Genomic DNA, 55,299 nt, shown 5'->3' on the forward strand with positions numbered 1-55,299 from the left:
GCTGCAGGTTGCAGTTGATGACGAACGTGAGGTTGTCGAGTTCCTCGCGGGCGGCGAGGGCGAGGGCCGCGGTGGACTCCGGTTCGTCCATCTCGCCGTCGCCGAGGAAGGCCCAGACGTGGCTGTGGCTGGTGTCCTTGATCCCGCGGTGGTGCAGATAGCGGTTGAACCGGGCCTGGTAGATCGCCGAGAGCGGGCCGAGTCCCATGGAGACGGTCGGGAACTCCCACAGCCAGGGCAGTCGCCGGGGGTGGGGGTAGGAGGGCAGGCCGCCGCCGGCGGCCTCCATCCGGAAGCGGTCCAGGTCGGCCTCGTTCAGCCGGCCTTCGAGGAAGGCGCGGGCGTACACGCCGGGTGAGGCGTGGCCCTGGATGTAGAGCTGGTCACCGCTGCCGTCGGCGTCCTTGCCCTTGAAGAAGTGCTGGAAGCCGACCTCGTAGAGCCATGCGGCCGAGGCGTAGGTGGCCATGTGCCCGCCGAGGCCGCCTCGTTCGTTTCCGCGGGTGACCATGGCGGCGGCGTTCCACCTGTTCCATGCTGTGATCCGCGCTTCCATCGCCTCGTCGCCGGGGTAGGCCGGTTCGGCGGCGGTCGGGATGGTGTTGACGTAGGGGGTCACGGACGGCGGCGGCAGCGGCACTCCGGTCCGGCGGGCGTGATCGACGATCCGTCGCAGCAGCCGCGCGGTGCGCTGTGGCCCGACGGCGCCGACCGCGCCGTCCACGGAGGCGAGCCATTCGGCCACCTCCTGCGGGTCGGGTTCCGGCAGCTGGTCCAGCTGGTGGATCGGGGACATGGGATCGCCCTTCTGTGACGCGGGCCAGACCGGAACCGGGTAGGCCACTTGGCGGCGGCCGGTTTGTGTGGGTGGCACCGGCCGACTGGTCGTCGAAACCCTCGCGCTCATTACTTCCGCATTATGGAAGTTCGATTCCTCATTACAGAAACTACGTGCCGTCAGGTTGCATGGTCAATTGCTACCGGCCGGTAATTTCCTCGACGCCGGGGTTGGCCCATTCGCTGCCGTCGGAGGCGAACACGTGCGGACTGCACCGCACCCGGTGGCGGCGGGCGCACTGGAAGTCGAGGGTCACCAGGCGGCGGGCCCGGCCGTCGTCCAGCCCCTCGGCGATCAGGTCGCCGCGCACCCCCGGCGTCTCGCGGGCAAGGGCGATGATCTCCGAACGGGCGCCGATGGGCCGGCTGTGCGCCCAGAACGCCTGCCGCACGGCCAGGTCGAGCGCCTCGGCGGCCTCAAGTCCCTGCTCCTTGGCCAGTTGCACGGCCTCCAGCGCGAACAGCGAGGTGGAGGGGAACTTCCAGTCCGGCGAGCGCCACATCTGCCACCCGGCGTCCGGCTCGATGCGCGCGATCCCCCCGACCTCGGAGTCGGTGCCCCGGCGCGGGCTCGGGCCGTCGTTGAACATCTCCAGGGGGAAGGCGCGGTGGTCGATCCGCACCCGTTCGGTCAGTCCCAGCCGCTCCCGCGTGCTGTGCAGGCGGTACAGGGCGACGTGCGCGAACGAGCACCAGATGTCGGAGAAGACCGTCAGGGTGCCCGGTGGCGTGGTGGTGCGGGGGTCGGCGAGCCGCGCGACGTCGTGCGCCGGCAGGTCGGCCGCGGGGTGCAGGGGTTCGGCCGTCGGCATCAGGCGTTCCTCGATTCGTGTGCGTAGTCCATGACGTGCAGCTCCATCAGGCGTCCCAGGTGCGGATCGCCCCGGCGCAGGCCCTCGACGATCTCCTCGTGGTCCTCCGCGTTGTCGTGCAGCTCGGTGCGCAGCCACCGCAGGGACAGGCGGGTCCAGGCCTCGACGCCGAGCCAGTCCCAGTGCCGGATCAGGACCGGGTTCCCGCAGGCGTAGACGATGGCGCGGTGGAAGGCCACGCCGTGCAGGGCCTGGTCGTCGACGTCCCCGCCGGCCGCGGCCCGGCGCATGGCGAGCAGGTGCCGCTCGAGCACGGCGACGTTCCCGGCCAGGCGGGGGGCGGCCAGCATCACCGCGCGCCGTTCGAGGGAGGCGCGCACAAGGTACACGTCGCGCAGCTGGTCCAGGGTCAGCTCCCGTACCCGCACGCCTTTGTTGGGCGTGGAGGTCACGAGTTCCATGGTCTCCAGCTCGCGCAGCGCCTCGCGCACCGGCGCCTGGCTGACGCCCAGTTCGAGCGCGATGCGGCGCTCCACGATCCGGTCCCCGGGCTCCCAGCGGCCGGCCACCAGGCCTTCGAGGACGAAGACCCGCACGCGTTCGTGCAGGGGGACCCGCTCCAGGGCGGCGCCCGGCCTGGCGGCTCTGGGGGGCGGGGAGGATTCGGGCACCGCGGGGTTCGTGGGAAGAGACAACTCGGTTCTCCTCGGCTCAGACCATTTGAGCAATGATCGATCATCGGTTACGGTACTCGAACGACCAACCGCGTCCGTGGCAGACCTCTGTTGTCGCGTATCGGATGCGCCGGGTGTGGGCCCGGCCTCGCGAACTGTCGATTTCTCACCAGCGCCGCAGCGCGCTTTTCCATCACCCGCCTCGCCGGACCGGCCCTTAGACGCCCTGTCATCGCACAGCGCTGCGTCCCGCGGCCGGCCGGCACCGCCCAGGGAGAAGCATGACCGAGCAGCTGCTCGACCTCACTCAGCACGAGATCCAGGCCCTGCAGACCCGGCACAACCTCGCGGACGCACACACCCACCAGGAGCAGTCGCCGACCCAGCGGGACATCGTCGCCAACCTGCCCGAGCTGTGGTACGAAGCCGAGAAATCCCGCCAGATCGACCTGGAGAACCAGTTCAAAGAGGCCTTCTTCCGCCTCCACGGCCAGGACAGCGTCCGCCGGGACACGACCATGCTCTCCTACGCCGCGTCCATCTCCACCCTCGTCGCCGGCATGTACCTCAGCCGCAACGGCATATCCGTCTCGCTGATCGAGCCGTGCTTCGACAACCTGCCCGACGTGCTGAAGAACGTCGGTGTCAGCCCGCGGCCGATCCCGGAGAGCGTCCTGCACGACGCCGACCGGATCTACGACGAACTCGTCCGGCACGTAAAGACCGACGCCCTGTTCCTCGTCGACCCCAACAACCCGACCGGGTTCACGCTCCTCCAGCACGGCCGCAAGGGTTTTGAGGAGGTCGTCCGCTACTGCGTCGACCACGACAAACTCTTCGTCGTCGACCTGTGCTTCGCCGCCTTCGCCCTGGCCGACCCGCGCTTCGGCCGCTTCGACCTGTACAAACTCCTCGACGAGTCGGGCGTGCGGTACATCGCGCTCGAGGACACCGGCAAGACCTGGCCGCTGCAGGACGCCAAGTGCGCCATGCTCACCTGCAGCGCCGGCCTCTACGAGGAGGTCTACAACATCCACACCAGCGTCCTGCTGGACGTCTCCCCGTTCATCCTCAACTTCCTCACCCGCTACGTCGAGGACTCCATCGCCGACAACATGAAGTCGATCCGCGACGTCGTCACGACGAACCGCGAGACCGCGCAGAAGGTCCTCGCCGGCAGCCTGCTCGAACACATCGACCCGGCCGTCAACGTCAGCGTCGCCTGGTTCCGGATCACCGACGAGAACCTCAAGGCCACCGACCTGCAGCGCAAGCTCACCGAGCACGACGTCTACGTCCTGCCGGGCACCTACTTCTTCTGGCACACCCCGGAGAAGGGCGAGCGCTACGTCCGCATGGCGCTGGCCCGGGACGCCGCGGAGTTCGAGGAGGCCGTCCTCACGCTGCGCGAGGTGGTGGACTCCCTTGCCGGCTGACCCGCGTACCGAGACATACATCGACGCGTCCCTCTTCATGGGGATGCACGCCGCCGAACCGGACGTCCGGCAGGCCTGCGCCGCCTTCTTCACCCGGCACCTGCACGACCGGGTGTGGATGACGTACGAGGAGGTGGGGCGCTGCGACGACGTCGTCTGGGGCCTGCCGCGCGAGACGCAGGACGCCTACTACCCGTTCATGGACGTCCTGCACAGCACCATGCCGATCAAGCGGACCCCCTACACGGAGGACGCCTGGAAGGCCGCCGCCGACCTGCCCGGGACGGCCGGCCTGTCGCTGCGCGAGAAGCTCCTGCTGGCCTCTGCCGTCACCGCCGGCGCCCGGCTGGTCACGGTGAACCCCCGCCTGCTGAGGCTGGCCGGCGACGGCCTGGCCGTCGGCGCCCCCGACCGGGCGGCCGCCGGGGGCTTCCCGGAACCGCTGGCCGGCCTGTACCGCACCTCACTCGTCCTGGAGGTCGACCATGCCCGTGTCTGACCAGAAGACGCGCAACGTGGCGCGCCTGCGCGAGCTGACAGGGGTGATCGTCCCCCTCGTCACGCCCGTCGACGACAACGGCAAGGTGGACGAGGCGTCCGTGGCCCGCCTGCTGGACACCCTGCACGGCAGCGTGGACGGGTTCATGCCGGCGCTCAGCTCCGGCGAGGGATGGAAGCTGTCCCTCACGCAGTGGATGGACATGGTCCGCTACACCGTGCGCCACGCCCGCGGCCTGCCGGTGCTGGCGGGCGCGGAACTCGGCTTCGCCCCGCTGATCGCCGGCCGCAGCGAACTGGCGGCCTCCCTCGGCGCCGACGCCATCGTCGTGCCGCCGCCGTTCAGCAAGACCGAGAGCAACCAGCTCGGCTTCGTCGAGCACGTCCACGCCGTCGAACGCGACAGCGACCTGCCGATCTTCCTCTACTGCGAGAACGAGGTGTCGGGGTGGTCGCTGGACGCGGCCGAACTCGCCCAGGTGTGCGCGCTGCCGAGCGTCATCGGCGTCAAGGAGTCCAGCGCCGACGAGGACTTCACCCGGCGCCTCCTGGCCTGCGACCCGGGCGTGCCCGTGTTCCAGGGCTGGGAGCACCTGATCACCAAGGTGACGAAAACCGCCGGGTTCATCGGTTCGCTGGCGAACCTGGAACCGGAGGCGTGCCGGGCCGCCCTCGCACACCCCGACGGGGTGCGGCAGGCGCGCGTCGACGAACTGAGCAGACGCTACAAGCTCGACACCGAGGACTGGTACGTGCACATCAAGAAGGAACTCGCGGCCCGGGGCGTCATCGGCACCGGCCTGCCCGTCGACTGACCTCGACTGACCTCGCGAAGGAGGAGACACCCATGACCATCACCGCGCCCCCCGCGGCCACCGGCCGGCTCACTCCCCAGGCCCGTCTTTTCACACTCAACCGTTCCATCCCCACACCCGATGAACTGCGCGAGCTGATCGCCCTCGAAGAGGACCAGATAGCCCGGCGCGCGGCCCGTATCGAGGCCTCGGCCCCGCCCATGGCGGGCCGGGCCGACCTGATGCGCCTGATCAAGGAACGCCTGGCGCAGGAGGAGGCCGACCCGCCCGCATGCGAGCGCGTTCTGGCCGAGGACCTCACCCGCAACCAGTTCCGCGAGGTCGTCGCGCAGTTCGCGGTCGACGGCCTGACGGAGTCGGAGTCCTTCCTGCCCATCGTCTGGCGGCTGCCCAGGCGGGCCAAGATGGCCGTCTTCCGCGTCCTGGTCGACGAGTTCGGCTGCGGCAACCTCGACCAGGCCCACTTCAACATCTACCGGGAACTCGCCGGGGAACTCGGCCTGCCGCAGGACGAGCGGGACTACCTGCACAGCACCAACCCCGAGACGTTCGACTACGTCAACATGTTCTTCTGGGCGGCGACACGGGCACCCCGCCCCGAATACTTCCTCGGATGCCTGTGCTACCTGGAATCCAGCATCCTCTACGCGTTCAAGTGCTTCGCCGACGGCGCGACCCGGCTCGGCCTGCAAGGCGCGCGCTACTACACCGAACACCTGCACATCGACACCTTCCACGCCAAAGAACTCCACAACGCCATCCGCGAGTTCGACGCGGAAGCGGACCTCCAGCCGGCGAAGGTGTGGACCGGATTCATGCTCGCCAGCCAGATCCTGGGCGCCGCCACCGAAGCCGCGGTCGCCTCGGCACAGCGGACCGCACCATGAAACGCCCACCGGAGGTGACCATCGAACAGACCGGTGACAACACACTGAAAATCACCATCGGCGACAAACAATACGAAATCGAGGCGTTCTGCCCACACCGCCGCGGACACCTGGCCCACGGATACGTCAACACCCGCGCACTGCGCATCACCTGCCCCCTGCACCACTCCAGCTACAGCCTGGAAACCGGCACACTCACGGCCGGCCCCAGCGGCCGCACCCTGTGCTCCCGCCGGATCGACCAGACAGCGGAACAATCCTGAAGCGCGACACCACCCGCTCCGGGTGACAGCCGGGTACCAGCCGCGCGCCGGGCCCGCCCGCGCGGACCCGGCGCAACACGGACCCGCCCGGGACACGCACCGCCCCCACGCCCAGCCGACACCGTCACCGCCCCCCACACCCACCACGCCACCCTGCGACCCGCCCCCGGCCCGCCCACCCCCCGGCACACACCGCCTCGACGCGAGCCGCCGAGCAGCTGCTACGGCCGTGCAGTCCTACCCGTCCGCGACAGACGCGAACTGACACCCGGAAGCCCCCGACTGTGATCCTTGCAGTCGGGGGCTTGTGATCTTCGGCTATCGGACCCTACTGACTACATATCCGTCAGCCGTATACCCACAGCTCGTAGTCGTCACCGGGAACCCAGCTGCCGTTCTTGCATTCGTACCTGCTCCACCAGCCGCTCTGTATGCCCATCCTGCCCGCATCGGCGCAGTCGCTCTTCCAGGTGTAGTAGCCGTACAGATACCACGAAGCGGCGGCCACATCGGCCGCCCTCTTCTGCTGCGGCGCAGAGGCGACCTGCGCGGTTGTCGCGGCTTGGGCGGGCACTGCGACTCCCCCTACCAAGAGCGCAGACCCCAGCGCTATGCCAGCGAGAACACCACGTTTACGCATGACCTCTCTTCCCTTCCCTGAGACGCATCGCAAATTCGCGACGAGAGTCGTTGGAATACAGCGGACTCTGCGCACACATCGTGGCCGTCCGACCTTGGAGAAACCTTGGGGAAAACCTGAATTTCCAGGCCCGGGACAAACTATCTGAGCATGAATTTGGCCCGGACAGTGTCCGCAACAGCGGAGCGTCCATCCATGACGACGAACGGGGGCGGCGCGCCGCCCCGCTCCCCAGCGGGCCGTGCAGGGGCAGCTGGACTTCGCCATCAGAGAGCCGACGCGGCGGGACCCGGACGCCCTCTTCTGACGCCTCAGCCCCCGTTGGGGTAACAGGTCTAACCGGGGCTGACGTGTTCGGTTCGATCCGTGTCAGGTCAGGCCGGCGGAGGCGTTGCCGTCCCACGCGTCCATCCTGGGCGGGGCGGGTTTTACGTGCTGGCCGGTGAGCGGGGCGCGGTAGCGGATCGTAAGGCCAAGGATCGCTGTGGGCGTCCAGCTCGCCGGCGTGCTCGCCCCCGTCGTCCTCATGGCCGCCGACCGTGACCTGATCCGCCAGGGCGTCGCCGTCCCCAACTGGGAAGCCGCTCGGGGTGTGCTGGGGAGGATCGGCAGGGCGGAGGCGGGCATGCAGAGCAGCACCAGCACGATCGTGGGCGCCGGATACGGCCTGGCCGGAGCCGTGCGGCTGGCCCGAGCCCACCCGGTGGCCGCCGGAGTGACGGTTGCTGCTGCTGGCACCTACGCATACCTCAACCGAAGCCGGTTCTCCGGCGACACCCGTGCGAAGCTCGCCCGGTTTGGCACGGAGGCCTTGGAGATCCTGAGAGCCGTTCGTCCAGCACGAGGTGCACGGGCGCGACTGGGCTCAGGCGCAGCGCGGCACCGCCGGGGACGACGTACTGTCGCAGGTGTCCCGCCTGCTCGCCCGCACGCCCGAGCCGATGACCCGGACCGACATCCTCGCCGCCCTGCCCGAGTCGGTGCAGACGCCACACCGTCGGCAGATGGACGGGCTGGGGCGGCTCCTGCACCGCTTCCCCGCCTTCCATCAAGCGGAGCCTGGCAGGTGGCAGTTGGGCCGGGCCAACGCGCAGGTACGTCCGCGTCCATGAGGACGCCCGCGTGCCGATAATTCGCCGACCGCATCCTTGAGCTGTCGGTATGGTCCTGGCATGGACTCGCCGGTCACGTTCGATCGTCTCTATGAGGGCGCCAAGCGCTTTGCCCGCCTGGCGATGGAAGCCCACACCGAGCAGGACCAAGAGGTCTTCCTCCTGCACGCCGGCGTCAGTGTGGAGCGCCTGGCGAAGGCGGCGTTGGCCCGGGTCCATCCCACCCTGCTCTCCGAGGTGAACGGCAAGGACGACATGCTGCTGCACTTTGCGGGAGCGGTGTCCAAACCGCCGACTCGTCTGAGGACGATCGGTGCGTCGACGGCGATCGGCCGGCTGCGGAAGATGGACGTTCTGCCGCAGAAATCCAAGTCCAGCAGCGAGGCTGACGACCTGGACGGTCTGATCGAGCTACGCAACGGTGTCGCTCACCTCGGCACGAGCGACGTGGAGGACTACCTCGGAACCTTCGTCGTGACCGTGAACCGGCTGTTACCGCACCTGGGGCAGGAGTCCGGCTCCTTTTGGGAGTCGTGGTCGGACGCGGTCCAAGTGGTGTTGGACGACCGAGCCGACCGCCTGCAGAAGGACGTGCGCCTGCGGATGAACCAGGCCCGCCACCGGTTCAGGACACGCTTCGCGGACCTTCCGGAGGGAGCGGTCGACGGCATTGAGCAGGCGGTGAGCGAACGCGGGCTGATAGTGGTCGAGGTCGGCCCGGAAAAGGCGCTGTTCCAGACCCTGAGCCGGTGCCCTGCCTGCGACCGGGAGGCCGCCGCGTTGTTCCTGGCCGTTGGCCAGGACTCCGAACTGTTCGACATGGAACTGACGGCCGAAGGTCTCGTGTGCGGGTTGTGCGGGTTCCGCCTCTCCAGCAGCGCTGAGGTCGAGGCCGTCGGCTTGCCGACCACCGTCCAGTTCTCCGTGGAGGATCTGACGAGGATCGTCACGGAGGCATCGGACCCGACGGAGCGCCTCGCCACCATCAGGCTCAGTCTGCCGACCGTGAAGCGCGCGGACGCGCATGACAGTTGGTAGACACCTTCGGCAGAGGCTGTCGAGGGCTTGCAGGGTCTCGTAGTAGCGGGTGGGGTCGGTACGTTTCCACTCGGGCGGAACTTCGGTGTACGAGAGGGAATCTGAGTCCTCAGGGGGGAAGGTACCGCCGAACTCGTTGGCCAGGTGGCCGAGTGCATCAACAAGGTCCTGGTGCAGCCTCGCCAGGCCGGGATCGGTGAAGTCGACGATGTCCCGCTGCAAGGCCTCGTGGGCGTCGTCCACGCCTGCCGCCACCCAGTCAGGAACGCGGCGCAGCGGCTGCCCCGACAGCAGCAACCTCATCCACGGGACATCCGGTGGAATCGCGCGTGCCATCCGCGTCATCTTGTCCCGGTCCGGTCCCCCCCATGGAGACCGTCTGCCTTCCGACAGCCCGGCTGAACTCCCCATTGCCGGGACTGCGCAGATGCAACTCGAACTGTGCGTCCGCCGCTGCTCGTATCGCCTCGTACAGGTCCACGGCCGCCGAGATCACTCGAGGAGCGGCGAGCATCTGCAGCTCCCGAAGCTGGTTGAGCAGATTCGGAACGTCGGCCTCCACTACGGTCACGGCCGCAGGCACCGGGGCATCGAGCGACTCGACCGGTGGTGCGATCCAGCTGCGAAAAAGGCCCGCCTGAAGGGCTTGGGCGGCCCGGAAATAGGAACGGCAGACGTTCAGGATCTCACCCCTCCCATCGTCCAGGTAATGCGCCACGGGATGGCTCCGGATTAGTAGTCGAGGTCCAGGTAGTCGATGTCGTTGATTTCCACGTCCGACAGTCCCATGGCGCGGGCTCCGCCGTCCTGGAAATACACTTCTTTGAATCCTTCGGCGATGATTTGGCGCATCTGCTGGTCGCCGGCCCCGGCATTGCGGGCGTCGAAGAGGCGCTGTGCGTACTGCGGGGGGAGGTGCACGGTGAGTCGCCGGAAGCGGCCGTCGTCGGTCGTGCCGATCGGCGCGGTGTAGCCGAACCGGGCCCGGGTCTCCACGGTGATCCCGGTGCTGGTGGCGGCCTGGCGCTGCCGGCGCTTGCGGACCAGGGGCTGCCATCGTTGCCGGACGGCAGCGTCGATCTTCGCGGCGACGTCGGCGCGGGCGTGCTTGCGGGCGCCGCGGCGGTAGCGGTTGACGGAGTCGGCGGTGACGCCGATCTCCGCCGCTACGGCCTTCGCGCTTCCGAACTGCCGGATCAGGAAGCTGATCTGGCCCTTGAGGGTCTTGGGCGGCTCCTTGGTGAACGCCTCCCGGTCGGCGCGCTCGATGGCGTCCTCGATCTCTCCCGGCATGGCTTCAGCTCCCTTCGGGGGTCGGGTCCTGGCGGTCGGGGCCGATCAGGTGGAACCAGGTCTCGCGTGTCTCGCGCAGGTCGTGCCGCCACAGCGCGGGCCGCGGTGACGAGGCGCCGCTTGGGGCGGATCCGCCCGAAGCGGCGGACCGGCCGGTGTCGGTGGTCACGGTCCTATTCGCCTTCATCCATGACGGCGTCGCCGCCCTTGATGTGGCGGGCGGGGTTGAGCCCCTGCTCCATCAGGCCGACCGCCCACAGCATCGTCTGGACGCCCTCCAGCTTCGCCAGGCCCGGCGTGGGCCCGAGGCGGAAGGCGCCGGGGATGGGCTTGCCGGACTCCGAGTACGGCAGGAAGTCCAGCGGGCTCGGGCCGGGTGCGGGGTAGACGACGCAGTCGGAGAGCACCGCGAGCGGGTACAGGCCGGTGAACTCCGCCATCTTCAGCATCTTGCGGTGCATGTTGACCCGGGCCTTGGCGATGACGGCGGCGCGGATGTCGGGGCGCCAGGTCGGGCGCATCATGGCCGGCCACGGGTCGCCGTCCTTGTAGCCCTTGCCCTGCGGGTTCTCGAACAGCTTCCCGATGCCGCCCTTGACCGTCGCCTTGATCGCGGCGAGGACGGCGGCCATCGCCGGGTCGGCGTCCTTGTGCCGCTCCATCGCCGCCAAGAAGTCCGCGTCCGACAGGTCCTTGGTGACGCCGAGGTCGGCGAGGGTGTCGACGTAGGCGTTCTTCAGGCGGTCGTGCCACGGGTCCAGGTACGCACCGGTCTCCCGGCGCAGGTACGCCTCGATCGGCTGGACGTTGTAGCCGAGTTCCTGGGCGTAGGCGACGGTGTGCGTCTGGTACCAGGCCGGGCCGGCCGGGCGCTCGCCGGTCGGCGTGAACGGCGAGGGCAGGCGCGGGTCCAGTTCCACGTGGGACAGGTCGACCAGCCAGGAGCCGGGGATCTTCGGGTTGAACTTCGGGGCGTAGAAGTGGTCCGGGGCGCTGAGGCCGACGACCAGGCGGGCGGCGGCGGCGAGGAAGGCGGTGTTCAGGTCCAGGCCCACCGCGTAGGGCAGCGTGCACTCCTCGTCGGTGAGCAGGTCCACCGGCCGCACCCACTGGTAGGCCTCCTCGTTGAGGAAGCCGCCCTTCCAGCCGATCCGGTGGATCGCGGGGTGCTCGGGCTGGCCCTCCGGCGGCGCCGGGTCCATCGGCTCCGTCCCCAGGCTGCCGGGATTCGGGCCGGAGACCCAGTTGCCGGTCTCCTCGTCCCGCACCGGCCGGGTCGGCGGGCGCAGCGCGGTCATCAGCTCCAGCCCGGAGACGGCCGTCGACCCGCGCGGGGTGATGACCCGCTGGGCGTAGGTCCCCAGCACCCGGGCGACGTCGGCCGGCTCCATCTCGCTCACGCCGGGCCAGGCCCGGGAGTCGAGCGCGTCCCACGGCAGGACCGCCAGCTGCACACACTGCCGGTCGCGGCCCTGCGCCTTGCGGTAGATCCGCGCCCACGGGCCGAAGCCGCGCTGGGTGAGCTGCCACTTGGCCTTCAAGACCTGCTTGACGACCGGGTGGTCCTCGGGCAGGCGCAGGCCCCGGCGGTCCTCCAGGCGCTCGGGCAGCCCGAGCTTCGCGGCCGCGGCCGCCGTGAGGACGATCAGCGGGTCCTGGTCCTTGCCGTGACGGTGCAGCTTCGGCGCGCCGAGACCGGACTCGCGCAGCGTCCACTCCACCAGCTCCACCACCGTAGTCGCCGGGCAGTCCAGCACGATCCCGCCGACGCCGTACGCGGAACCGTCGCCATCGAGGACGGCCAGCGGGCCGCGGGGGAAGCGCGGGTCGACGGCGGGCGCGGCCGCCGTCTTCGCCGCCGGGCGCCGGGACGACATCGCCGGGCGCGCGGCCGGACGGGCGGGCCGCTCAGGCGCGACCGGGGCGGCAGGAGCCTGGACCGGCGCGGCGGCAGATACCTCCGGCTCGGAGGTGGCCGGGCCGGTGAACGTCGCGGGCACCTCCGGCTGCGGCACGGCGGCCGGGGCGGGCGCAGCAGGGACACCGTGTGCGGGGTACTTCGCCGCCCATCCCTTGAGCAGCCGCTGGTACGCCTCCAGGCGTGGCGACTTCGGCTCGGAGCGGCCGTTCTCGTAATTCTTGACCGTCTGCACGGTGGACTTCAGTGCCTGGGCGAGGCGGGCCTGGGTGATGCCGGCGGCCTCGCGAAGCCGGGCGCGCTCCGCCGGGGGCGGGAGCTGAGGCTCCTCCTCCAGCAATGCGTCGACGTTCGCGAACAGCTCTTCCTCGGACGCCATGTCGATCTCCTCTCGCAACTCACCCTACCACCGATTAACCTTATTTTTAGCCTCTTTTTTAACCCACCCGAATGGCGCGGCGGGGTGGATGCGGAGGGCGCGGCCCCGCCGCTTCGTGTGCGCCCAGAAGTGGCCGCAGGGGCAATCTCGTTGTCCTTCCGTCACCTGGTGGGGCGGGCCCGGTGCTGCGAGACTCCGGTGACATGCATGCGCAGGAGAGACAGGACGCTCAGGCCGCCGCCCGGCGTACGACGTCGACGCCGCGCGCCGGGACTCGGCCCGTGCCCGCCCCCGTGCCGCACGCCCTGCCGCACGGAGCGGGGAACGCGGCGGTGACCGAGGCGCTGCGGCGCGGGCCGGGGGCGTCGGTGCAGCGCATGCCCGCCGACACCGCGGACACCGCCGGTCCGACGGGGCAGACGTCCCCGCTGGACGGGCTGGAGGCCCGGCTGCGGCAGTGCGCCCACGACGGCAACGCGACGGTCATGAAGCGGCACACCATGATCCTGCGCCTGGACCAGGACCTGGTCGGCCTGGAGGGCGACGGCCGGCTGTCGGACCAGGACCAGCGTCGGGTCGCCGCACTACGGCAGGGCGTCGACCAGCAGAAGGCGGCCGTCGAGGAGCGCGCACGGCGGCTGGAGGGCTATCTGGCGTCTGACGACGGCTCGTACACGATGATGGTCGAGTCCGGACAGTTGTGGACGGACAGGTTCTGGCCCTACGCCCTCGAAAAGCTGCGGACGCGCCTCAGCCTCGCCTGGCGCGGGGGCAGGCAGGGCCGCACGTACTTCGACAAGCTGTCCAGCATGAACATGGCGGGCATGCGGCAGGACACGAAGCAGGCGGGGGACGACTGGGCCCCGCGGATGCGGGCCGGCCTCGAGGATCAGCTCCGCCGGAGCGTGGTCAGGCACTACACGACCGAGAAGCGCACCAGGCTGATGGTCTCGGGCGGGATGAAGTCGAAGGCGGACCTGGAGAGCAGCGAGTACGAGTACCGGCACAACACCACGGCCTTCGACGAACACGGCCTGGGCAACCTGGGGTTCGTCTTCTTCTACATCGAGGACCCCTCCGCGCCCTTCCGGGGGTCCCGCTTCGCGGAGGACGAGGAGGACGACTCGCCGCCCGCCCGCATCACGCTGGACATCGAGGCATCGGGCCTGCTGTCCAAGGGCTGGGTGATGCTCAGCGACTTCGCCCAGCGGGAGTTCCCGACCGTGATGGCCGACGAGAACAACCCGGACCGGACCGACTCCTTCCTGCCCACACGGGAGGAGGAGCGCCGGCATCCCGGGTACCAGCTCCTGGTCCGCCGGTTCGAGCAGGGCGTCGGTGCCCTGACCGACCAGGACGTGGAGGAGATGATGGCACTCGGAGCAGAGAACGGGAGCCGGTCCAAGGCGCTGAGTGTCGTACGGCCGCTCGTCCGGGGCGATGCGCAGAGCCGGATGACCTACGGCGCCCAGGGGCAGGACAGCTACCCGGAGCCGCTCGTCCGCAACGTCCTCACCGGCAAGGACATCATCCCGGGCCTCGCCGAACGGGCCGTACTGGAGGTGAGCCGGATCGAACGGGTCAACCCCGACCTGGCCGACCGGCTCAAGGGCATGTCTCCGAGGGAACTCATGAAATTCCTGCTCAAGGACCTGCTGCGGCCGCAGGCGATGATCCCGGGGCCGCTGAAGGTCACGCAGCGGGACATCGAGGTGCTGCCCGACTGAAGGACATCGCGCAAGGCGGTGACCCGAACAGCCGGGAGCGGGTGACGGGCTCGGGCGGACGGTCAGCCCAAGGGGAGGTCCAGGCGGGCCTCGGAGCCGATCCGCAAGGCGCTGTAGGAGGGGTTGTCGTCCGAGTAGAGCCGGTCCCGGGCGTAGACCACGAGCATGACCCTGTGGTCCGCGGCGATGTCGTAGGCGGCCTGGAGGTCCCAGGACACGGTGGCGGCCTGGCGGTCATGGCCTCGTCCGCGACCCACAGCTCGGTCACTGCCACCGGGTACTGGGCGCTGGCGGTACGGCGCGACGCCGAGCGGGCGGCGGCTCTGGCCGAGCCGGTGAGGCGCACCGCGCAGGCCCGGCGGGAGCCGCCGGGGGTGGACTACCACCGGCTGTCCGCCGAGGAGCACCGGTGGATCTTCGACGAGCTGATCGTGCCGGACCTGCTGGCACGCCTGACACCGCAGGAGCGGCCGATCGTCGTGTACGTCATGGAGCAGCCCGGCGCGGGCAGGACCCGGATGACGCCGATGATCCGGCGCACCCTGCGGGGGCGGCCGGTGCGGATCAGCGGTGACGATTTCCAGGCCGCCCACCCCGACTGCCTGCGGTTGCTGACGGAGAGGCCGCGTACGGCCGGTGAGCGGACCCGTGCGGACTACCGGGCCTGGCAGGCGTTGGCCGAGCAGCACGTACGCCGGCGGCGCAGCGACGCGGTCGTCGAGATCGCCCCCGTCAGTGCTGCGGCCTTCACCGCGGGGGCGATGCTGTACCGGCAGGCGGGGCTATCGGGTTGAGCTTGTTGTCCTGGCCGTGCGGGCGGCAGAATCCCTGCAGGGAACCGCCGAGCGCTACGCCCGCCTCAGCGGCCACGGTGCTCCCGCGCGGTTCACCACCGCCGGCGGGCACGACGCCCACTTCGCCGCGCTGCCCGACGCGGTCGCCGCCGCCGAGGACACGCACGTGGCCGACGCCGTCACCGTGCTGCGGCGGGACACCACCGTCGTCTACCGCAACGAGCGCCGCCCGGACGGCTTGTGGGCGCGGCCGGCCGGCACCGTGACCGCGCTGCCCCTGGAGCAGGCGCGCCCCTACACCGAGGCGGAGGCCGCGCGGTTCTGGGAGGTGCAGCGCCGACTGCGGGCGGCGATGCCGCACTACCGGGACGCGCTGGCCGGTATCGCCCGGCGCGCGTGGCCGCTGATGCCGCCTCACCTGCAGCCGCACCGCCTGACCGGGCCCCCGGCCGTGGCCGCCCTGCCCGCCCGCGCTTACGAGCCGGGGGTCTGCAGTTCCTTCAGCCGGGCCGCGTAGAGCACGGCCAGACGCGCCGTCTCCTGCGCGTTGGCGTCCTCGAGACGGTCGCGGTCCCGCACGCACTCCAGCCGCTGCGCGATCAGTTCGCTGAGGGCCTCCGGGGTGGCGCCGGCCCGCCAGGCGGCGAGGATGCGCTGGCTGTACCAGGCAATCACCTGCCCCACCAGCTCGACGGCGACCTCGTGGTCGGCGGCGACCTCGTAGTCGACGACGCCGTCCAGCCCGTCGTCCGGGGGCTGGCCGCCGGCCCGGTCGGGGGCCGGGGGCGGGTCGGGAGTTGCGGGGGTGGGCGGCGTCGGCAAGTTCACGCTCGTACGCGAACTCGAAGCCGCGCTCGGCGGGAGCAGGCCGGCGCAGTGGGGCGAGCCGGTCTGGACCGGGCGCAGGATCCTGCCCGTCCAGATCGCCCTGGCCCGCTCGGCCGGTACGACCTTCGAAGACGTCGTCCTGACCATCCGGGCCGCGCTCGCCGCCGCCGTCGCGCGGCCGCTGCCCGCCTTCGACATCGCGCTGCGCCGCTAGGGAGATCCAGCACCCGGCATAACCGCTCGGCGCCTACCTCGAACGCGGCGGCCTGGCCGCCCGGTTCGGCAAGGCCCTGCCGCAGCAGACCCAGGCCGTCCTCAGCGACATCGCCCAGGCCCTGCTGCTGCCCGGCACCGTCGGCTCGGTCGCCGGCGAAGTCGTCACCACCGTCGTCGGCGCGCTGCGCGAGCGACGCCAGACCGTGCGGGCCCTGGCCGCCTGCACCCGGCTCGCGCCCCTGCTGGAGAGCGAGCCCGGCCTGGAGGCGCTCTCCTTCTACCCACACCTTCTGGCCTGGGAGCTGCACCAGCTGCCCGACGACAAGAAGACCATCCCGGTGATCCTGTTGGACACCTTCGAGGACACCGCCGACCGCCACCGCGACCTCGAACGCCTCCTGCAGCGCCTGGTGTGGCTCATGCCGAACCGCTTCTTCGTCATCAGCGGCCGCAACCGCCTGCAGTGGGCCGGCCCCGCGCTGCACGGGGAGCTCGACTACCGGTCCCACCGCCTGGTCCCGCCTGGCCACCACGCCCGGCCCGCTCCCGCTGCCCCGGCACAGCACCTCCACCGGGCGGCAGCACCTGATCAGTGACCTCTCCCCCGAAGACTGCGACGACCACCTCGCCCGCCGCCTCACCCAGGACGGCCGGCCCCTCATCAAACCCGAGATCCGGGCCGTGATCACCGCCCGCTCCCACGGCCTGCCCCTCCACCTGGACCTGGCCGTCGCCCGCTTCCTGGACATCCGCCGCACCCGCGAACCCCAGCCCGCCGACTTCGATCACACCTCCCCCGCCCTGCTGGCCCGCGCCCTGTCCGACCTCACCCCCGACGAACGGCACGTCCTGCGCTCGGTGTCGCTGTTGGACGCCTTCGCCCTCGACTTGGCCACCCGCGCCGCGGGCCTCACCCACCAGGCCCCCGCCCGGCGCTTGACCGAACGTCCCATCGTCCAGGCCAATCCCGACGCGCTGTGGCACTACCACCTGCACGGCGCGATCCGCTCCGCCCTGACCGAGGCCGACGACCACACCGACGACGCTGGACACCCGCGGCTGGCACCAGACCGCCACCCGCGCCCTGGCCGCCCTCGGCGATCAATGGGCCACGAACACCGCCCTCACCCCCAGCCGCATGCTCCTGGTCGCCTGCCTGCGCCAGGGACTGCACCTGGTCCGCGATCACCGCCTGAGCGACCTGGGCTAACTCACCGACGTCGCCCACGCCTACACCGACGACTCCGTGTGGGAACCCCACCGGCCGGTGCCGCGCGAGGCCTCGGCACACCTTCCGCAGTTCAAGCAGACCTTCGGCTGGAACACCCCGAAGATCCGCACCCGAGGCCGCCGACCGCTGGACCTGGCTGATCCTCGCTGCCTACACCCAACTGCGTCTGGCCCGCCCATTGGCAGCCGACCGGCGCCGTCCCTGGGAGAGGCCCAGCCCTCCGCACAGGCTCACTCCCGCCCGCGTCCGCCGCGACTTCCGGCACATCCGCCCACAGGCCGTCTGCCCGGCCAAAGCACCGGAACCCACCCTCCCCGGTCCTGGCCGACCACCGGGCCGCAAGAACACCCGTCCCGCACCCCACCACGAGTGCACACACCCAAGAAAACACAGCCAGCGAAACGACCAAGAAAAAAGACTACCGCCCCGAAACCTCGCCGCACAGGTTAAAGATCAAGCTAGATTCCGCCAAAGTGGCGGTATTCATTGCGTGTAGCGGAAGCCTCGTGCTTGAGTACGTGCCTGGCACACTGATGTGAAACTCACCTGGACATGCCGTGATTTGCCTGCGGTTTTACAACCGGTAGAGGATCGGTGAAGCAGCGCCCCATGGTGCAATCGGAACCGGGAGGCGCTCCGGCGGAAGACTGAAGCAGCGCGGCCTGGACACCCACGGTGGGACCAACTTTGAACGGGGAAAACATGAAAATTCGTGACGCAATAGTGGTCGATCTACCACTGTCGCAGCCGGGCGGGGGAGAGGCCAGAGTGGAGACACTGAACGACGTGCAGTCGATCAGACGGGAGGTCGAGACGATAGCCTCCCACACGCGGCACCAGGCCTTCGTCTGTATCGACCCAAAGAAGTGGGGGCCGGAGGAGTTCGACTGCTATCACTACCTGTCCCTCATGACCCTGCGCCGGGGTATCGCTCTGAGACTACTTGTCTCCCGAGCCTCGCTCGACGACTCCGCCGTGCTGTCCTATCTGGGCCGCGTAAGAAGGGAGGGGGGCGAGGTACGGGTCACCGACGGCCCGAGTAATGGTCTGCTGCTGTGTGACGGGCGAACGGCGCTCGTGTCGCACCGGGGGGACCAGCGGGCCAAGGAGGCCTTCGTCATAAAGGAAAGCGGTATGGTCGCCAGTTTATCGGCCATGTTCCAGCAGGCCTGGGAGGGGGCGGTGAACCTGAAGACGTTCGCCGACCGGCAAGTCGGGCTTCAGGGGGAGGACCGGCGGTTGCTCGCCCTCATCGTCAGCCCGGGCAAGGATGTCGTCCGGGCCCGGGAACTGGGTGTCTCCGTGCGTACATTCCACCGCCGGGTCGCGGACCTCTACCAACGGCTCGGCATCGCCAATCGTGCGGAGGCCGCACTCGTGGCTCGGGACTTCCGTGTGTTGCCCGCGGACTCGGACGTACATGTGAGGGGTGAGCGGCACTCCGCGCCTCAGCGGTGGGGCACACGCGAGATGGGACACGCTGCAGGACGCCGGGTTCGTCGGTAAGTAGTTCGGGGGCGACGGCGGCCTCCTGGTGCTGAGGGCCGCTGGCGGGCCGCAGAGTGATCACGGTGATCAGGGCGGTCTCCGGTTCGATGGCCAGGTGGGCCTTGAAGCCGTCCTGGCGGTGATGGCGGGTCTTGTGGACGTGCCCGGCCTCGGGATCGACGGTGGAGATGATCCGGTCCTCGGCGGTGCGGCAGACGAGGTCCTCTTGTCGTAGCGGGTGGCGACTGCCCGGGGGTTCTTGAGCCGGTTGACTGTGCGTTCGACCTCGTTGCGGCGCCGGTAGAGCTCGGGGTCGAAACCGGCGGGCCGGCTGCCCGCGCTGCCACGGCGTCTGCGGTTGGCCCGCTGGTCCTTCGGCTCGGGGATCGTGTGCGACTTCGCAGGTGGCGGCGATTGTTGCCGCGGGACGCGGATCCGGCCCAGGACCTCGACCAGTTGCGGGGCGTCGCCCCACTGGCCGGAGGTGACCAGGAGGGCCAGGGGCCGGCAGCCGCCTTCTCCCGCGAGGTGGCTCTTGGAGGTCAGGCCGCCCCGGGACCGTCCGAGTCCCTCGTCGGGGCGGTGGTGCCAGGGCGTCCACCTTTTTTCGGGATCCGAGGCTTGGCCTTGCGGTTCCGGCCGCGTGCTGGTGTGTGCGGTAGGAGGTCAAGTCGATGCGTCCCGCAAGGTCGGCGTCGGCCTGGACCGACTGCAGGATTCGGTCCCAGGTTCCGTCCGCCGACCCGCGGCGGTGCCGCTCGTAGACGGTCTTCCAGGACCCATAGCGTTCGGGCAGGTCACGCCACGGTATGCCGGTGCGGGTCCGGAACAGGATCCCCTGATGACCTCGCGGTGGTCGCTCCGCTGGCCGTCCGGTCCACCCGAAGGCGGCAAGTGCGGCTCCAGAAGCGACCACTCCGGATTCGTCAGATTCCCCTGACCCACATCTCCACCAATGAGCGAGCAGTCCGGAAAGGTACATGACCCGCCGGAGAGTGCCTAGGCCTTTGGGTCCGCGCCATTGGTCCGAGGCCCCGAGACTGTTCGGGGCCGTACGCCGTGCGGGAACACGGCTGGGAGCGTGGTCAGTACGCCGTTTTGGCCATACGCCGCCGCTCGCGTTCGGAGAGTCGGCTTCCGGACTCGCGGCGGGCCATCCGCTGGAGCAGCCGCGGAGCCAGCGCGATCCCGGCGACGGCCCAGAGCACGAGCACGCCAGCGACGGTCGTGTGGTGCCACGCGCCGGACACCTCCACCGCCTGGGCGCTGTCGGGAAGCAGTGTGGAACGAAGTCCCTGGGCGATCCAGCGCAACGGGAAGACGGACACCAGGTTCTGCAGCCATTCGGGCAGGTCCCGCAGCGGGAAGAACGTGCCGGACAACACCATCACTCCCATCATCGGCAGCATGTAGATGCCTAGGGCTTCCCGAGCGGCAGGCAGCATCGATCCGACGGCCGCCCCGATCGGTACGACGGCCACGATGCCGAGGACGACGACCCAGAGGAGCGTGAGCCAGCGCTGAGGTGTGCCGGGCAGTCCGGTCCCCAGCAACGCCCAGCCGCCCACCAGCAACACCACAAGGGATAGCGCGATGTTCACCAGGACGAAGAGGGTCTTCCCGGTCACGTAAGCGGTCATCGCGCCCGGCACACCGCGTAGGCGCAGCAGTGTGCCGTCCTCGCGGTCCCCGAAGAGGATCTGTGGGACGGTCAGCAGGCCGAACATGAAGATGATGCAGGCGATGCCGCCGGCCAGGGAGAGCTGTGTGGTGGCGTTGTCGTCGCCCTGCGACTGCCAGTAGGAGACGGCAAGGAAGATCAGCGGCGTCGAGAAGTAGGTGTAGATGTCCTTGCGGCTGCGGAGGGTCTGACGCAGTTCGACGGCGCCGCGGGACAGGCCGAGTCGGTAGGGGTTCACGCGGCGGCCTCCTCGGGGCGGGAGGCGGACGCTTCAGCGGTGTCCGGGCCCTGCTCGTTCGTTGCGCTGACGGCTGATGCGTCGTCCTCTGTGATCATGCGGAGGTACGTGTCCTCCAGCGTGGGACGGCGCACTTCCAGATCGGGGATCGGCCCGTGGAACTGTTGGTGCAGTTCCCAGACGACCTTTGACGGGTCCGCGGTGAGCCGTCGCTGCGGCAGGCCGTCCGGACCTGTCCAGATGACTTCGGACCGGGTCCTGGCGACGGCGGAGAGTTCGGCGAGGGTGCCACAGGCGGTGATACGGCCGTGCTGCAGGATGCCGATGCGGTCGGCCAGCTGCTGGGCCTCGTACATGTCATGGGTGGTGAGCAGCATCGTCGTACCGAGGCTGTCGCGTAACCCGCGGATGAGGTCGTGGAAGTCGCGGCGTGCTTCGGGGTCGAAGCCGGTGGTCGGTTCGTCGAGGAAGAGCAGTTCCGGTCGGCCGACGACGCCCAGGGCGACGTCAAGGCGTCGCCGCTGGCCGCCGGAGAGGGTGCTCACCTGCTGGTTCGCCTGTGCCGTGAGGCCCACGAGGCGGAGCATTTCGGCCGGCTCGAAGGCGCGCGGATAGTAGCGCGCGAAGTGGCCCAGCAGGTCGCCGACCCGCCAGCGGCCGTGGTCGCGGCTGGCCTGCAGGACGATGCCCAGGCGGCCGCGCCAGGCGGTGTCCTCGCGCCCGGGATCGTGCCCCAGGACCTCCGCGTCACCGCCGGAGCGGGCACGGTAGCCCTCCAGGATTTCGATCGTGGTGCTCTTCCCCGCGCCGTTGGGGCCGAGCAGCGCGAACAGTTCGCCGCTGTACACCTCCAGATCGAGCCCGCTCAGCACATCACGGGTGCCGTAGCGCATCCGCAGCCCGCGGACGCTGATCGCCGGCTGCGGCGCAAAGGGCCGGCCGGCCTCCGGCACCGTCTCCTGCAAAGTCATCAAATCCCCCCTGCGATGGAAGCGTGTCGTGGGCTGCGCGTCAGAGTCCGAACGCCGCAACCTGTCCTTTCCGTGAACCTAGCACTTGCCTGAGTGGAAAGTAAATGCGAGCATTACAAACAGATGCCGACCCCGATGGTCTGGAGGACCCGATGCACGACACCCCCGATCACGGCGCCGCCGAGGCCGCCGACGCCGCTGCCGCGCTGCGTGTCGCCGAGGCCGCGCGAGACGCGGCCGCCCGGCCGGGTGCCGCCTTGCCCGCCTGGTACCCGGCCGTCAACGGCGGACTGATGGCCGCCGGCCTCGTCCTGATCGGCCTGCGATGGGTCGTGTCCTCGTCGCCCGTCGTCCTGCTCATCGTGGGTGCCCTGTTCGTGGCGGCGCATGTGGTGCTCGCCCAGCGCTTCGAGCACAAGCCTGGCATCGTCCATGCCTTCCCGCGCCACACCGGCCGACGGCAGGTGGTCCTGACCTACGCCGTCGTGCTCGTGGTGGCCGTGGGAGCGGGCGCCTTCTTCGGGCCGGCGGGTCTCTTCATCGCCGGCGGCGTCGGCGGCGGCCTGGCCAACTCGTGGCTGCTGACCCGGGAACGCGCGGGAGACCAGAGGCCGTGAAGGGAGAGGCACGGGTGCAACCCGCATTGGACGAGCGCATTCACCATCCCACTCGGCTGGCTGTCATGGCGTTTCTCTCAGGGTGTACCGAGGCGGAGTTCCGTGCCGTGCGGGAGGGATGCCAGATCTCGGACTCGGTGCTGAGCAAGGTGGTCAGCGCTCTGGAGGCCGCTCAGTACGTCGAGGTGCGCAAGGGATACGTGGGCAAGCGCCCGCGCACCTGGCTGCGGCTGAGCCCGGAAGGACGCCGGGCGCTTCTCGCCCACCTCGAGGCACTGCGCGGCCTGGCCTCCCAGGCGGCGCAGCGGGGTGCGGTGATCGGCGAAACACCCACGGCCGAGACGTAGGACCACCCCTGCCTGAACCGCCGCCGTCCGCACAGCGGGCGGCGGCTCAGCGCGTTCCGGTCACCGCTTCACCGAACTGGGCTTCGTGCAGTCCCGCATACGTGCCCCCGGAGGCCAGCAGTTCCTCGTGCGTGCCCTGTTCGACGATACGGCCCCCGTCCAGGACCAGGATGAGGTCGGCGTCGCGTACCGTCGAGAGCCGGTGGGCGACGATCACGGACGTACGGCCGGAGCGCAGCCGTGTCAGCGCCTCCCGCACGAGCAGTTCGGTACGTGTGTCCACCGAGCTGGTGGCCTCGTCCATGACCAGGACGGCAGGGTCGGAGAGGAAGGCCCGGGCGATGGTGACGAGTTGCCTCTCGCCGGAGCTGAGGCCGAGGCCGCGCTCTCCGATCACGGTGTCGTATCCGTCCGGCAGCGTACGGACGAAGTGGTCCACCCGAACAGCCTTCGCCGCGCTGACGACCGCTTCCCGCGAGGCCCCCGGCATGCCGTAGGCGATGTTGTCGGCGATGCTGCCCTCGAAGAACCAAGGGTCTTGGGCCACCAGACCCATCTGTGAGCGCAGATCCCCGCGGGGCAGGACGGAGATGTCGGTGCCGTCCAGCATGACACGGCCCTTTGCCGGTTCGTAGAACCGCATGAGGAGGTTGAGCAGCGTCGTCTTGCCCGCCCCGGACGGGCCCACCACGGCTACGGTCTGTCCCGGTGCCACGGTGAAGGAGATGCGGTCCATGAGCGGGGCGGAGTCGTTGTATCGGAAGGACACGTCCTCGAAGGTGATCCCGCCGCGGGCGTCTGGGAGGGAGACAGGCGGTGTGGCGTTGGTGAGTTCCTCTTCTTCGTCCAAGAACTCCAGGACCCGCTGCGCGGATGCCGCTCCGGATTGCACAAGGCTCGTCAGTGTCGCCATCTGGGTCAGTGGCTGGCTGAACTGACGTGCGTACTGGATGAACGCCTGGACGTCGCCCAGCGTGAGCGAGCCGGACGCCACGCGGAGACAGCCGACGACGGCCACCAGGACGTAGTTGACGTTGGAGGCGAAGACAGTGGCTGGCTGGATCACCCCGGAAGCGACCTGGGCCTTGAACGCGGCCGTGCTCAGTGCGGCGTTCTCCTCACGGAAGCGATGCAGCGCTCGCTCCTCCTGGGCATAGAACTTCACCAAGGCATGTCCGGTATAGGTCTCCTCGACAAGGGCGCTGAGCTGGCCGGTGCTCTGCCACTGGGCGACGAACTGTGGCTGCGCCCTGCGCCCGGCGTACATCACGATGAGCGCGAAGACGGGAACAACGCTCAGGGCCACGAGTGCGAGGATCCATGAGATCCAGAACATCGCCGCCAGTACTCCCGTCACCGTGAGCACGGATGTCAGCAACTGGCTCAGCACCTGCTGCGCACTCTGCTGGATGTTGTCGATGTCGTTGGTGGTCCGGCTGAGTACCTCGCCGCGTGGCGTCCGGTCGAAATATGCCACCGGCAGCCGGGTCAGCTTGTCGGCGATCCGTTCACGCAGCGCGAAGACGGAGTGCTGCACGATGGTGGTGACCAGGCGGGCCTGGAGCCAGCCGATGGCCGCGAGGCCGGCATAGGCCGCGGTGGTCCACAGCAGGATGATTCCGATCGCCGGGAAGTCGGTGCCGTGCCCGGGGACGACGTCCAGTGCGGACACCATGTCCGCCAGAGACTCCTGCCCCTGGGATCGCAGTGCCCCGACCGCCTCGGTCTTGCTGACGCCTTCAGGTAACTGGCGGCCGATGATTCCGGCGACGATCAGGTCAGTGGCCCGGCCCAGCAGTTTCGGTCCGAGCACGGACAGCGCCACTGTCGCCGCAGCGAGGGCCGTCGACGCCAGGACGAGCGTCCGCTGCGGCCGCAGGACTTCCCACAGTTGGCGTGCTGCGCTTCCAAGAGCCGTGGCGGTCGCCTTCGACCGGGGTGCCCGCGCGCTCACGCGACGGCCTCTTCTTCGGACTGGGACAGCGCCAGCTGCCGGTAGGCCTCGCAGGAGCGCATCAGCTCCGGGTGGGTTCCGCTGCCCACGACGGCTCCTTGGTCGAGAAGTACGATCCGGTCGGCGTGCCGGACCGTCGAGATCTGCTGAGTAGTGATGACGACGGCCGCATCGGCGGTTTCCTCGGTGAGGGCACCCCGCAGCCGCTTGGCGGTGGTGTAGTCCAAGGAAGCGAAGGTGTCGTCGAAGAGGAAGATCCTGGGACGAGGCACCAGGGCGCGGGCGATCGCGAGGCGCTGGCGCTGACCACCGGAAAGATTGGCCCCGCCCTGTGCGACGGTGGCGTCCAATCCCAGTTCCGTGACGAAAGTCTTGGCCTGAGCGACCTCCAGGGCGTCCCACAGTTCCGTGTCGCTCGCCTCCGGGTTGCCGTAGCGGAGGTTCGAGGCGATCGTGCCTGAGAAGAGATACGGCTGCTGGGGGACGTAGCCGATCAGACGGGCCAGGGAGCGGGGGGCCAAGTCCCTTACATCCATGCCGTTTACCTCAACCGACCCTGTCGTGGCGTCGTACAGTCGAGCCACGAGCCCGAGGAGCGTGGACTTCCCGCTGCCCGTCGAGCCCACCACTGCGGTGACTTCACCGGCTCCGACCCGCAGGTCCAGGTTTCTCAGGACGGGTTCCTGGGCGCCCGGATACCGGTATCCGGCAGCGCGGATCTCCAGCAGCCTGTCCCCGTCCGGCGTCTGGTCGCCGCGCCCGGAGACATCCCCCGGCCGGGCGGCGGGCCGTGCGGCGAACACCTCTTGTATCCGCTCGGCGCTGACCTCCGCCCGGGGCAGGAGCATGAAGATGAGCGTGGCCATCATGATCGACCCCAGTATCTGGCCCAGATAGCCCAGGAACGCCGTGAGCGCGCCGATCCGCAGATCACCGTCGTCGATCCGGTGGCCGCCGAACCACACGACAGCCACGGAGGACAGGTTCGCGATCAGCATCACGACAGGAAGCATGAGCGCGGCCAGCCTCCCGGCGCGCAGGGACACCTCACGCAGGTCCGCGCTCGCCCGGCCGAACCGCTGCCGCTCATCGGCGTCACGCGTGAAGGCCCGTATGGTACGGACACCTGCGATCTGTTCCCGCAGCACACGGTTGACCTCGTCGACACGGTCCTGCAGCCCTCGGTAGACACCGCGCATACGCTGGCTGATCAGCATCGCCGCCATCCCGAGAACGGGCACGCTGATCAGAAGCAGCGACGACAGCGGCACATCCTGGTCGAGTGCCATCACCACACCGCCGACACACATGAGTGGTGCCGGCACGAGCATGGTCGTTCCCAGGACGACGAGCGCCTGAACCTGCTGCACATCGTTGGTGGTCCGGGTGATCAGCGACGCCACGCCGAACCGGCTCGATTCCTGTGCGGAGAGAGTGAGCACATGCTTGAAAAGATCCTCCCGCAGCGCACGTCCCACGTCTGTCGCCAGTTGGGAACCCAGGTACAGGGCGCTGAGCGCGCACAGGGCCTGGAGCAGGGTAACCGCGCCCATCACCCCGCCCAACCGCCATATCTCCAGGGTGTCGCCGGCGAGCAGCCCGTCGTCGATGACGGCCGCATTGACGTCCGGCAGATAAAGGGACGCTGCAGTCTGTATGCATTGCAATAGGGCGAGCAGTGAGAGTCGGCCGCGGTGATGTCGCAGCTGCCTGTGGAGAATATGGCGCAGCATTACTTCTTCCCTCTGCGTATGTTATCGGCGTTCCTGACTGTACGCGACTTGGGTCATCCGTCTTGGCGGTCGACTGCCAACACCCTGGCATTCGGATGTCACTGTCTGGCAGTCGGATGTCATGCGAATCCCTGGCATTCGACGGTGGACCCGTGCATGATCGTTGTCGAGCCGAGGAAGACAGTCGCATTCGGGGGGACATACGCATGAGTTCTATTGCCGCGCAGGACTTGAGTGCGTTCCCCGAGGTGGACGAACTTCTCGGTCGTCTGGGGCTGGGGGGCTTCGAGCGGGACTCGGTCACCTCGCGCCCGGGACGCAACGAGGCCTGGCTCGGCAGGACGACGAACGGCGCGCGGGTGTTCGTCAAGCACCTGCGCGGCGGCACCGACGACACCGGAGCGCGGCTGCGCCGACTCCTGGACTTCCAGGAATTCGCCGACCGGATCCCCGCCGGAGAACTGCGGTACCCCCGTCTGCTCGGCCATGACGAACCGGCGCGGCTCGTCGTCTTCGAGGCGGTGGATGATGCCAGCAGCGGGGCGAAGCTCATGGTCGACGAGACCTTCGACGATGTCTTGGCGCACACTGCGGGGCGGGCCGTCGGCCAGCTCCACGCGTCGGGCCACGACGGTATGAAGCTTCACCGAGGAGTGCCGCCGTTACCTTCCCGGGAATTGCTTCGCGGAATCTCACAGAGCCTGTTCGAACAGTCCAGCTTCGGCCAGCTTTCGGTTTTTTCCCTTATGCAGCGCGACGGTGAACTGGCTCAGGGAATTGACTCACTGCTCATACTGGAGCAGAAGGCGGAAAAAGTTCCCTCCCATTGCGACCTGAGGGTTGACCAATTCCTGATCAGGGGTGATGATTTATTCATCGCCGACTGGGAGGAATTTCGCCTGGCCGATGCCGCGCGGGACATCGGAAGTTTTGCCGGAGAGTGGCTTTACAGGTCGGTTCTGGACATCATGACCCATCGCGGCGACGAAGGTCTCGTCGACTTCGAACTGAGCCATGACCTCATCGTGTCCCGCGGCGCCGAAAAGCTGGAACGACTCCGGCCGCGCATCGAGAACTTCTGCCGAGGCTACCGAGAGGTCCACCCGCACACCGACCCGGAACTGTGGGAACGGGCCACCGCGTTCGCGGGCTGGCACGCCCTCGACCGGCTCATCGCCGGTGCGGTCAGGAGCGCCCGGCTGTCCGGCATCGAACGGGCCGCAGCCGGTGTGGGACGCAACGCCTTGCTCCACCCCGCGAAGTTCGCCCCGGCCCTTGGAATGGAAATGACGGTGACGCCATGACCACCGCAACACAGACCGCTACCCTGCCCGACCGCCTGACCGAGGCGGTGCGGCGGACATGGGTGAGCGAGGACCTCATGGCCGCGCGCGTGGGGGACCGGGAGCTCACCGCTGAACACCCCCGTGAACTACAGCGTGCGCTGTCGACCACGCTCTACGAGGAACTGCACGCCGGCATGGTGGAGAAGGAGCCGGGCGCCGTTCCCTACCACTTGCGTGACCCGCGTTTCGAAGAGCAACTGGCCGCAGGGGTCCCGCACCGGACGACGACCCGGTTGGTGCCGGTCCGCGCGGTGCCGGCGGATGGCGACAGCCGCATTCTGGTGGAACGCGAGGGCGTCCGGGTGTGGATGCCGCTGGCGGACGTACAGGACGACGGGCCGTTCGCGCTCGACCAGAAGGTGACCGTGGCCGTCACGGCCGCGCGGCCCGCCCTGTCCCCGGGATTCTTCCTGGTGGACGGAGCGCGGCCGGTCGAGCGGGGGCCCGGCGCGCTCCTGCGTGTGTACCTGCATCTGACGGATGCGGAGGGAGCCATCGGCGTCTGGTCGGACGCACTCCACTTCCTGGAGGGACGGCACGCGAACTACCGGGCGAAGGTGCTCTCGGCCCGGCCGCTGTACCCTCGGCGCGACGCGCTGGTCGTCTATCTGCGGCACGGTTCCTGGGACTTGGCCCATGATCTGGCTCAGGCCCTGCGTGGACAGCCTGCGCTCGGGGACGGCGTCTCGCTGTTCGCCCGGCCGCTTGCGCCGGGGATCGCAGCGGCCTGGGAGCCCGCGGACCAGAGGCCCGGCATGCGCGGCCTCAGCTTCGGGCAGCACCGGGCAGGTGTCCTCGCACAAGCCCTGATCGAGCAGCGCAAGACCTCCGGGAACCTGGAAGAGATCGTTCTGCGGCACTTCGCGGAAGCCGGTATCTCGGCGACCGACCCCGCGGAGAACACTGACTTGCCGAGTTGAGGCGGTTGCAGGGAGTGAAAGCACGCACTCCCTGTTTTCATCCCAAATCGGCGTCTTGCCAACCAGCAGCGTCACCTCAGTCATAAGGGGTTTTCATGAACAACCACGCCATCGCCATGGACCTGGTCGCCGGCTACGGCGCCTACGCCGACACCGCGGAGCTCACCGCTTCCGCCGCCTCCGACGCCCCCGCGACCACGTGGGTCTGCGTCACCGTGGTCAGCCTCGAGAGCTCGGCCGGCTGCGCCGCCACCGCGTCGGCCGCCGCCAGCCTGGTCTCCGGCACGATCAGCGAGGGCTGCTGACCTCTGCCTGTCACCTGACAGGCAGAAACGCCCGGTCAACGGGCCCAAGAGAAAAGGGAGAGTGAGTACCGCCATGTCCCAGCACAAGGCTGCCATGGACCTGGTCGCCGGCTACGGCGCCTACGTCAGCATCGAGGGCATGAACGTCGATGCGATGTCCGACGCTCCGGCCACCTCGCCGGCGTGCATCATCAGCGCCATCGAGAGCGCCGCGGCCAGCTACGCCAGCGCCACCGTCATTTCGGCGACCATCAGCGACGGCTGCTGAGCGCACGAACTGCCGGCCTCGACCGCTGACGTACGACAGTCACAGGACGTTTGACTGATCGCATGAACTGCGGCATACGAAGAAGCCGCAGCGGGTGCCGAGAGAAGCGGCACCCGCTGCGGCGGCTCTTGCGCGACTGCCTGACCGGCGCGGACCCGAGGTCCCATGCGGCGGATCGTGTCGCAGTGCCAGACTACCTGGGAGTACGCCCGTGGCCACACTATCCGTCCTCGTCCCCTTCGTTCCGCACCGTCCGGAACAGATTGTGCCGTTCGCCGCCTACGTCCAGTGGAGCCCTGCGCACCGGCTGTGGCAGGGCCAGGGAACGCTGGTGGACCCGTACCAATCGTTTTCCTTCGCCGCAGGCGCCGGATTCCGGGTGCCGATCGGAACCGGAGTCACGCTGATGCCGCTTCGGCATCCCTACGACGCGGCCATGCAGGCCCGCTCTCTTGCGGCGGTGAGCGGACACCCGGTGGTCGCCGGCCTCGGCCCTGCGGCCAAGTCGTTCCAACAGGGCCTGCTCGGCGCCCCCTACGCCAGCCAGCTCACTGCCGTTCGGGAGTACGTGCGAGTGGTGCGCAAGCTGCTGGATGGAGATTTGGTCGAGGAGCAGGGCGAGTATTTCTCGGTGCGCACCATGCTGTCCACTCTGCCGACGCCCCCCGTCGAAGTGGGTCTTGGGGTGCTGCGCCCCGGCATGGCACGGGTGGCCGGAGCCCTCGCGGACGTGGCGATCACCTGGTTGACTCCCGCGGACTACCTGCGCAGCCACGTCCTGCCCGCCCTGCGCGAGGGAGCCGAGGCAGAAGGCCGGGCGGTACCCCGCGTGACCGCCATTGTTCCCATGGCGGTGAGCAGACCGGACCGCGACCCGGCCAGGACCGCGCTCGCCAGCAACATCGGGCACCTGAGACTCCCCCATTACCAGGACATGCTCCGGCGGGCCGGAGTCGACACCGACCCGGGGAATGTTGAGGACGGAGCGAAAGCGCTGGTCGCGGGCGGTGCCTTCCTGTACGGATCGACCACAGAGCTGGCCGACCAGATCCGTGACTTCTGGGCCGCAGGCGTCGACGAGGTCGTGGTGAACCTGTCCGGCGTCCACCAACTGCACGGACTGCAGCCCACCCTCGCCGAACTCGACGAGATTGTCCGAGAGGCAGCACGATGACCACTCCGCTTCCCGGCTCTCCTGAGACAGGCGGTGCCCCAGCGCTCGGTATCGAGCGCCTGCTGCTGGTGATCACCGGTTCGGTGTCGGCCGCGCACATGCCGTTCTGGCTGAACTGGCTGGGCATGACCTACCCCGATCTGGAGATCAAGGTCGTTGTCACCCCCAGTGCCGGGAGGTTCGTCACCAGGACCGCCCTGTCCACAGGACCGGGCGGCCGTGAAGTCTGCACGGACACCTGGCCCGGGGAGGACACTCACGCCCTGCACGTCGAATGGGGTGAGTGGGCCCAGGCCGTCCTGGTCTATCCGGCCTCTTTCCAGTTCCTGGCCCGACTGGCCCTCGGCCTGGCCGACACCCCCGCGCTGCTGGCAGCACAGTGCACAACCGCTCCTGTGGTCGTGGCGCCCGGGCTGCCCCCGGGGGGATGGCAGAGCCCCGCGTGTGTCGCTCACGTCACTGCCCTCAAGGCCCGACCCAACACGGAGGTCCTCACCCCCCTCCAGGGCCTCAGCAGGGCGACGGGTCGTCAAGAGGCGTGGACGCCGGCCATGCTGCCGGACACCCTGCGGGCCATCGAGCGGCTGCGATGACCGTCTACGCCCCAACCCAGTACATACGCCGCTACGGCACCGGCCTGCTGTCCACCGAGGTGCACGCCAAAGGCACGGGAGGGTACCTGTGGCGCCGGGCACCTGGCCCGTCTGCGCCCTGTCCGTTCACGCTCGTGCCGCCGGTCCTGGAGGAAGCGATCACGGGCCTGCCGCAGGACGGGGTGGGCCGCTTCGTCCTGGGAAACACACAGGATCAAACGCGTGTCTACCACGTGGGCGACGACACCTCGGTGGCCGAACGGGCTTTACGGGAAGGCCCGGGCGAAGGACTCGACAGCGTTCTGCACGCCGTCGGAGGTCTGCTCGCCCGGCTCCACTCGCTGCCGGAACACCTGGCCGCTCACAGTGATCTGCCCGCCGGCTCAGCGGGTATGTCCAGACTGACGGCATGGTGGTCGGGCCGGCCCGCGAACGGCCAGGCCACCACTGCGAGAGAACTGCTGCGCACCGAGCTGGGCTCGGACAACTGGCAACTGATGCAGCGGTGGCTTGACCTGGCCGACAGCCAGCCGGCGGTCGTCTCCCACGGAGCACCCACACTCGGCTCGGTCATCCACGCCGGACCGGACCACCAGGTCGAGCTGCTGACAGGGGAGAATCTCTGTGTCGCTCCCTGGTACGCCGACCTCGGCTGGCTGGTCGGCGAGATCGTCGAACTGGCCTGGCACCACGGTGCCAGCCACTCCCAGTGGCAAGCCGTGCTCAACGCACTGTTCGAGGGCTACGGACGGGATCTCGGCACCCACTGGAACCGGGCGGCAGCCCTGCGGATCGCACTGCACCTGCACGACTACAGCGCCTACGTAGCCCTGAACCCCCTTGAGATACGTCGGTACGCGAGCTTCCTCTCGCACCTCATCTCCCTGTGACGAAAACGCGGTGACGCAAACAGTGACGACGACGCGGAGACGAGCGCCGGAACAAGCGACGGTCCCCAGGCTGCTGCGCGCAGAACTTTCCAACGGACTTCGGGTGTTGATGAACCCCGTCGTCGGCATGCCCCGGGTCTCGATCTGTGTCACGTACGGTGTGGGCTTCCGCTCGGAGCAGCCCGGTCAGGAAGGCCTGGCCCACCTCTTCGAGCACCTGATGTTCCGCGGTAGCGAGAACCTGCCGCCCGGACACTTCTACGAGCACATCCACCCGCTGGGCGGCGAGGCGAACGGAACGACACACCAGGACTACACGGACTACTACCAGACTGTGCCCTCAGCGGCACTGGAAGCCGCCCTGTTCGCCGACGCCGACCGCATGCGGGCCCCCCTTCTCAGCGACGCTGTGCTGGCTGAGCAACTGGTCGGAGTGGGACAGGAGATCAGTGACCGCGTCCTCGACCGGCCCCTGGGTGACTTTCCCTGGCCGCTGCTCCCGCGCGTCCTCTTCGACCGGCACGCCAATGCGCACGACGGATTCGGCGACATCACCCGGCTGCGAGGCGTCACACAGGCCGACTGCGCCAGGTTCTTCCACCGGCACTACGTGCCCGGCAACGCCGTGCTCACCCTGGTCGGTGGCTTCGACCCGGACACGGCACTCGCTCTCATCACACGCCACTTCGGTGACGTAGCAGCCCGCCCCGTCCCGCCGCGGCCGGAACTGGCCGAGGACACGGACGGCCAGGGCCGGTGGCTGCGCTGCACCCAACCCCAGATCCCGGCCACGGTCACCGCCCTAGGGCACCGGCTTCCCGGCCCCGATGTTGACTTGGACCGCTACCTGGCCACGACGGTCGTGGCGCGCATCGTCGCAGACCAAGGGGTACGCGTTGCTCCGGGCCAGGCCCTGAGAGTAAGCAGCGGTTGCGGATTCTTCGGACCGTTTGACGCGCTGAGTCCCGATGCCCTTATCACGACGAGCGTGTTGCCGAACGGGGTGTCCCCGGAACGGTTCGTCGAGGCGGTCACGCACGCCCTCCCGGCCGACCCGGACGCCCTGAAGCCCGTCCTAGCGCAGACGCTTCTACGCCTCGCCTCCGAACATACACGCACCCATGGCGACCTGACGGCGCGCTGCCGTGCCCTAGGGCGCCTTGAGCAGCTGTTCGGCAGAGCGGAGCTGGTCGACGAGATACCCGGACGACTGGGCACCGTGACACCTTCACAGGTGGTCGAAGCGGCGGACAACCTCCGAAAGACGCCCTGCGCGGTGCTGGTCGTCGAGCCCGGACCAGTACGGTCGCGTCCGGTCGGCGGATCAGGCCAGGATGCCGGGAAGGACCGCCCACGACACGCACAGGCGGCGGCCGCCGTAATCCCTCCCACGGCGTCGCGACGTCCGCGGCCCGCTTTCCTGCACGGCGCGCTGAGCAAACCTGTGCTTCCGTCCGCCACGAGCGAGGTCCTCGACACAGGGCTGCTCGTGTCGGTGGTCGAAGACCACCGCACCCCGCTCGCTGAAATTCGACTACGGATACCACTCGGCTCGGCTGGTCTCCTCAACCCGACAGCGGTCGACACGCTCGTGCGCTCACTCTGGCCACGTGACGCCGAAGCGCACCGGGCGGCCGAGCCGGGAAGTCTCGTGATCCGACGCTCCCCGGACAGTCTGTGGGTCGAAGTCACCGGTTACGTCTCCATGGCGGCCTTGGTCTGGCTGCTCCACGCACTGGCCGAACTGATCACGGCGCTCGACGCGGCGTCCCTCCCGCCAGGGAGAGAGACGCCGGGTGTGGTTTCGTCCAGTGGAACGCCGGACGAAGCGATGGACGCGTTGCTGTGCGCGACCCTGTGGCGACGGCCTTCCGCTGCGACGGCCCAGGTTCCGCTCACGGCCGGTCCGGGCTGCCTGACGGTCGTGGGCCCGGTCTGCGCAGCACAGGTGCTGGACATCCTGCGCGTCCACGGCAACGCGCAGGGCTTTCCTGCCGCGGACCACCGGCTTGCCACGGAGTGGGAGGCCGCGGCCGTGATCTGCCAGGAGCCGCACAGCGGATCCGAGGGCGGACTTTCCGCCACCCGGACGCTCCTGTGCGCTCCCGGGTTCGAGGCAGGCGAGGACGAGGCCGCACGCTATCTGGCGGCGGCCGTACTGGGGCTGCGCCTCCGTACACACATGCCCAAGGCGTTGGGGCAGCTTGGAGGCGACATACCGCCCAACTGCGACTTCCGTGTCGGACATGATGTCTTCCTCGGACTGCCACGTGCCTGGGTCCGCGTATACGCGCCTGGCACAGAATCGGATCGACTCCTGACAGAGCTACGGGCGGTGACGAACCAGCTCGCCGATGGTTCGGATGCGTCGGAGGTCAGGCGAGCGGCCAATTTCTGTGCCGCACAGATGCTGGCCGTGTTCGACTCCCCTTCGGCCCTGGCTGACGCCTTGGTGCGCTTCGGGACCTCGGGTTGGTATGCATCAACGATCGCCGACTTCTCTGGCCGCCTCCGGACCGTATCCCCGGCCCGGGTCTCCGACGCCATCGCGCGTCTGTACCGGCCGGCCATGTATGCGGCCGTACACCATATCGAGCTCGCACATGCTGCGGGTACCGCACCGCTGGGCAAGTTGGCCTTTCGCAGTGACTGAGTCGGGCTCCCCCAGACATGAGTGGTGGAGCAGAAGGAACGGACTTTGAGAAAACCCAACAGTGAGGCGCGAACAATGGAAGAGCCCCAGCCCTACCAGAAACTGCTGTCCATGGCGGAACTACTGACTCCGGCCGCCATCCGAGCAACCGCAACACTTGGTCTCGCCGATCACCTCCAGGCCGGAGCCACCACGTCTGCAGCTCTTGCGGGGCGCGCGGGAACGCAGCCTGACGTGACCGACTCTCTCCTGCGCTATCTGGCCGACATCGGTCTGGTGGCCACGGGCGACGGCATGCACTACGCCCTGACCCCGCTCGGGGAGCCGCTGTTGTCGAGCCACCCCTTCAGTGTGCGGCAGATACTCCGCAACGACAGCATGATCGGCCGTGGCACACGGTCCCTGGTCTACCTCGACCACACCATACGGACGGGAGAACCCGCCCAAGGCAGCTACTGGGACGAAATCAATAACGACCCGGCGTACGTCGAGGAGTGGGCCGAACAGGCTCGTGCTGCCGACGCAGCTCAAGACCAGTTGCCCCCCTACGGGGCGCAACTCATCATCACCGACTACGACTGGAGCCAGGTCCGCACCGTGATGGACGTTGGCGGGCATCTCGGTGCCATCCTCATGGCGCTGTTGCGTCACCATCCGCACCTGCGGGGGACGCTCATCGACCTCAAGAACGTCGCAGAACAGGCGGCAGCCCGCTTCGCGCGCAGTGACCTGGCGGACCGCGCCGAAGCAGTGGTCGGCAGCTTCTTCGATCCCCTTCCGCCGGGACACGATGTCTACTTGCTCTCCGGGATCCTCGCGGACTGGAACGACGACGACTCCGTCCGCATCCTCGAACGCTGTCGGGAAGCCGCCGGCGCGGAGGGCAAGATTTTGCTCGCCGACGTGGCCCTGCCTGCGAGTGGGCCAGCTGTCGAACTCCAGTACCGATCATTGATGCCGGCCCCCTCGCGCCCGGTGGAGGAGGTGGAGAGACTATGCAGCAAGGCTGGACTGAAAATCAGGTGGCGCGGACCTTCCACCGGACCGCGGGTCCTTATGGAACTCACCGCTTCCTGAATTCTGGGCCACCCACGAAAACCGCGCACAAGTAAGGGAGACGCCAGCGGCCGTACCCGAGATGGATCAATGGGTTCCGCTGGTGGAAAAGCCGGTCGCCACGGCGATGACCGCCTCGATGACCGGCTCGCCGCCGCTCACGCGGAGCGAGGGAATCCCGATCCGCCCGGCGGCCAGCACGTCGATCGCCGGCCCGAGGGCCACCGGCACCAACGATGGACAACGGCACCGGACAGGCTCCGCGGGCCGGCGCACTCTTCGCGTCCGCTCTGCTGCGCCGTTCCGGGCCACAGCCAAGGATGAAAGCCTGGTGGTCCACCGACACCGCGGCGGACCACCAGGAAGCACCGAGCCTAGTGACCGACGGTGATCGCCCATCGGACAGTGGACGGCGCGGTCACGCTCACCGTCCCCTGCTCGCGGGTCTTCTTCAGGTCCATCTGGTTGTAGGTGCTGCTGACTTCCCCGGCCACACACTTCAGCGGGAAGCTCAACCCGACCGGTTTGACCTCGACAGTCAGCTCGCCTTGGCCCTTGCAGTTCACCAGAACCGCGAGGGGACCGCTCTTGAAGCCGCCTTTCACCTCCAACTCCCGGTTGCCGCTGGCATTCACAGCCTGTGCGACGACTTCGCCGTCCGGCAGGACCGGGGCCTTGGTCACGGCTTCACCAGGGATGTTCTCGGCACGGTCAGGGGCTGGTGTGCGCGCCGATGAGGAGGAGGGGCGAACGGGCCCCTTGCGGCTGGCGTCGGGCGCGTCGCTGTCATCGCCGCTGCAGCCAACGGCGAGAACGGCTACGGCGGCCAGCGCGGTCGCGGCTGCGAGGGGGGTCAGCTTTCCCACAGATACCAGCCTACGCGGTAAGGGGAGTAGCTGGTCACGGTCTGTTCCGGCGTTGTGGTGCAGTTGCCGCGCAGCCAGTAGCTCTTGCCTGTGTGCTTGAGCCGCCAGACCCCGTACACGGCGTGGGTGGTCTTGTGTGACGGTGTGTCCACCGAGATGGAGTTGCCCAACTTGGCCGTGAGCTTGGCGGACACGGTCACCTCGTACTTGGCCTTGACCCTGGCGAGCAGCGTCCCGACGGACGTCTCCAGCTTGCCCGTGACGGAGACGCCCACCTCTCCCGTGACCTCGGACGTGAACGTCGACCTGGCGGTCCGGGACGTGCCGTTGTAGTTCGCGTTGGGCGGTCCCACCGCGCGGTGATACTGGCGGCCCTGCTTGGTAGGTATGTAGACGCCATGCGCGGGAGTGCAGTCGACGCCCGCCGGTACGTCGCCGGGAAGCGGCGGCTTGGCCGAAGGCTCGTCCGGCTCCGTATCCACTTCGTTCGCCGGCACCTCCGTGAGGTCGTCTTCCTCAGGCTGCTCGGGCGGAGATGTGTTGATGACGTCGTTGCCGAGCGGGGCCGACGTTGAAGACGTGGGTACGGGTGTCTCGTCGTCCGCGAGTGCCGGCCCGGCTAAGGCCGTGGCCAGCAGAAGCGCTGTCGCGGGGACGAGGATGGTGCGGCGTGCTGAAATTGTCACGGTACGCCTATCCGATGGAACCGCTCTGTAAGCGGCCGATTACGCTGAACCGTATGGCAGGGGCATGTCGGAACTGAAGATTCCGTGGATCTTCTGAGGGGAAACTGAGGTTCTGCCCGCCGTCTTGTCCGCTCGAAGCTGCCCGCGCCAGGTCGCCGCCGTCCCCGGCGCTCGCCCCGGCCAGGTCGCCGTCTCGCCCGACAGCAGCCGTAGCCAGAGCGACGGTCCCAGCGGAGGCGCCGCTCGCGCCCGCCTTGGCCGAGCTGCTGGTGGTACAGGCGGGAGCCAGTCGGCCTCCGCCCCACCGGCAGGAAACGTGCAAGGCGTCGGCCGCGTGTCCTCCGAGGGAGGGTCTGGCTACACGGAGATGGTGACGGAATACGTAGCAGCAGAGGGCGGGGCAAGACCGAGGAAGGCCAGGTAGCTGCGGGGATCGCGTTCATAGCGTGGGCTGAGCCGCCGGTAGTCGGACAGCCACGATACGGTGCGCTCGATGACCCAGCGGCGTCGCCCTAGGCGCTCGCCGGACTCGATGCCCTTGCGGGCGATTTGGAACCCGGCTTGCCCCGATCCACGGGGGTCGGACCTGTGTGTTCGCCCCCTTTTTCGCCCTCACATGGGCGGTGTGCGGTCGACTTCGAGATGCCAAAGCACGGCGGCAACGCACGCCAGGCACACCCGGATACCAGGGCGTAGATGATCGCGGCGAAGAGCGTCTCATGCTCTTGACGATCCCCAACTCCCGGTCCGTCCTCTCCGCTTCCTCGAAGCACCTGGTCAAGAGGTGGACGGTTGTCAGGGTCCTCCGCCCTATCAGAGGAGCGAACTCGACTCGCCGGGGGCGGGTGGGTCCTTTCCGCCGGGAGCGCAGAGGGAGCGGGCGCGCGGGGCGCCCGCCCCCCTGGTGCCGCCCGGGTCAGTCCCGGGGCGCGGTGGGCGCTTCCTGCTCGGGCGATTCTTGGACGGTGTCGTCCTTTCGCGGTGTGGTGAACAGGCCGCAGAAGGCGGTAGCGGCGATGAGGACGGCAGCGGAGACCAGGAACGTGGTGTGCATGGCACTCGTGAAACTCGTGGTGAAGGCTTCGTTGCCCAGGCGCTCGAAGAGCGCTGTTTCACCGGCGCTCAGACCGGCGGGCGGACTGGGCGGACTGAAGTGCTCGGTGCTGCCGGCGGCGGCCACGAACGTGTCGCGCAGGTCCGAAGGCAACTGAGCGGCCTGGCGTGCGGCCGCGTCGGGGAGGGCCGCGTTGAGCCGGGCGGAGAGCAGGGCACCGAGAACGGCGGTGCCGAGGACGCCACCGATCTGGCGGGTGGTGTTGGAGACGCCGGACGCGGCGCCGGCCAACTGGGGGTTCACTCCGTCCATGGTGGCCTGTTGCAAAGGAGCGAAGGTAGCCCCGCTGGCGATGCCAATGATGATCAAGCCCGGGAGCAGACTCCAGGCACTGCCGTGCGGGCCGGTGGTGGCGACCAGGACGAGCAACCCGACGGAGAGCAGCGTCAGTCCGGCCATCAGGACATACTTGCCACCGAACTTGTCGGACAGCCGACCGGCGTAGGTGGAGCCGACCGCGGTCAGGACGGCGTTGGGCAGCATCACTAGACCGGTCTCCAGCGCGCTGTAGCCGCGGGCCGTCTGCAGATAGAGGACGAGGACGAAGGCGATGCCGATCATGCCGAGTTGGAAGACGAACCCGACGCCGTTACCGACGGAGAAGTTCCGGGCCTGGAACAGGCCCAGCGGCATGAGCGGTTCGCTCTTCTTCTGGCGGTGCTGCCAGAGCACGAACAGGATCACCAGGATGACGCCGGCGGTGATGACGGAGCCGATGCTGATCGGGCCGCTGATGGTCCCCCAGTCGTAGCGCTCGCCCTCGATCAGTCCGAAGACGATGCCGGTGAGGCCGGCGGTGGCCAGCGCCACGCCGATGAGGTCGAGGTTGTGTCCGCGGCCGGAGCGCATGACCGGGACGTAGCGGAGGGTCAGCAGGGCCGTGATCACACCGATCGGCACGTTGACGAAGAAGATCCAGCGCCAGCTGAGGTGGGCGAGGATGAGGCCGCCGGCGACCGGGCCGACGATCGGGGCGAAGCCGACGATCGCCCCGAACAGGCCGAACGCCCGGCCTCGCAGCCGTGGCGGGAAGATCGTCAGAATCGACGAGATGACCTGGGGGAACAGCAGCGCGCCCCCGAGTCCCTGCAGCACCCGCGCGGCCAGCAGCTGCCCGGGCGAGCCGGACAGCCCGCACAGGGCCGAGGCCACCGTGAAGAGGGTGATGCCGATCAGGAACAGCCGCCGGTAGCCGAAGATGTCCCCGAGCCGCCCTGTGGTGATCAGCAGCACCGAGAAGACCAACATGTAGGCGTCGATCATCCACAGCACCTGGTCGTAGGACGCGTCCAGGCTGTGGATCAGTGTGGGGATAGCGATGTTGACGATGGTTCCGTCCAGCAACGACATGAAGAAGCCGATGCAGAGAATGCCGAGGACCAGCCACGGCCGCTCGGTGGCCGGCGCCTCCGCCGTTTTGACTTCCGTCACTCCGATGACCTCCATGAACTCGGAGCACCGGTCGTGGTTCTCGGGCATGCGGCAGGACCAGGCGGTCGCACTCGGCGGGTGGAGGCAGGCACCTGATGCCGCGCATACGCGGGCCCTGAAACCGCGACCGGGGGTGGAACTCTGCCTGGCGGCGACATCTGACGCCCTGGAACAGCGCTGGAGGCGGTGAGAACCTGAAGCGGTCCGATGAGATCCGGAACCCGGGCAGGTCGTATTACCGTCACAGCACCGGAAGCCCGGCGTCAGGCAATGCACCGTCACGCCGACGGATTGACGATCCGTTGGGCGAACTGCCGCCACCATCGCAGAGACAACCCTTTTTATGGTATGACTCCCACCTTCCTCCGGTCATCGGGACCCGAAGAAGCTGGTTGGCGAGGCAAGAGCCCAACGGTGAGAAGCCGAATGGGACTCTAGCAAGGCCCATAGCGCCTCGCAACGAGCCCACCCACGGTCCGTGACAGGTCAGTCGGGCAGGGCCGGCAGCCCGAGCTGGCGCAGACAGCCCAGGTCATCACGCCATTCACGGTGGTGGCGGATCCGGCCCTCCATCACCTGGCACAGGTGCAGTTGCTCGGCGGCGAACCGGCGCCCTGTGGGCGGCAGCCCGACGAGATCACCGGTGTGCCGCCCGCTCATCACCAGATGAGCGGTGACGAACCCCCCGCCCTCCCGGTACCCGATCTCCTCGAAATGAAGTTCGGAGAACGCGTTGCGCAGCCAGTCGACGGAATCTGTGAAGCTCTCCGGGCCGCGCTTGTCGGAGCGTTCCAGTGTCGCGGGATTGAGATATTCCGGGTGAATGTAATCCGGCACGTCATCGATTTTCCCGGTGGCGAACGCCTGGAACATCCGACGCACCGCGTCGATTGCCTCGCTCATGGCCGCATCTCTCCCTGTTCTCCTTGGCTCATCGGACGACTTCGCCCTGTCTCACCGGACGGCGCATCACCTCGGCCATCATGGCCCCGGAAGACAGGGGGCCACAAGACCCGCCCACACTTTCCACGGTAATTACCGGAGTGCCCTTCAAGAATTTCTCGACCGTTTTTCATGCAACTCTCCACTGCCGTCGAGTATTCCTCTGAAAGGGTCAGACGATACGGAGGAAAGCATGGATTCGACCGCCTACAAGTCCGAGGTGACGGACGCCTTCAACAACGCCGCCGACTCCTACGATCGAGGCGGGGTCGGGTTCTTCACCCCCATGGGCCGCCGCCTGGTCGAACTCGCCGCGCCTCGCCCGGGCGAACGGGTGCTCGACATCGGCTGCGGCCGCGGTGCCGCCCTGTTCCCGGCCGCGCGGGCCGTCGGTCCGACGGGGCGGGCCGTCGGCATCGACATCGCTGACACCATGGTCGCGGCTGCCCGCGCCGAGGCCGCCCGGATGGGCGCCGACAACGTCGAGTTGCTGGTCATGGACGCCGAGCGGCCGCGGTTCGCACACCGTTCGTTCGATCTGGTGCTGGGCAGCTACAGCATCCTGTTCCTGCCTGACGCGTCTGCCGCGCTGGCCCGCTACCCCCGCATCATGACGACCGGGGGCCGGCTGGCGTTCACCTGCCCAGTCTTCGAGGCGGACTGCTTCCCGTTCCTGCCACCGGTGTTTACTCCGATGATCCCGGCGTCCGTGCCGGCCGCGCTGCCTGATGACTGGCAGCCGAACGAGCTGCGCCGGCGCTACAACGGCTGGCTCTCCGACCTCGGCTTGCTCGAATCGACGCTGCACGAGGCCGGCTTTACCGACGTGACCGTGCGGGACCAGTCCGTTCCCATGTCCGCCAAGTCTCCGAGCGCCTGGGTCGAGTGGTCGCACACGCAGGGCATGCGGCTGCTCTGGGAACGTCTGCCCGCGCCGATCGCCGCCGAACTGCGCCACTCACTGATCGCCGGACTGTCCGAACTGTGCGGCCCCGACGGCTCGCTGGTGATCGACACGCCGGTGCGCTTCGTCACCGCGCGCGTCGGCTCCTGACCGATCCACGCGTTCGGGAACGTACGGCAGCGGGCGCGATGATCGCGCCCGCTGCCGCTCGGTGACGGGTGCCGGTCAGCAGAGCTTGGCGTAGAGCACCTTCCTGAGAGGCGGAACGACGGTGGCGGTCCGGAGCACCGTTTTGAACAGCAGACGCCGTGTCGCGCTCTCGGACACGAACATCCGGGCGGCCCGCAGCGATTCGGCGACCGCCCGGAAGCCGTCCCGGCGCATCGCGGCCTCGTACCGGCGTACGGCGGTCCGCAGATCAGCTGCGCCGGTGAGTTCACGGGCGAGGAGCGCGGCGTCGTTGAGCGCCATGTTGGCGCCGACGCCCCGCAGTGGCGTCATGCTGTGGATGGCGTCGCCGAGCAGGGTCACGTTCGTCGCCGGCCACGGGGCGGGAGGGACGGATGTACGGATAGTGACCGCGTTGACGGTCCCCGGCTCGGTCTCGCGGATCATCGCCCGCAGCGCGGGGTGCCAGGACCGGGTCGTCCCCGCGACCAACTCGGCCAGTCGGGCACCGTCCATCGCCTCGACGCCCACCGGATAGCGGTGCTCGCCGGCACCGTACGCCCACATAAGGTAGCCCTCGTCCGCGCCGGGCTCGTGCGGGGCGACGAACATCCCGGTGCCGTGCGGCGCGACCACCGAGTTGGGCCGGGCGCGCAGGCACTCGGGCAGGAGGCGCTCGGCGGCCGACAGGGCGAGGCGGCCGACGATCGAGACCATGCCGACGTCGACGCGCTGCGCGTGCGGCAGATACTGCCTCCGGACACGGGAGTTGGCCCCGTCCGCCCCGACAACAAGGTCGGCCACGGCACGCGTGCCGTCGGCGAACCGGCACTCAACCCTGCCGTCCGGCGTGCGGTCATACCGTTCGAAGGACGCGTCGAACCGGACCACGTCCTCCAGCCCGGCCAGCAGGATCTCCCGCAGCATGCCGCGCTCGGCGGAGTAATGCTGTTCGGCGTCCGGACCGCCGTCCACGACGGCCAGTTCCCGCAGCCGCTCCGTCAGAAATCCGAACTCCTGCCGGATCCGGCCGGCGCGCGACAGGAACGCCTCCCACGCCGGTGGTTGCAGGCAATGCCGGAGCGCGCGGGCCCCGGTCGGGTTGATGCGGACCCGGTAACCGTGCAGGGCGTCGGCCGGGGACCGGTGCCGTTCGTAGACCTTCACCTCGATCCCGGCGGTGCGCAGCGCCTGGGCCAGGCACAGTCCGCCGGTGCCCGCCCCGATTATCGCGACGCTCGACACCTTCCACCTCCTTCGAACCCGGGGGGCGAAGGGCGCTCAGTAGACACCGAAGCCGCCGCACACGTTCAGCGCCTGGCCGGTGACCGATGCGGCCTTCGGTGAGGCGAGATACGACACCATCCCGGCGACCTCCTCCGGTTCGCTGTACCGGCCGATGGGGATGTCGGACGCCAGGCGGCGCAGGGCCTCCTCCTCGTCCACCTGCCAGATGCCCGCCTGGCAGGCGCGCACGTTGACCGACATCGGGGTTTCCACATAGCCGGGGCACACCGCGTTGACGGTGATCCCGGACTTCGCCAGTTCGAGTGCGAGGCACCGGGTGAAACCGACGACGCCGTGTTTGGCCGCGGCATACGGCGCTCCGCCGATCGTGCCCTGTTTGCCCCAGACCGAGGCAATGTTGATGACCCGTCCGCTCGCGCGCTCCCGCATCCTGCCTTCGTTCAGCACGGCCTTGGTCATCAGGAAAACGCCGTTGAGATTGGTGTCGATGGTGGCGTACCACAAGGCGTTGTCGATGTCCGCGGTGATTCCGCCGCCCGGCTGACCCGCGTTGTTTACCAAGATGTCCACCGGCCCGTACCGCGCGACGCAGTCGTTCACGAGCGCAGTGACCTGGTCGGGTCGGGTGACGTCGCACGCCTGCCCGCTGATCTCCAGCCCTTCGGCACGCAGTTCGGCGACCGTCTGCTTGACGGTTACGGAGTCCCGGCCGCAGATGTGGACCCTGACACCTTCCACCGCCAACGTGGCGGCGATGGCCCGGCCGATCCCGTTGCTTGCGCCGGTGACGAGGGCCGTCCGTTCAGTGCTGTCTGTCATATACACACGGTCGCAGCCACGCCTAGCAGCGAACTCGAAGGGGAGTGGAAATGAAGACGAGTGCGCCAGGAAAAATGCCATTAGGTCGCAGGAGGGGGTTCGTCAGGGAAACAGGAGAGAGACCGTGAGGCAGCTTCAAGCCGATTTCTAGGCGGCACCGGCATTTTGAGGTCCCGGAAAAATCGAGAACAGGAGACAGCACATCATGCGAGGAATAGTCATCACGGGCGGCGGCACGGGTATCGGCCGTGCGACCGCGCACGCGTTCGCCGACGCCGGCGACGCGGTCCTGATCGTCGGACGGTCGGCCGACACGCTTGCCGAGACCGCGAACGGGCACGACAGCATCCACACCCTTGTCTTGGACCTCACGGAGCCGGACGCGGCCACCACCGTCGTCGATACCGCCCTGCGCCGGCTCGGGCGGCTCGACGTGCTGGTCAACAACGCGGGGATCGCGAGCTTCGCGGGGCTCGGCTCACTCGACCCGGCGTCGGTCGAAGCACAGATCAGGACGAACCTCGTCGCACCGATCCTGATCACCCAGCAGGCGCTCGACGCGTTGGAGGAGACCGGCGGCCTCGTCATCAACGTCAGCTCGGCCGGGTCGATCGGCCTGCGGACCATCCCGGACAACTCGGTCTACTGTGCGACCAAGGCCGGCCTCGACGTGCTCACCCGCACCTGGTCCGTCGAACTGGCTCCACGCGGTGTCCGGGTCGTCGGGGTGGCGCCGGGCGTCACCGACACCGGTGTGGCACTGCGCGCGGGGGTCTCCCAGGCGCAGTACGAGGAGTTCATGGGCCGGATGCGGCAGGAGATCCCGCTCGGCCGGGTCGGCGCCCCCGAGGACATCGCCTGGTGGATCGTGACGATGGCCTCGGCCGGCGCGGGATACCTCAACGGTGCGGTGGTACCGGTGGACGGCGCGCTGTCGGTCACGTGAGCCCGCCCGCCATCCCGTCGACACCTGTAGCGCTGCGTGAAAGGAACGGCCGTGAACAGCAACATCGATGCCGTCAAGAGGATGGTGCGCGCCTACAACACCGGCGACACCAGCGATGTGGACGACTACATCCATCCCGAGTACCTGAATCCGGCGTCCCTCGAACACATGGAGGACAAGAACTGGCGTGGACCGGCCGTTTTCGCCATGGCGGTGAAGTGGCTCCGGGCGACCTTCTCGGAGGAGGTGCGCCTGGAGGAGATCCGCTACGAGGAGCGTGGCGACTGGGTACGCGCTTATCTGGCCCTGTACGGGCGCCACGTCGGCGAGTTGGTGGGCATGGAGCCGACGGGCCGCCGCTTCTCCGGTGAGCAGATCCATCTCGTGCGGCTGGTCGACGGCAAGATCCGCGATCACCGTGACTGGCCCGACTACCTCGGCACCTACCGGCAGCTCGACGAGCCATGGCCGACCGCGGAGGGATGGCGACGCTGACCGTGCGCATGGTCGCGGCCCCGGGGGTGCTGCTTCCCGGGGCCGCGAACATGTCCGTCAGCCCAGGAGTTCGGCCGCGTGGTCGCGCACCCATCGGTCGAAGGGCGTTCCCGGGTGTCCGGTGACCTCCTCGACGGTGTGCAGCGGTGCGGGCGGGGCCTCCACCGACTCAACCAGGTAGTCGAGGACCATGTCCACCACCAACTCCGGCATGAACCGGGTCATCTCCGCGCGCGCGGCCTGCGGGCTCACTTCCTCGAAGCGGATGTCCGTGGCCGTGACCGCGGCGATGCGGGCCACCTGCTCCCGCTGGTCCAGGAGTTCCGGGCCGGTCAATTCGTAGCGGGCCCCGGCGTGGCCGTCCTCCAAGAGGGCCACGCCGGCCACCGCGGCGACGTCCGCCTCGTGGATCAGTGCGCGCCGGGCCTGCGGGTACGGCGCTCGGACGACGCGTTCGGTGCGGATCGAGTGCCCCCACTTCCACAGCAGGTTGTTGGCGAACTCGTCAGGACGTACGAACGTCCACTCCACCCCGCTGCGTTCGACCGCCCGCTCCACCGCGCGGTGATGAGCCCCGCTGTGGGTGGTCTCGTCGTGCACCGAGCTGGAGGACAGCACCACGATCCGCCGTACTCCGGCGCGTACGGCCCGCTCGACGACGTCCGAGGCGGTCTCGGGCACCGGGAACAGGAACATCCGCTCGATGCCGCGCAGGGCTTCGTGGAGCCGGTCGGGACGCCTCAGGTCGCCGGCGACCACCTGTGCGCCCTCGGGGACCGGGCTCCGCCCCGGCGCCCGGGTCATGGCACGCACCTCGTGGCCCGCCGCCAGCAGTTGCTCCGTCACGTGTCTGCCGACGTGTCCCGACGCACCGGTCACCAGGAACCTCATGGCACCCGATCTCCCTTCCCACTGAGCGATGTCCTCGTCCGTGAGTATTGCGACCGCTCCTTGACGTGTTCTCAAGGAGCGGTCGCAAGACTGTGGAGCCGATCCCTCGACGAAGGAGGAAACGAGGTTGACATCGGCCGACAACAAGAAGATCTGCCTGCAGATGATCGATGCGTGGAACCGCGGGGAACTCGGCGAAGTGACCGCGCACTGGGCACCCGGCATCGTGCACCACTCCGAGGGCAGGATCGTACCCAACGAGGAAATGGTCCAGCGCATGGAATCCGGTCTCAAGGCGTTTCCCAATGTACGACTGGAGGTGGGAAGCGTGATAGCGGAGGGCGACCGGGTCAGCGTACGTATCAGCGTCACAGCCACCCACACGGGCCCGTTCATGGACATCCCTCCCACCCAGCGCGAGGTGACGTGGCACACCGCCGAGGAATTCCGGTTCGCCGGTGGAAAAGTCGTCGAGCACTGGGACGTGATCAACTACATGCCCATGCTGCGGGAACTGGACATGGTCGGCTCGGACGTCCGCGGATGGGGGGCGGCCGAACAGGAAATCCCGCGGTAGACCCGCACAGCAAGCCGGAGCACCGGAAGTCTCCCGAACGGAGGGAAGCACCATCATGGCAGTGGAGCTGAACCACACCATAGTCCTGGTGAAGGACAAGGACGCCTCGGCGACGTTCATGGCCGGTCTTCTCGGCCTCCCCGCGCCGAGGGAGATGGGCCCGTTCGCGGTCCTGCAACTCGCCAACGACGTGTCGCTCGACTTCATGGACTTCCGTGGGGAAGGGGACATCGTCCCGGGACACTGCGCGTTCCTGATCAGCGACGAGGAATTCGACCATATCTTCGGCCGGATACGCGAAAGCGGCATCGACTACTGGGCGGACCAGTACCACCGAGAGCACAAGAAGATCAACAACAGGGACGGCGGGCGCGGGGTCTACTTCGAGGACCCCAGCGGCCACAACATGGAGATCATGACCCGTCCCTACGGCAGCGGCGGCGAGTAGCCGCCGCCCCTCTCCAGCGGTGTGCGCGGGACTCGTTCACCTGGTGAGGTGCCCGGCCGTCACCTGAGGAGATCGGGTGACGGCCGCTTGATTCCCGAGCGGGCCACCTCGACGGGCCGACGGGACTCCGTCAGCCGGCCTGCTGTAATCGATCCCTGGCAAGGAATTCGGCGATGCGCCGGGAGGTTTCCCGTGCCGCGGCGCCGTCGTACCGCAAGAACTGCTGGCGCAGTCCGGACAGCCGTACGTGGGCCCGCTGGGAGGCCATCACCCCGGCCAGTGACAGCGCGTCCTCGGTGGCCTCGGCGGCTCCGTCGACCTCGCCGCGGCCCAGCCGGGCCTCGGCCAGCGAGGTCGCGTGCAGCATCTGGTTGCGCGGCTGGGAGTCGCCGAAGAGCAGGAGCCCGTCCACCAGGTAGTTCTCGGCGCGCTGGAAGCAGCCCAGTTCCAGCCAGGACCGGCCGGCGTCCGCCAGCAGCACGGGCCGGGTCACCCACGAGGCCCAGGGCTTGGCGGCCGCCTGCTCCCCGCCGGAGCCGGCCTCGGCCGCCTCGCCGACGGCGTGCTCACAGCCGGCCCGGTCGCCCAGCGCCGCGCGGGCCCGTGCCTCCCTAGTCGCCAGCAGGGACACGTGGACGCCGCGATCCTCCCGGTCCGTTCCCTTGCGTGCGATGCGGATCAGCCGCAGGCCGGCCTCCGGCTCGCCCTCCCAGACGGCCCGGTAACTCATGCCGGAGATGATGTAGGCGGCCAGCGGGCGGTCCCGGGCCGTGCGGGCGGCGGCGAGCGCAGCCAGCAGGCAGGACCTGCTCAGGCGGCACAGTCCCAGCTCGGCGGCGAGCCATCCGGCCAGCTGGGCGAGTTCGGCGATAAGCCGGTGCAGTTGCACGCCCGTAGTCTCGTCGTAGGCATGCTCGTCGGCCAGTTTTCGCGCGGACCGCAGGTCCTGCAGGGCCCAGTCCATCGCGAGCCGGGTGCTGGAGATGTCGTCCACCTTGCGCAGCTGGTGCAGGCGCGCGCCCAGCATCTGGATCGCGACGTCGGGGACATCTTGCCCATGCGGCCGTACGGGCAGTGCGGGATCGTCCTCCACCAGCCAGGCGACCGCAGCGTTGACCAGGTCGGCCATCGTCACCGGCAGGCTCAGCACAGGCGGCGGCTGCTGGTCGCTCGGTCTCTGCCCCTGGGCGGGGCCGGATGAGGCCGAGCCCGGCCACAGGGCCTCGACCGTGATGGGCTCGCCGAGCCGGTCGGCGAGGATCTCGGCGACCGTGTCGGGTAGGTGCTGACGCGGTCGTGCCCCTTTCAACCAGTTATAGGGGGCCTTTCTGCTGATGGTTCCCGTACCGCACTTCTTGTTGATCTCACGGGCGAGCCGTTCCGGCGACCACTGCAACCGGGCCAGGCAAGAGGCGAGCAGCGAAGGTGTCTCATCCGTCATCGCGAGACCTCGGCCACGGCCGCGTCCACTTCCACAAGCCGGACCAGGCCTTTCGCCTCGTACATCCTCTGGCGGTCATCGTTCCTCCTTGCGAGCGGCAATGATCTACCGGCAGTGAAGCCGTTTCCAGTCGAGTTCTCCACCAACCCATGTTCAAGAACACTGACTTGAACATTTCGGCCCGAAAACCGTCGCCGACCGGCGCCGGACGCATGGCCCGTACCGGGCGGCGAAGTGCACGCGGCCCGGCCGGGGAGGAAGTGCGGACGCTACCTGCCCAGTTCGCTGTACCTGAGCTCTGCGGCTTCCTTCCGGGGTTTCCACCACCATTCGTTTTCCCGGTACCAGTCGATGGTCGTGGCGAGCCCGGAACCCAGATGGCGATGGCGCGGTCGCCAGCCGAGAAGGTTCCGCAGCTTCGACGAGTCGTTGGCATAGCGGAGGTCGTGTCCCGGACGGTCCGGTACTTTTTCATACCGGTCCACCGGTTCCCCCATCAGTTCCAGGATCAGTTCCACCATGGCCTTGTTGGTGACTTCGCATCCCGACCCGATCAGGTACGTCTCGCCGATACGGCCCTTCTCCAGAATGAGGTGGACGGCGTCGTTGTGGTCCTCGACATGTGTCCACTCACGGGCGTTGCGGCCCGTTCCGTAGAGCCGGGGCGGTCGTCCCTGGAGAATGTGGGTGACCTGCCGCGGAACGAACTTCTCCGGATGCTGGTAGGGCCCGTAGTTGTTGGCACAGTTTGACAGCGTCGCGGCCACTTCGAATGATCGCACCCACGCCCGTACGAGCATGTCGGAGCTCGCCTTGGTCGCCGAGTAGGGACTCGACGGGTTGTAGGCGCTCGCCTCGGTGAACCTGTCGTCCGCATCGAGCTCCAGATCGCCGAAGACCTCGTCGGTGGAGATGTGGTGGAGCCGCCGTCCGTGCCGGCGTACGGCCTCCAGCACCACGTAGGTCCCGATGATGTTGCTGCGGACGAACGGGCCCGGATCGCGCAGCGAGTTGTCCACGTGTGACTCGGCGGCGAAGTGGATGACCACGTCGGCGTCGGCCACCAGGCGGTCGACGAGTTCCGTGTCGCAGACGTTCCCCTCCACGAAGCGGATGTCGTGGGCGACCTCTTTCAGGTTGTCGCGGTCGCCGGCGTAGGTCAGCGCGTCAAGGACGCAGACCTCGAAGTCGGATCGCCTGGTCACCGTGTGATGCACGAAGTTCGCGCCGATGAAGCCCGCACCGCCTGTCACCAGCATGCGGGTCATGCCGACTCCGCGACCGCATGCGGCGCAGGGCCGGTGCCGCGCTCGATGACCACCTCGTAGACGTGCGGCTCGCTGTGCGCGAGTGCGCGCAGGCTGCGCGCGTGCTCGTCGAACGCGGGACCGTGGACGGCGGCGCGCAGGTCTGCCGCCGTCTCCCACTCGGCCACGTTGACGTAGGAGCGGGGGTCATCGGTGGACCGCACCAAGCGGTGGCGCAGGAACCCCGGCCGCTCCGCCAGGTGGGCCGCGGTGTCGGCGAAGGCGCGCTCGAACGCACGCGGATCGCCGGTGACGGTGAACCGGTTGATGAAAACGATCAACGAACTCTCCTTCGTGTTCCTGCCGTCAGGTCGTGGGGACGACAGGTCGAGGTGATGTCCTCGCCCACTGACGTGGCGTCCTTGTCATCGCGGTGCAGCGGGCTGGCGAGGATCTCGGCCAGGTGTCCGGTCGTGGCGGGCCATCCGGCCGCCGGGCATGTCGGCTGCCTCAGATCCCGGGCCGGCCAGGCCCGCCCTGCCGTGGACGGGCTCACCACAGAGCCGGCAGCGCAGCCACGCGGCGGCCGCGGGAGCGATCCGTTCCTCCGGTGCGGTCGGCGCTCTCGTCGTCGCCTTCTCCGGTCGGTTCACCGGGCCACCTCCATTCCGACCAGCGCACGCCAGGTGCGTTCGAGGCCGACGGCGAGCGGCGTGCGCGCCTGCCAGCCGAGGAACCTGCGCGCCCGCTCCACGTCAAGGAGATTGGCGGGCTGGTCGAAGCCCCGGGCAGGACACAGCCGGACGGTCAGTTCGCGATCGGTCACCTTCCGGATAACGCCGAGCAGCCGACCGAGCGAGGTCGCCTCGCCGGAGCCGATGTTGATCACGTCGAACGGCAACTCCGCCGCCTCAGGCCCGATCGCGGCCAGTGCGGCGACCGCGTCGTCGACGTAGAGGTAGTCGCGGGTGGTGTCCGGGTCGCCGTACAGGTCCAGGGGGCGGCCCTGCACCACGGCGTCCAGCCAGTGCGCCACGACGCCGTACCCACGGCGCAGCCGGTGGCCCGGGCCGTAGACATTGGTCATCCGCAGCACCATCCCCGGTACCCGCGGCGAGCGGGCTCGCAGTTCCCGCTCCAGGGCGAGCTTGGCCCTGGCGTACGCGGAGCGCGGCCGGGCCGGGGCGCTCTCGGTGCACGGCCGCCCGTCCGCGGACTCGCTGACCGTGAGGCCCGTGCTCGTCAGCACCACCAGCGGCGGGTCCTCGAGCAGAGCCAGCGCGTCCAGCAGGGCCACGAACGCTTCGTGGTCGGCGGCCACCAGTTCGGGGCGGGTCTCGGCCAGGGACGGGGTCACGCTCGTCGCAAGGTGGTACACGATCCCGGCCCCGCGTAGTGCCGGGGCGGGCGCCCCATCGGGCCGGACGAGCGGTGGTGTGTCCCGGGTGGCGCCGACGACCTCCGCCCCGAGGGCCCGCATCCGCTCGCAGAGCACCCGCCCCATGAGGCCACCGGCCCCGACCACCACGGCATGCCGGGGTGCGGCTGCGGCCTGGCGCGCTCCCTTGCGCGGGCCGCTCATCGGCCCCACACCACGCTGCTGTCGTCGCCGAGGACCACTTCGGCTCCCGAGGTGCCCGCACGTACGCTGGCCGCGCGGCCGAGGACAGAGCCCGACAGCCCGCTCACGCCGTGCACGGTGGCGTCCTCAAGCAGGATCGAGTCGGCTATCTCCGCCCCGGTGACCCGGCATCCTGGGCCGACTGCGGTGTGCGGGCCGAGTTTGCTGTCCCGCACCACCGCTCCGGCCGCCACAAGGACCGGTCCGACGAGCTCGGACCCGCTGACGGTGGCGTTCTCCGCCACCACGACCGGCCCGCGGATCGTGGATTTCCCGTCCACGTGGCCGGTGATGTCGGTGGTCAGGCGTTCCAGCAGCACACGATTGCAGGCCAGTAGGTCGGAAAGGCGCCCGGCATCCTTCCAGTAGCCCGGGCACTCGTGTCCAACGACGCGATGGCCGTCGTCCACAAGCCACTGGATCGCTTCGGTGATCTCCAGTTCGCCCCGACCGCTGGGCCGGATCGCCCGCACCGCGCGGTGGATCGCCGGTGAGAAGACGTACGCACCGACGACGGCGAGGTCCCCCACATAGGTCTCGGGCTTCTCCACCAGGCGCTGAACGCGTCCGGTGTCGTCGACCACGGCCACGCCGTACTCCGACGGGTCGTCCACCTTGCCGAGCAGCAGCATCGCGTCGGCAGGGTTGGTGCGGAACTCCGTGACGAGCTGGCCGACGCCTTCCAGCACGATGTTGTCGCCCAGGCACATCAGGAAGTCGTCGGACCCCAGGAATTCCCGGGCGATGAGCACGCAGTGCGCCAGTCCGTCCGGCCGCTCCTGCTCGATGTAGGTGATCCGGAGCCCGATGTCGTGACCGTCGCCGAGGATTTTCCGAAACTGGTCGCCGCGCTCTCCCACGACGATTCCGACCTCGGTGATACCGGTTGCCCGAATGGTCTCGAGAACGTAGCGGACGATGGGTTCACCGGCCACCGGTATCAGTTGTTTCGCTGTTGTATGACTCAATGGGCGCAGCCGGATGCCCATTCCTCCGGCGAGAACCAGTGCCTTCACAGCCATGCCCCTTGTCGCCTGTCGGATTGCGTGATGCACGATTTCGCTTTCACACGTTCAGGATCAGCGCGGCGACTTGAATTTGTCTCGGACACCAGTCGAAGGAATGACATGAACAGCGGTGCGGAACACGGGTCGAAGCAGAACACCGCATAAAGAAGCAGGACACCGCATAAACAGGTCGGTGCGCCCGGCACCCCCCGGTGACTTCGGGCGTGCCGGGCGCGGGCACGGCGCCGCTTCGGGTCCTCGGTCGAAGGAGCGGCGGCCGTGGAAGGAGCCGCGGTCCTCGGTGAGGGTGTCCCCGGTGACGAGGGCGGCGGCGCGGGTCCTGCTCGGAGTCAGCCCCGACGGCCCTCGACCAGCTGTTCCAGGATCGCGGCGACCGCGTCGAGGCCGGGTGCGGCAGCATTCTCCGCACCGAGCGCCCGGGCCCTCTCGGTAAAGCCGGGCTCGCTGCGGACCCTGCGCAGGGCGTCGGCGACCGCGGAGGCGCTGATCTCCTCGCGGCCCAGGGCGAGGGCCGCCCCCGCCTCGGCCAGCCGATCCGCGGTGGCGTACTGGTCGCCCATGTGCGGCAACGCCACTTGGGGCAGTCCGAATGACAGCGCGGTCAGCGCGGTTCCGATGCCGCCGTGGTGGACGACCGCGGCGCAGTGGGTGAAGACAAGGTTCAGTGGCAGCCAGGCCGCCGCACGCACCTTGGGAGGAAGCGGGCCGAGTTCGCCGGCGAGGTGGTCTGCGACGGCGATCACGACCTCCGCGTCGTCCCCGGCGAGTTCCTCGCCCAGCTCCTTGAGCAGCTTCACCCCGTGGATCTGCGGCACCACGCTGCCGAGCGTCACGCAAATCCGGGGGCGGCCGGAGTCCTCCAGCAGCCAGTGCGGCGTGGCGCCGCTTCCGTTGTACGGGACGAAGCGCATTCGCTGTCCCGGCCGGGCCTTCGGCACCTGCAGGCTCTCCGGGCAGATGTCGACCGTCAGTTCGGCCTTCGCCGGCGCGGGCAGGCCGAGCCGGTCCAGCGTGGGCGCGAGTTGCTCGGCGGCGATCTCCTCCGCCTCCGGCGGCACCTCGAGCCCCCAGCTGTGCCGGACCAGCGGGACACCGCGCGCCGCCGCGACGACTGCGCCGGAGTGCTCGGTAGGCTCGGCGACGACGATGTCGGGCGCCCAGTGCTCGGCGGTCGCGGCCACGCCCGCGACCGTCTGCTCCGCCAGCCGGCCGAAGCCACGTCCGATGTGCTCCACGGATGCGTCCCCGGCGCCCTTGCGCTGGGACGGGTGAGGTCCGCTGCCCGGGGCCATCGTCGCCCGCAGGTCGATGACCGGGGCCGAGGCCGCCGCCGGGAGACCGGCCCGGCCGGCCTCGGTAACGAACTGCTCGGGGGTGGCCACCAGAACGTGGTGCCCCCGGGCGCGCAGCGCCCAGGCGAACGGGACGAGCGGGAAGAAGTGCCCCGCACTCGGGGCGGTCGTGACCAGGATGCGCATGCGACTCTCCACGTGTCGTCGGGTGGTGCCGATCGGCCTCGGCAGGGGGTGCCCGGGCGCCCCGGGCTACTCAAGCGGCGTCGGGGAGGGCGCGGTTGACCATGTCCAGCAGGCTCTGCGGCGTCGTGGCCTGCAGGACCACCTCGTCCTCGAAGCGGATGCCGTAGTCGCGTTCCAGACGGGCGGCGGTCTCCAACAGCGCGAGGGAGTCGTAGCCGAGCAGGCCGAACTCGATGTCGCGGACGTCCGTGCCCGGTTCGGCCCCCTCGGGCTCACCCGCGCACTCGGTCATGATCGTCCACAGTTGTTCCAGGGTCAGTTCGCTCATCGGTTTCTCACCTTGCCGTTCGCTGGTGTCGGGGTGGGTTCCGCGGTGCGGGCGGCGGTGTCCAGGGCCCGGACGACCATCGCCGCGTTGAAGCCGCCGTGCCCGCGGGCCAGGACGACCGCGACGCCCAGCGGCGCGCGCCGCGGCTCGACGACGAGGTCGAGCGCGTATCCGGGGGCGGGCCGTGAGACATGTACGGTCGGCGCGATCACGCCGTCCCGCAGGGACAGCAGGGCTGTGGCCACGTCGAGGGCGGCACCACCGGAGTAGAGCCGGCCGGTCATCGTCTTGGGCGCGGTGACAGGCACCCCGCCCGGTCCGAAGACACCGGCGATCGCCTCGGCCTCCGCCCGGTCCAGGTCGGGCAGTCCAGCGGCGTCGGCGAAGACGACGTCGACGTCGGCCGGGTCGAGCCGGGCATCGGCGAGCGCGATCTCGATCGCGTCCCGCAGTCGCGGCGGGCGGCCGCTGCCCGGCCGTGGGTCGAACGTCGCACCGTAGCCCGCGATCTCGCCGTATGGCGTGGTGGAGCCGCGCCGTGCCGCCGCGGCCGCGTCCTCCAGCACCAGGATCGCCCCGCCCTCCCCCGGCACGTAGCCGTGGGCCGCTGCGCTGAACGGGAGGTACGCCGCCTCGGGGTCGTCGTCCGTGCACAGTCGGCCGGTGCTCAGCTGCGCCACCCAGCCCCAGGGGCACAGGCTCCCGTCCACTCCACCCGAGACGACCAGTGCGGTGCCGTCGCGCACCAGCCGGCGCGCCTGCGCGACGGCGTCGAGCCCGCCGGCCTGTTCGGCGACCACAACCCTGCTCGGGCCGCGCATACCGTGCCGAATGGAGATCTGGCCGGTGTTGACGGCGTAGAACCAGGCGAAGGACTGATAGGAGCTGACGTGCCGGCTGCCCTTGCTCCACAGCTTCTGCAGCTCGCGCTGTCCGAACTCGAAGCCCCCCGAGGCGCTCGCCGTCACGACGCCCATCGAGTACTGCGG

At 69.0% G+C, this 55,299-nt stretch carries 58 protein-coding genes and 4 pseudogenes (1 of these 62 only partly in view); 30 read left to right on the forward strand and 32 right to left on the reverse strand.

The annotated features are described in order from the left end of the window. The 3 genes and pseudogenes from ACSURM_RS38200 to ACSURM_RS38210 all read right to left on the reverse strand — a co-directional run. Positions 1–796 (reverse strand): annotated as a pseudogene (locus ACSURM_RS38200) (2-oxo acid dehydrogenase); the annotation flags it as partial. A 181-nt stretch (positions 797–977) separates the two neighbouring features. Continuing rightward, positions 978–1,649 carry a DsbA family oxidoreductase gene (locus ACSURM_RS38205; protein ID WP_436961283.1) on the reverse strand — a complete coding sequence of 224 codons (672 nt, stop codon included), beginning with the start codon at positions 1,647–1,649 and terminating at the stop codon, positions 978–980. Beyond that, complete coding sequence (locus ACSURM_RS38210; RefSeq protein ID WP_436961284.1) at positions 1,649–2,344, reverse strand: GntR family transcriptional regulator; 696 nt, start codon at positions 2,342–2,344, stop codon at positions 1,649–1,651. Before ACSURM_RS38210 ends, ACSURM_RS38205 begins: the two co-directional genes overlap by 1 nt. A 260-nt stretch (positions 2,345–2,604) precedes the next feature. Between ACSURM_RS38210 and ACSURM_RS38215 the strand changes: the two genes are divergently transcribed. The 5 genes from ACSURM_RS38215 to ACSURM_RS38235 are packed head-to-tail and all read left to right on the forward strand — an operon-like array spanning position 2,605 to position 6,222. Beyond that, complete coding sequence (locus ACSURM_RS38215) at positions 2,605–3,759, forward strand: pyridoxal phosphate-dependent aminotransferase (protein ID WP_436960844.1); 1,155 nt, start codon at positions 2,605–2,607, stop codon at positions 3,757–3,759. Then, positions 3,749–4,258 carry a DUF6190 family protein gene (locus tag ACSURM_RS38220; protein WP_436960842.1) on the forward strand — a complete coding sequence of 170 codons (510 nt, stop codon included), beginning with the start codon at positions 3,749–3,751 and terminating at the stop codon, positions 4,256–4,258. Before ACSURM_RS38215 ends, ACSURM_RS38220 begins: the two co-directional genes overlap by 11 nt. Next, positions 4,245–5,072, forward strand: a complete 828-nt coding sequence (locus ACSURM_RS38225) for a dihydrodipicolinate synthase family protein (RefSeq protein WP_436960840.1) — start codon at positions 4,245–4,247, stop codon at positions 5,070–5,072. Before ACSURM_RS38220 ends, ACSURM_RS38225 begins: the two co-directional genes overlap by 14 nt. 32 nt (positions 5,073–5,104) lie before the next feature. Then, positions 5,105–5,959, forward strand: a complete 855-nt coding sequence (locus ACSURM_RS38230) for an iron-containing redox enzyme family protein (RefSeq protein WP_436960838.1) — start codon at positions 5,105–5,107, stop codon at positions 5,957–5,959. Continuing rightward, positions 5,956–6,222, forward strand: coding sequence for a Rieske (2Fe-2S) protein (locus ACSURM_RS38235; protein ID WP_436960836.1), 267 nt, complete (start codon positions 5,956–5,958; stop codon positions 6,220–6,222). The genes ACSURM_RS38230 and ACSURM_RS38235 overlap by 4 nt, the downstream gene beginning before the upstream one ends. Before the next feature lie 346 nt (positions 6,223–6,568). On the opposite strand, the gene ACSURM_RS38240 is transcribed toward ACSURM_RS38235, so the two are convergent. After that, the gene (locus ACSURM_RS38240; RefSeq protein ID WP_436960834.1) at positions 6,569–6,796 is read right to left on the reverse strand and encodes a hypothetical protein; all 228 of its coding nucleotides are present in this window, start codon (positions 6,794–6,796) and stop codon (positions 6,569–6,571) included. 911 nt (positions 6,797–7,707) lie between these two features. Between ACSURM_RS38240 and ACSURM_RS38245 the strand changes: the two genes are divergently transcribed. Together ACSURM_RS38245 and ACSURM_RS38250 are read left to right on the forward strand one after the other, a co-directional pair. Next, positions 7,708–7,974: a hypothetical protein gene (locus tag ACSURM_RS38245; protein ID WP_436961285.1), complete on the forward strand. Its 267-nt coding sequence runs from the start codon at positions 7,708–7,710 to the stop codon at positions 7,972–7,974. A gap of 60 nt (positions 7,975–8,034) precedes the next feature. Beyond that, the gene (locus ACSURM_RS38250; RefSeq protein WP_436961286.1) at positions 8,035–9,012 is read left to right on the forward strand and encodes a hypothetical protein; all 978 of its coding nucleotides are present in this window, start codon (positions 8,035–8,037) and stop codon (positions 9,010–9,012) included. A 259-nt stretch (positions 9,013–9,271) separates the two neighbouring features. Here ACSURM_RS38250 and ACSURM_RS38255 read toward each other — a convergent pair whose 3' ends face one another. The 4 genes from ACSURM_RS38255 to tap are packed head-to-tail and all read right to left on the reverse strand — an operon-like array spanning position 9,272 to position 12,602. Next, positions 9,272–9,730, reverse strand: a complete 459-nt coding sequence (locus ACSURM_RS38255; protein ID WP_436961287.1) for a hypothetical protein — start codon at positions 9,728–9,730, stop codon at positions 9,272–9,274. Positions 9,731–9,744: 14 nt separating this feature from the next. Beyond that, the gene (gene tpg, locus ACSURM_RS38260; RefSeq protein WP_436961288.1) at positions 9,745–10,305 is read right to left on the reverse strand and encodes a telomere-protecting terminal protein Tpg; all 561 of its coding nucleotides are present in this window, start codon (positions 10,303–10,305) and stop codon (positions 9,745–9,747) included. A gap of 4 nt (positions 10,306–10,309) precedes the next feature. Next, positions 10,310–10,474 (reverse strand): hypothetical protein, encoded by a 165-nt coding sequence (locus ACSURM_RS38265; protein ID WP_436961289.1) that lies wholly within the window; start codon positions 10,472–10,474, stop codon positions 10,310–10,312. 4 nt (positions 10,475–10,478) lie between these two features. Beyond that, on the reverse strand, positions 10,479–12,602 hold the full coding sequence (gene tap, locus ACSURM_RS38270; protein WP_436961290.1) for a telomere-associated protein Tap: 2,124 nt from the start codon (positions 12,600–12,602) through the stop codon (positions 10,479–10,481). 281 nt (positions 12,603–12,883) lie between these two features. Here tap and ACSURM_RS38275 point away from each other — a divergent pair, with 281 nt between their 5' ends. After that, on the forward strand, positions 12,884–14,329 hold the full coding sequence (locus ACSURM_RS38275) for a hypothetical protein (protein WP_436961291.1): 1,446 nt from the start codon (positions 12,884–12,886) through the stop codon (positions 14,327–14,329). Positions 14,330–14,391: 62 nt separating this feature from the next. On the opposite strand, the gene ACSURM_RS38280 is transcribed toward ACSURM_RS38275, so the two are convergent. Then, on the reverse strand, positions 14,392–14,547 hold the full coding sequence (locus ACSURM_RS38280) for a hypothetical protein (protein WP_436961292.1): 156 nt from the start codon (positions 14,545–14,547) through the stop codon (positions 14,392–14,394). 18 nt (positions 14,548–14,565) lie between these two features. Here ACSURM_RS38280 and ACSURM_RS38285 point away from each other — a divergent pair, with 18 nt between their 5' ends. Together ACSURM_RS38285 and ACSURM_RS38290 are read left to right on the forward strand one after the other, a co-directional pair. Then, complete coding sequence (locus tag ACSURM_RS38285) at positions 14,566–15,123, forward strand: zeta toxin family protein (protein WP_436961293.1); 558 nt, start codon at positions 14,566–14,568, stop codon at positions 15,121–15,123. Positions 15,124–15,139: 16 nt separating this feature from the next. After that, on the forward strand, positions 15,140–15,640 hold the full coding sequence (locus ACSURM_RS38290; protein ID WP_436961294.1) for a zeta toxin family protein: 501 nt from the start codon (positions 15,140–15,142) through the stop codon (positions 15,638–15,640). Here the strand turns inward: ACSURM_RS38290 and ACSURM_RS38295 are convergent. Next, complete coding sequence (locus ACSURM_RS38295; RefSeq protein ID WP_436961295.1) at positions 15,598–15,951, reverse strand: hypothetical protein; 354 nt, start codon at positions 15,949–15,951, stop codon at positions 15,598–15,600. The genes ACSURM_RS38290 and ACSURM_RS38295 overlap by 43 nt on opposite strands. On the opposite strand from ACSURM_RS38295, the gene ACSURM_RS38300 reads away from it, so the two are divergent. The 4 genes and pseudogenes from ACSURM_RS38300 (at position 15,929) to ACSURM_RS38315 (ending at position 18,904) form a co-directional block, all read left to right on the forward strand. Then, the gene (locus ACSURM_RS38300; RefSeq protein ID WP_436961296.1) at positions 15,929–16,165 is read left to right on the forward strand and encodes a hypothetical protein; all 237 of its coding nucleotides are present in this window, start codon (positions 15,929–15,931) and stop codon (positions 16,163–16,165) included. The two genes, ACSURM_RS38295 and ACSURM_RS38300, sit on opposite strands and share 23 nt — an antisense overlap. Before the next feature lie 205 nt (positions 16,166–16,370). Then, positions 16,371–16,763, forward strand: coding sequence for a hypothetical protein (locus ACSURM_RS38305; RefSeq protein WP_436961297.1), 393 nt, complete (start codon positions 16,371–16,373; stop codon positions 16,761–16,763). A gap of 690 nt (positions 16,764–17,453) precedes the next feature. After that, a pseudogene (locus ACSURM_RS38310) lies at positions 17,454–17,848 on the forward strand (NF041680 family putative transposase); the annotation flags it as partial. A gap of 318 nt (positions 17,849–18,166) precedes the next feature. Next, the gene (locus tag ACSURM_RS38315) at positions 18,167–18,904 is read left to right on the forward strand and encodes a hypothetical protein (RefSeq protein WP_436961298.1); all 738 of its coding nucleotides are present in this window, start codon (positions 18,167–18,169) and stop codon (positions 18,902–18,904) included. A 69-nt stretch (positions 18,905–18,973) separates the two neighbouring features. On the opposite strand, the pseudogene ACSURM_RS38320 reads toward ACSURM_RS38315, so the two are convergent. The 3 genes and pseudogenes from ACSURM_RS38320 to ACSURM_RS38330 form a co-directional block, all read right to left on the reverse strand. Continuing rightward, a pseudogene (locus ACSURM_RS38320) lies at positions 18,974–19,831 on the reverse strand (IS5 family transposase). 140 nt (positions 19,832–19,971) lie between these two features. Continuing rightward, on the reverse strand, positions 19,972–20,805 hold the full coding sequence (locus ACSURM_RS38325) for an ABC transporter permease (protein WP_436961299.1): 834 nt from the start codon (positions 20,803–20,805) through the stop codon (positions 19,972–19,974). Beyond that, positions 20,802–21,776: an ABC transporter ATP-binding protein gene (locus ACSURM_RS38330; protein ID WP_436961300.1), complete on the reverse strand. Its 975-nt coding sequence runs from the start codon at positions 21,774–21,776 to the stop codon at positions 20,802–20,804. Before ACSURM_RS38330 ends, ACSURM_RS38325 begins: the two co-directional genes overlap by 4 nt. Positions 21,777–21,880: 104 nt before the next feature. On the opposite strand from ACSURM_RS38330, the gene ACSURM_RS38335 reads away from it, so the two are divergent. Both ACSURM_RS38335 and ACSURM_RS38340 read left to right on the forward strand, forming a co-directional pair. Beyond that, a complete protein-coding gene (locus ACSURM_RS38335; RefSeq protein WP_436961301.1) occupies positions 21,881–22,393 on the forward strand; it encodes a hypothetical protein in 513 nt (170 codons plus the stop codon). Positions 22,394–22,458: 65 nt separating this feature from the next. Then, positions 22,459–22,740, forward strand: a complete 282-nt coding sequence (locus ACSURM_RS38340) for a transcriptional regulator (RefSeq protein WP_436961302.1) — start codon at positions 22,459–22,461, stop codon at positions 22,738–22,740. A gap of 46 nt (positions 22,741–22,786) precedes the next feature. Here ACSURM_RS38340 and ACSURM_RS38345 read toward each other — a convergent pair whose 3' ends face one another. Together ACSURM_RS38345 and ACSURM_RS38350 are read right to left on the reverse strand one after the other, a co-directional pair. Continuing rightward, the gene (locus ACSURM_RS38345; RefSeq protein ID WP_436961303.1) at positions 22,787–24,694 is read right to left on the reverse strand and encodes an ABC transporter ATP-binding protein; all 1,908 of its coding nucleotides are present in this window, start codon (positions 24,692–24,694) and stop codon (positions 22,787–22,789) included. Next, complete coding sequence (locus ACSURM_RS38350; protein WP_436961304.1) at positions 24,691–26,427, reverse strand: ABC transporter ATP-binding protein; 1,737 nt, start codon at positions 26,425–26,427, stop codon at positions 24,691–24,693. Before ACSURM_RS38350 ends, ACSURM_RS38345 begins: the two co-directional genes overlap by 4 nt. A 206-nt stretch (positions 26,428–26,633) precedes the next feature. Between ACSURM_RS38350 and lxmK the strand changes: the two genes are divergently transcribed. From lxmK to ACSURM_RS38395, 9 genes are all read left to right on the forward strand, one after another. After that, positions 26,634–27,731, forward strand: coding sequence for a class V lanthionine synthetase subunit LxmK (lxmK, locus tag ACSURM_RS38355; RefSeq protein ID WP_436961305.1), 1,098 nt, complete (start codon positions 26,634–26,636; stop codon positions 27,729–27,731). Next, entirely contained in the window at positions 27,728–28,693 is a 966-nt protein-coding gene (locus ACSURM_RS38360; protein ID WP_436961306.1) for a T3SS effector HopA1 family protein, read from the forward strand. Before lxmK ends, ACSURM_RS38360 begins: the two co-directional genes overlap by 4 nt. 95 nt (positions 28,694–28,788) lie before the next feature. Then, positions 28,789–28,998, forward strand: a complete 210-nt coding sequence (locus tag ACSURM_RS38365; RefSeq protein WP_436961307.1) for an LxmA leader domain family RiPP — start codon at positions 28,789–28,791, stop codon at positions 28,996–28,998. A gap of 73 nt (positions 28,999–29,071) precedes the next feature. Next, on the forward strand, positions 29,072–29,266 hold the full coding sequence (locus ACSURM_RS38370) for a hypothetical protein (RefSeq protein ID WP_436961308.1): 195 nt from the start codon (positions 29,072–29,074) through the stop codon (positions 29,264–29,266). Between the two features lie 211 nt (positions 29,267–29,477). Next, positions 29,478–30,440, forward strand: a complete 963-nt coding sequence (locus tag ACSURM_RS38375) for an LLM class flavin-dependent oxidoreductase (protein WP_436961309.1) — start codon at positions 29,478–29,480, stop codon at positions 30,438–30,440. Then, a complete protein-coding gene (locus ACSURM_RS38380) occupies positions 30,437–31,033 on the forward strand; it encodes a flavoprotein (protein WP_436961310.1) in 597 nt (198 codons plus the stop codon). Before ACSURM_RS38375 ends, ACSURM_RS38380 begins: the two co-directional genes overlap by 4 nt. Beyond that, positions 31,030–31,923, forward strand: a complete 894-nt coding sequence (locus ACSURM_RS38385) for a hypothetical protein (protein WP_436961311.1) — start codon at positions 31,030–31,032, stop codon at positions 31,921–31,923. Before ACSURM_RS38380 ends, ACSURM_RS38385 begins: the two co-directional genes overlap by 4 nt. A 109-nt stretch (positions 31,924–32,032) precedes the next feature. After that, positions 32,033–34,576, forward strand: coding sequence for an insulinase family protein (locus ACSURM_RS38390; protein WP_436961312.1), 2,544 nt, complete (start codon positions 32,033–32,035; stop codon positions 34,574–34,576). Between the two features lie 24 nt (positions 34,577–34,600). After that, positions 34,601–35,653 (forward strand): methyltransferase, encoded by a 1,053-nt coding sequence (locus tag ACSURM_RS38395; RefSeq protein WP_436961313.1) that lies wholly within the window; start codon positions 34,601–34,603, stop codon positions 35,651–35,653. 66 nt (positions 35,654–35,719) lie between these two features. Here ACSURM_RS38395 and ACSURM_RS38400 read toward each other — a convergent pair whose 3' ends face one another. The 6 genes and pseudogenes from ACSURM_RS38400 to ACSURM_RS38425 all read right to left on the reverse strand — a co-directional run bounded on the left by ACSURM_RS38400 (position 35,720) and on the right by ACSURM_RS38425 (position 40,632). Next, the gene (locus tag ACSURM_RS38400; protein ID WP_436961314.1) at positions 35,720–35,857 is read right to left on the reverse strand and encodes a hypothetical protein; all 138 of its coding nucleotides are present in this window, start codon (positions 35,855–35,857) and stop codon (positions 35,720–35,722) included. Between the two features lie 149 nt (positions 35,858–36,006). Further along, positions 36,007–36,498, reverse strand: a complete 492-nt coding sequence (locus ACSURM_RS38405) for a hypothetical protein (protein WP_436961315.1) — start codon at positions 36,496–36,498, stop codon at positions 36,007–36,009. Then, positions 36,486–37,184, reverse strand: a complete 699-nt coding sequence (locus ACSURM_RS38410) for a hypothetical protein (protein WP_436961316.1) — start codon at positions 37,182–37,184, stop codon at positions 36,486–36,488. Before ACSURM_RS38410 ends, ACSURM_RS38405 begins: the two co-directional genes overlap by 13 nt. Before the next feature lie 357 nt (positions 37,185–37,541). Further along, positions 37,542–37,736 (reverse strand): annotated as a pseudogene (locus tag ACSURM_RS38415) (transposase); the annotation flags it as partial. A gap of 364 nt (positions 37,737–38,100) precedes the next feature. Next, positions 38,101–39,777 carry a DHA2 family efflux MFS transporter permease subunit gene (locus ACSURM_RS38420; protein WP_436961317.1) on the reverse strand — a complete coding sequence of 559 codons (1,677 nt, stop codon included), beginning with the start codon at positions 39,775–39,777 and terminating at the stop codon, positions 38,101–38,103. A 438-nt stretch (positions 39,778–40,215) separates the two neighbouring features. Then, positions 40,216–40,632 carry a SnoaL/DnrD family polyketide biosynthesis methyl ester cyclase gene (locus ACSURM_RS38425; protein WP_436961318.1) on the reverse strand — a complete coding sequence of 139 codons (417 nt, stop codon included), beginning with the start codon at positions 40,630–40,632 and terminating at the stop codon, positions 40,216–40,218. 232 nt (positions 40,633–40,864) lie between these two features. On the opposite strand from ACSURM_RS38425, the gene ACSURM_RS38430 reads away from it, so the two are divergent. Then, a complete protein-coding gene (locus tag ACSURM_RS38430) occupies positions 40,865–41,725 on the forward strand; it encodes a class I SAM-dependent methyltransferase (RefSeq protein WP_436961319.1) in 861 nt (286 codons plus the stop codon). Between the two features lie 75 nt (positions 41,726–41,800). Here ACSURM_RS38430 and ACSURM_RS38435 read toward each other — a convergent pair whose 3' ends face one another. After that, the gene (locus ACSURM_RS38435; protein WP_436961320.1) at positions 41,801–42,988 is read right to left on the reverse strand and encodes an FAD-dependent oxidoreductase; all 1,188 of its coding nucleotides are present in this window, start codon (positions 42,986–42,988) and stop codon (positions 41,801–41,803) included. 36 nt (positions 42,989–43,024) lie between these two features. Continuing rightward, positions 43,025–43,810, reverse strand: a complete 786-nt coding sequence (fabG, locus tag ACSURM_RS38440; RefSeq protein WP_436961321.1) for a 3-oxoacyl-ACP reductase FabG — start codon at positions 43,808–43,810, stop codon at positions 43,025–43,027. Between the two features lie 205 nt (positions 43,811–44,015). Between fabG and ACSURM_RS38445 the strand changes: the two genes are divergently transcribed. Beyond that, complete coding sequence (locus ACSURM_RS38445) at positions 44,016–44,756, forward strand: SDR family NAD(P)-dependent oxidoreductase (RefSeq protein ID WP_436961322.1); 741 nt, start codon at positions 44,016–44,018, stop codon at positions 44,754–44,756. Positions 44,757–44,807: 51 nt separating this feature from the next. Continuing rightward, positions 44,808–45,251 carry a SnoaL/DnrD family polyketide biosynthesis methyl ester cyclase gene (locus ACSURM_RS38450; RefSeq protein WP_436961323.1) on the forward strand — a complete coding sequence of 148 codons (444 nt, stop codon included), beginning with the start codon at positions 44,808–44,810 and terminating at the stop codon, positions 45,249–45,251. 57 nt (positions 45,252–45,308) lie between these two features. On the opposite strand, the gene ACSURM_RS38455 is transcribed toward ACSURM_RS38450, so the two are convergent. Next, positions 45,309–46,142, reverse strand: a complete 834-nt coding sequence (locus tag ACSURM_RS38455; RefSeq protein WP_436961324.1) for an NAD(P)H-binding protein — start codon at positions 46,140–46,142, stop codon at positions 45,309–45,311. Positions 46,143–46,269: 127 nt separating this feature from the next. On the opposite strand from ACSURM_RS38455, the gene ACSURM_RS38460 reads away from it, so the two are divergent. After that, on the forward strand, positions 46,270–46,719 hold the full coding sequence (locus ACSURM_RS38460; RefSeq protein WP_436961325.1) for an ester cyclase: 450 nt from the start codon (positions 46,270–46,272) through the stop codon (positions 46,717–46,719). Positions 46,720–46,774: 55 nt separating this feature from the next. Next, positions 46,775–47,167: a VOC family protein gene (locus tag ACSURM_RS38465; RefSeq protein WP_436961326.1), complete on the forward strand. Its 393-nt coding sequence runs from the start codon at positions 46,775–46,777 to the stop codon at positions 47,165–47,167. Positions 47,168–47,297: 130 nt separating this feature from the next. On the opposite strand, the gene ACSURM_RS38470 is transcribed toward ACSURM_RS38465, so the two are convergent. The 8 genes from ACSURM_RS38470 to ACSURM_RS38505 form a co-directional block, all read right to left on the reverse strand. Next, entirely contained in the window at positions 47,298–48,608 is a 1,311-nt protein-coding gene (locus ACSURM_RS38470; protein WP_436961327.1) for a hypothetical protein, read from the reverse strand. A 269-nt stretch (positions 48,609–48,877) separates the two neighbouring features. Further along, positions 48,878–49,867: a dTDP-glucose 4,6-dehydratase gene (gene rfbB, locus ACSURM_RS38475; protein WP_436961400.1), complete on the reverse strand. Its 990-nt coding sequence runs from the start codon at positions 49,865–49,867 to the stop codon at positions 48,878–48,880. Between the two features lie 5 nt (positions 49,868–49,872). Then, a complete protein-coding gene (locus ACSURM_RS38480; RefSeq protein WP_436961328.1) occupies positions 49,873–50,196 on the reverse strand; it encodes an antibiotic biosynthesis monooxygenase family protein in 324 nt (107 codons plus the stop codon). A 308-nt stretch (positions 50,197–50,504) separates the two neighbouring features. Further along, entirely contained in the window at positions 50,505–51,437 is a 933-nt protein-coding gene (locus tag ACSURM_RS38485) for an NAD-dependent epimerase/dehydratase family protein (RefSeq protein WP_436961329.1), read from the reverse strand. Beyond that, positions 51,434–52,492: a glucose-1-phosphate thymidylyltransferase gene (locus tag ACSURM_RS38490; RefSeq protein ID WP_436961330.1), complete on the reverse strand. Its 1,059-nt coding sequence runs from the start codon at positions 52,490–52,492 to the stop codon at positions 51,434–51,436. Before ACSURM_RS38490 ends, ACSURM_RS38485 begins: the two co-directional genes overlap by 4 nt. A 341-nt stretch (positions 52,493–52,833) precedes the next feature. Beyond that, a complete protein-coding gene (locus ACSURM_RS38495) occupies positions 52,834–53,982 on the reverse strand; it encodes a glycosyltransferase (protein WP_436961331.1) in 1,149 nt (382 codons plus the stop codon). 70 nt (positions 53,983–54,052) lie between these two features. Further along, the gene (locus tag ACSURM_RS38500; protein WP_436961332.1) at positions 54,053–54,310 is read right to left on the reverse strand and encodes an acyl carrier protein; all 258 of its coding nucleotides are present in this window, start codon (positions 54,308–54,310) and stop codon (positions 54,053–54,055) included. Continuing rightward, positions 54,307–55,299, reverse strand: partial view of a ketosynthase chain-length factor gene (locus ACSURM_RS38505; RefSeq protein WP_436961333.1) — the 3' portion only. It continues 285 nt past the right edge of the window; the window shows 993 of its 1,278 coding nt (coding positions 286–1,278); its start codon lies off the right edge, out of view; its stop codon occupies positions 54,307–54,309. Before ACSURM_RS38505 ends, ACSURM_RS38500 begins: the two co-directional genes overlap by 4 nt.

Source organism: Streptomyces sp. SudanB182_2057 (assembly GCF_964272715.1).
Lineage (GTDB): Bacteria > Actinomycetota > Actinomycetes > Streptomycetales > Streptomycetaceae > Streptomyces > Streptomyces rubradiris.

Coding starts and splice junctions, on each gene's coding strand:
- ACSURM_RS38205 (WP_436961283.1), bottom strand. CDS start 1,649: ATGCCGACGGCCGAACCCCTGCACCCCGCGGCCGACCTGCCGGCGCAC.
- ACSURM_RS38215 (WP_436960844.1), top strand. CDS start 2,605: ATGACCGAGCAGCTGCTCGACCTCACTCAGCACGAGATCCAGGCCCTG.
- ACSURM_RS38225 (WP_436960840.1), top strand. CDS start 4,245: ATGCCCGTGTCTGACCAGAAGACGCGCAACGTGGCGCGCCTGCGCGAG.
- ACSURM_RS38230 (WP_436960838.1), top strand. CDS start 5,105: ATGACCATCACCGCGCCCCCCGCGGCCACCGGCCGGCTCACTCCCCAG.
- ACSURM_RS38235 (WP_436960836.1), top strand. CDS start 5,956: ATGAAACGCCCACCGGAGGTGACCATCGAACAGACCGGTGACAACACA.
- ACSURM_RS38250 (WP_436961286.1), top strand. CDS start 8,035: ATGGACTCGCCGGTCACGTTCGATCGTCTCTATGAGGGCGCCAAGCGC.
- tpg (WP_436961288.1), bottom strand. CDS start 10,305: ATGCCGGGAGAGATCGAGGACGCCATCGAGCGCGCCGACCGGGAGGCG.
- tap (WP_436961290.1), bottom strand. CDS start 12,602: ATGGCGTCCGAGGAAGAGCTGTTCGCGAACGTCGACGCATTGCTGGAG.
- ACSURM_RS38285 (WP_436961293.1), top strand. CDS start 14,566: ATGGCCTCGTCCGCGACCCACAGCTCGGTCACTGCCACCGGGTACTGG.
- ACSURM_RS38330 (WP_436961300.1), bottom strand. CDS start 21,776: ATGACTTTGCAGGAGACGGTGCCGGAGGCCGGCCGGCCCTTTGCGCCG.
- ACSURM_RS38335 (WP_436961301.1), top strand. CDS start 21,881: ATGCGAGCATTACAAACAGATGCCGACCCCGATGGTCTGGAGGACCCG.
- ACSURM_RS38340 (WP_436961302.1), top strand. CDS start 22,459: ATGGCGTTTCTCTCAGGGTGTACCGAGGCGGAGTTCCGTGCCGTGCGG.
- ACSURM_RS38350 (WP_436961304.1), bottom strand. CDS start 26,427: ATGCTGCGCCATATTCTCCACAGGCAGCTGCGACATCACCGCGGCCGA.
- lxmK (WP_436961305.1), top strand. CDS start 26,634: ATGAGTTCTATTGCCGCGCAGGACTTGAGTGCGTTCCCCGAGGTGGAC.
- ACSURM_RS38360 (WP_436961306.1), top strand. CDS start 27,728: ATGACCACCGCAACACAGACCGCTACCCTGCCCGACCGCCTGACCGAG.
- ACSURM_RS38365 (WP_436961307.1), top strand. CDS start 28,789: ATGAACAACCACGCCATCGCCATGGACCTGGTCGCCGGCTACGGCGCC.
- ACSURM_RS38370 (WP_436961308.1), top strand. CDS start 29,072: ATGTCCCAGCACAAGGCTGCCATGGACCTGGTCGCCGGCTACGGCGCC.
- ACSURM_RS38380 (WP_436961310.1), top strand. CDS start 30,437: ATGACCACTCCGCTTCCCGGCTCTCCTGAGACAGGCGGTGCCCCAGCG.
- ACSURM_RS38385 (WP_436961311.1), top strand. CDS start 31,030: ATGACCGTCTACGCCCCAACCCAGTACATACGCCGCTACGGCACCGGC.
- ACSURM_RS38390 (WP_436961312.1), top strand. CDS start 32,033: ATGAACCCCGTCGTCGGCATGCCCCGGGTCTCGATCTGTGTCACGTAC.
- ACSURM_RS38420 (WP_436961317.1), bottom strand. CDS start 39,777: ATGCCCGAGAACCACGACCGGTGCTCCGAGTTCATGGAGGTCATCGGA.
- ACSURM_RS38425 (WP_436961318.1), bottom strand. CDS start 40,632: ATGAGCGAGGCAATCGACGCGGTGCGTCGGATGTTCCAGGCGTTCGCC.
- ACSURM_RS38430 (WP_436961319.1), top strand. CDS start 40,865: ATGGATTCGACCGCCTACAAGTCCGAGGTGACGGACGCCTTCAACAAC.
- fabG (WP_436961321.1), bottom strand. CDS start 43,810: ATGACAGACAGCACTGAACGGACGGCCCTCGTCACCGGCGCAAGCAAC.
- ACSURM_RS38445 (WP_436961322.1), top strand. CDS start 44,016: ATGCGAGGAATAGTCATCACGGGCGGCGGCACGGGTATCGGCCGTGCG.
- ACSURM_RS38455 (WP_436961324.1), bottom strand. CDS start 46,142: ATGAGGTTCCTGGTGACCGGTGCGTCGGGACACGTCGGCAGACACGTG.
- ACSURM_RS38465 (WP_436961326.1), top strand. CDS start 46,775: ATGGCAGTGGAGCTGAACCACACCATAGTCCTGGTGAAGGACAAGGAC.
- ACSURM_RS38470 (WP_436961327.1), bottom strand. CDS start 48,608: ATGACGGATGAGACACCTTCGCTGCTCGCCTCTTGCCTGGCCCGGTTG.
- rfbB (WP_436961400.1), bottom strand. CDS start 49,867: ATGCTGGTGACAGGCGGTGCGGGCTTCATCGGCGCGAACTTCGTGCAT.
- ACSURM_RS38485 (WP_436961329.1), bottom strand. CDS start 51,437: ATGAGCGGCCCGCGCAAGGGAGCGCGCCAGGCCGCAGCCGCACCCCGG.
- ACSURM_RS38495 (WP_436961331.1), bottom strand. CDS start 53,982: ATGCGCATCCTGGTCACGACCGCCCCGAGTGCGGGGCACTTCTTCCCG.
- ACSURM_RS38500 (WP_436961332.1), bottom strand. CDS start 54,310: ATGAGCGAACTGACCCTGGAACAACTGTGGACGATCATGACCGAGTGC.